At 69.5% G+C, this 53971-nt stretch carries 59 protein-coding genes and 1 tRNA gene (1 of these 60 running past the window's edge); 28 read left to right on the plus strand and 32 right to left on the minus strand.

Annotation, left to right across the window (positions count from 1 at the left end):
- Positions 1 to 30: 30 nt before the first annotated feature.
- The 4 genes from HZS55_RS06870 to HZS55_RS06885 form a co-directional block, all read right to left on the minus strand.
- The gene (locus HZS55_RS06870; RefSeq protein ID WP_179910966.1) at positions 31 to 681 is read right to left on the minus strand and encodes a bifunctional 4-hydroxy-2-oxoglutarate aldolase/2-dehydro-3-deoxy-phosphogluconate aldolase; all 651 of its coding nucleotides are present in this window, start codon (positions 679 to 681) and stop codon (positions 31 to 33) included.
- A gap of 280 nt (positions 682 to 961) precedes the next feature.
- Positions 962 to 1339 (minus strand): cupin domain-containing protein, encoded by a 378-nt coding sequence (locus HZS55_RS06875; protein ID WP_179910967.1) that lies wholly within the window; start codon positions 1337 to 1339, stop codon positions 962 to 964.
- Between the two features lie 56 nt (positions 1340 to 1395).
- Positions 1396 to 2304 (minus strand): AEC family transporter, encoded by a 909-nt coding sequence (locus HZS55_RS06880; protein WP_179910968.1) that lies wholly within the window; start codon positions 2302 to 2304, stop codon positions 1396 to 1398.
- Between the two features lie 114 nt (positions 2305 to 2418).
- Positions 2419 to 3399: a hypothetical protein gene (locus HZS55_RS06885; RefSeq protein WP_179910969.1), complete on the minus strand. Its 981-nt coding sequence runs from the start codon at positions 3397 to 3399 to the stop codon at positions 2419 to 2421.
- 143 nt (positions 3400 to 3542) lie between these two features.
- On the opposite strand from HZS55_RS06885, the gene HZS55_RS06890 reads away from it, so the two are divergent.
- From HZS55_RS06890 to HZS55_RS06905, 4 genes are all read left to right on the plus strand, one after another.
- Positions 3543 to 4256, plus strand: a complete 714-nt coding sequence (locus HZS55_RS06890) for a hypothetical protein (protein WP_179910970.1) — start codon at positions 3543 to 3545, stop codon at positions 4254 to 4256.
- Positions 4257 to 4270: 14 nt separating this feature from the next.
- A complete protein-coding gene (locus HZS55_RS06895) occupies positions 4271 to 6106 on the plus strand; it encodes a spermidine synthase (protein WP_218927285.1) in 1836 nt (611 codons plus the stop codon).
- Positions 6103 to 6699, plus strand: coding sequence for a hypothetical protein (locus tag HZS55_RS06900; RefSeq protein WP_179910971.1), 597 nt, complete (start codon positions 6103 to 6105; stop codon positions 6697 to 6699). The genes HZS55_RS06895 and HZS55_RS06900 overlap by 4 nt, the downstream gene beginning before the upstream one ends.
- A gap of 65 nt (positions 6700 to 6764) precedes the next feature.
- Positions 6765 to 8948 (plus strand): pentapeptide repeat-containing protein, encoded by a 2184-nt coding sequence (locus HZS55_RS06905; RefSeq protein WP_179910972.1) that lies wholly within the window; start codon positions 6765 to 6767, stop codon positions 8946 to 8948.
- A gap of 58 nt (positions 8949 to 9006) precedes the next feature.
- Here HZS55_RS06905 and HZS55_RS06910 read toward each other — a convergent pair whose 3' ends face one another.
- A complete protein-coding gene (locus tag HZS55_RS06910; RefSeq protein ID WP_179910973.1) occupies positions 9007 to 10074 on the minus strand; it encodes a phosphotransferase family protein in 1068 nt (355 codons plus the stop codon).
- Between the two features lie 108 nt (positions 10075 to 10182).
- On the opposite strand from HZS55_RS06910, the gene HZS55_RS06915 reads away from it, so the two are divergent.
- Positions 10183 to 10440, plus strand: a complete 258-nt coding sequence (locus tag HZS55_RS06915) for a ribbon-helix-helix domain-containing protein (protein WP_179910974.1) — start codon at positions 10183 to 10185, stop codon at positions 10438 to 10440.
- The gene (locus HZS55_RS06920) at positions 10437 to 10895 is read left to right on the plus strand and encodes a type II toxin-antitoxin system VapC family toxin (protein ID WP_179910975.1); all 459 of its coding nucleotides are present in this window, start codon (positions 10437 to 10439) and stop codon (positions 10893 to 10895) included. The genes HZS55_RS06915 and HZS55_RS06920 overlap by 4 nt, the downstream gene beginning before the upstream one ends.
- A 3-nt stretch (positions 10896 to 10898) precedes the next feature.
- Here the strand turns inward: HZS55_RS06920 and HZS55_RS06925 are convergent, their stop codons facing one another.
- Together HZS55_RS06925 and HZS55_RS06930 are read right to left on the minus strand one after the other, a co-directional pair.
- Positions 10899 to 12542, minus strand: a complete 1644-nt coding sequence (locus HZS55_RS06925) for a Coenzyme F420 hydrogenase/dehydrogenase, beta subunit C-terminal domain (protein WP_179910976.1) — start codon at positions 12540 to 12542, stop codon at positions 10899 to 10901.
- Positions 12532 to 14280, minus strand: coding sequence for a nitrite/sulfite reductase (locus tag HZS55_RS06930; RefSeq protein ID WP_179910977.1), 1749 nt, complete (start codon positions 14278 to 14280; stop codon positions 12532 to 12534). The genes HZS55_RS06925 and HZS55_RS06930 overlap by 11 nt, the downstream gene beginning before the upstream one ends.
- 489 nt (positions 14281 to 14769) lie before the next feature.
- On the opposite strand from HZS55_RS06930, the gene HZS55_RS06935 reads away from it, so the two are divergent.
- On the plus strand, positions 14770 to 14922 hold the full coding sequence (locus HZS55_RS06935) for a hypothetical protein (protein ID WP_006881995.1): 153 nt from the start codon (positions 14770 to 14772) through the stop codon (positions 14920 to 14922).
- A gap of 37 nt (positions 14923 to 14959) precedes the next feature.
- Positions 14960 to 15094 (plus strand): hypothetical protein, encoded by a 135-nt coding sequence (locus HZS55_RS22790; RefSeq protein ID WP_281373026.1) that lies wholly within the window; start codon positions 14960 to 14962, stop codon positions 15092 to 15094.
- Positions 15095 to 15101: 7 nt separating this feature from the next.
- On the opposite strand, the gene ftsY is transcribed toward HZS55_RS22790, so the two are convergent.
- From ftsY to rpl18a, 3 genes are read right to left on the minus strand one after another with little or no spacing between them, the layout of a single operon-like run.
- Positions 15102 to 16307 (minus strand): signal recognition particle-docking protein FtsY, encoded by a 1206-nt coding sequence (ftsY, locus tag HZS55_RS06940; protein ID WP_179910978.1) that lies wholly within the window; start codon positions 16305 to 16307, stop codon positions 15102 to 15104.
- A 6-nt stretch (positions 16308 to 16313) separates the two neighbouring features.
- On the minus strand, positions 16314 to 16781 hold the full coding sequence (gene pfdA, locus HZS55_RS06945) for a prefoldin subunit alpha (protein ID WP_179910979.1): 468 nt from the start codon (positions 16779 to 16781) through the stop codon (positions 16314 to 16316).
- A complete protein-coding gene (gene rpl18a / locus HZS55_RS06950) occupies positions 16778 to 16951 on the minus strand; it encodes a 50S ribosomal protein L18Ae (RefSeq protein WP_179910980.1) in 174 nt (57 codons plus the stop codon). Before rpl18a ends, pfdA begins: the two co-directional genes overlap by 4 nt.
- 171 nt (positions 16952 to 17122) lie before the next feature.
- Here rpl18a and HZS55_RS06955 point away from each other — a divergent pair, with 171 nt between their 5' ends.
- A complete protein-coding gene (locus HZS55_RS06955; RefSeq protein WP_179910981.1) occupies positions 17123 to 17464 on the plus strand; it encodes a DUF7344 domain-containing protein in 342 nt (113 codons plus the stop codon).
- Positions 17465 to 17474: 10 nt separating this feature from the next.
- On the opposite strand, the gene HZS55_RS06960 is transcribed toward HZS55_RS06955, so the two are convergent.
- The 3 genes from HZS55_RS06960 to HZS55_RS06970 are packed head-to-tail and all read right to left on the minus strand — an operon-like array spanning position 17475 to position 18570.
- Complete coding sequence (locus HZS55_RS06960) at positions 17475 to 18140, minus strand: translation initiation factor IF-6 (protein ID WP_179910982.1); 666 nt, start codon at positions 18138 to 18140, stop codon at positions 17475 to 17477.
- A 2-nt stretch (positions 18141 to 18142) separates the two neighbouring features.
- Positions 18143 to 18421, minus strand: coding sequence for a 50S ribosomal protein L31e (locus HZS55_RS06965; RefSeq protein WP_179910983.1), 279 nt, complete (start codon positions 18419 to 18421; stop codon positions 18143 to 18145).
- On the minus strand, positions 18418 to 18570 hold the full coding sequence (locus tag HZS55_RS06970; RefSeq protein WP_006882001.1) for a 50S ribosomal protein L39e: 153 nt from the start codon (positions 18568 to 18570) through the stop codon (positions 18418 to 18420). Before HZS55_RS06970 ends, HZS55_RS06965 begins: the two co-directional genes overlap by 4 nt.
- 215 nt (positions 18571 to 18785) lie before the next feature.
- Between HZS55_RS06970 and HZS55_RS06975 the strand changes: the two genes are divergently transcribed.
- Complete coding sequence (locus HZS55_RS06975; RefSeq protein ID WP_246308375.1) at positions 18786 to 19298, plus strand: hypothetical protein; 513 nt, start codon at positions 18786 to 18788, stop codon at positions 19296 to 19298.
- 40 nt (positions 19299 to 19338) lie between these two features.
- On the opposite strand, the gene HZS55_RS06980 is transcribed toward HZS55_RS06975, so the two are convergent.
- Entirely contained in the window at positions 19339 to 20166 is an 828-nt protein-coding gene (locus tag HZS55_RS06980) for a ZIP family metal transporter (RefSeq protein WP_179910984.1), read from the minus strand.
- A gap of 224 nt (positions 20167 to 20390) precedes the next feature.
- Between HZS55_RS06980 and HZS55_RS06985 the strand changes: the two genes are divergently transcribed.
- On the plus strand, positions 20391 to 20690 hold the full coding sequence (locus tag HZS55_RS06985) for a CehA/McbA family metallohydrolase domain-containing protein (protein WP_179910985.1): 300 nt from the start codon (positions 20391 to 20393) through the stop codon (positions 20688 to 20690).
- Between the two features lie 26 nt (positions 20691 to 20716).
- Here HZS55_RS06985 and thpR read toward each other — a convergent pair whose 3' ends face one another.
- The gene (thpR, locus tag HZS55_RS06990; RefSeq protein WP_179910986.1) at positions 20717 to 21274 is read right to left on the minus strand and encodes an RNA 2',3'-cyclic phosphodiesterase; all 558 of its coding nucleotides are present in this window, start codon (positions 21272 to 21274) and stop codon (positions 20717 to 20719) included.
- Between the two features lie 150 nt (positions 21275 to 21424).
- On the opposite strand from thpR, the gene HZS55_RS06995 reads away from it, so the two are divergent.
- The 3 genes from HZS55_RS06995 to HZS55_RS07005 all read left to right on the plus strand — a co-directional run bounded on the left by HZS55_RS06995 (position 21425) and on the right by HZS55_RS07005 (position 24189).
- Positions 21425 to 22300 carry a YkgJ family cysteine cluster protein gene (locus HZS55_RS06995; RefSeq protein WP_179910987.1) on the plus strand — a complete coding sequence of 292 codons (876 nt, stop codon included), beginning with the start codon at positions 21425 to 21427 and terminating at the stop codon, positions 22298 to 22300.
- Between the two features lie 126 nt (positions 22301 to 22426).
- Positions 22427 to 23377 (plus strand): NAD(P)H-binding protein, encoded by a 951-nt coding sequence (locus HZS55_RS07000; RefSeq protein WP_179910988.1) that lies wholly within the window; start codon positions 22427 to 22429, stop codon positions 23375 to 23377.
- Positions 23377 to 24189, plus strand: a complete 813-nt coding sequence (locus HZS55_RS07005; protein ID WP_246308376.1) for a DUF7530 family protein — start codon at positions 23377 to 23379, stop codon at positions 24187 to 24189. The genes HZS55_RS07000 and HZS55_RS07005 overlap by 1 nt, the downstream gene beginning before the upstream one ends.
- On the opposite strand, the gene HZS55_RS07010 is transcribed toward HZS55_RS07005, so the two are convergent.
- Positions 24170 to 24340 (minus strand): DUF5786 family protein, encoded by a 171-nt coding sequence (locus HZS55_RS07010; protein WP_246308377.1) that lies wholly within the window; start codon positions 24338 to 24340, stop codon positions 24170 to 24172. The genes HZS55_RS07005 and HZS55_RS07010 overlap by 20 nt on opposite strands.
- 171 nt (positions 24341 to 24511) lie before the next feature.
- Here HZS55_RS07010 and HZS55_RS07015 point away from each other — a divergent pair, with 171 nt between their 5' ends.
- Positions 24512 to 25513 (plus strand): DUF5784 family protein, encoded by a 1002-nt coding sequence (locus tag HZS55_RS07015; protein ID WP_179910989.1) that lies wholly within the window; start codon positions 24512 to 24514, stop codon positions 25511 to 25513.
- 51 nt (positions 25514 to 25564) lie between these two features.
- Here the strand turns inward: HZS55_RS07015 and HZS55_RS07020 are convergent, their stop codons facing one another.
- Both HZS55_RS07020 and HZS55_RS07025 read right to left on the minus strand, forming a co-directional pair.
- The gene (locus HZS55_RS07020) at positions 25565 to 25771 is read right to left on the minus strand and encodes a hypothetical protein (RefSeq protein WP_179910990.1); all 207 of its coding nucleotides are present in this window, start codon (positions 25769 to 25771) and stop codon (positions 25565 to 25567) included.
- An 84-nt stretch (positions 25772 to 25855) separates the two neighbouring features.
- Positions 25856 to 26389: a DUF6789 family protein gene (locus HZS55_RS07025; RefSeq protein WP_179910991.1), complete on the minus strand. Its 534-nt coding sequence runs from the start codon at positions 26387 to 26389 to the stop codon at positions 25856 to 25858.
- A 133-nt stretch (positions 26390 to 26522) separates the two neighbouring features.
- Between HZS55_RS07025 and coxB the strand changes: the two genes are divergently transcribed.
- The 4 genes from coxB (at position 26523) to HZS55_RS07045 (ending at position 31522) form a co-directional block, all read left to right on the plus strand.
- Positions 26523 to 27335 carry a cytochrome c oxidase subunit II gene (coxB, locus tag HZS55_RS07030; protein ID WP_246308378.1) on the plus strand — a complete coding sequence of 271 codons (813 nt, stop codon included), beginning with the start codon at positions 26523 to 26525 and terminating at the stop codon, positions 27333 to 27335.
- Positions 27336 to 27370: 35 nt separating this feature from the next.
- Positions 27371 to 29935, plus strand: a complete 2565-nt coding sequence (locus HZS55_RS07035) for a cbb3-type cytochrome c oxidase subunit I (protein WP_179911815.1) — start codon at positions 27371 to 27373, stop codon at positions 29933 to 29935.
- 4 nt (positions 29936 to 29939) lie between these two features.
- Entirely contained in the window at positions 29940 to 30221 is a 282-nt protein-coding gene (locus tag HZS55_RS07040; RefSeq protein WP_179910992.1) for a cytochrome C oxidase subunit IV family protein, read from the plus strand.
- A gap of 68 nt (positions 30222 to 30289) precedes the next feature.
- Entirely contained in the window at positions 30290 to 31522 is a 1233-nt protein-coding gene (locus HZS55_RS07045) for an LEA type 2 family protein (protein ID WP_179910993.1), read from the plus strand.
- A gap of 31 nt (positions 31523 to 31553) precedes the next feature.
- On the opposite strand, the gene HZS55_RS07050 is transcribed toward HZS55_RS07045, so the two are convergent.
- Together HZS55_RS07050 and HZS55_RS07055 are read right to left on the minus strand one after the other, a co-directional pair.
- Entirely contained in the window at positions 31554 to 32258 is a 705-nt protein-coding gene (locus HZS55_RS07050; RefSeq protein ID WP_179910994.1) for a DUF7546 family protein, read from the minus strand.
- 4 nt (positions 32259 to 32262) lie between these two features.
- On the minus strand, positions 32263 to 32694 hold the full coding sequence (locus tag HZS55_RS07055; RefSeq protein WP_179910995.1) for a hypothetical protein: 432 nt from the start codon (positions 32692 to 32694) through the stop codon (positions 32263 to 32265).
- Between the two features lie 132 nt (positions 32695 to 32826).
- On the opposite strand from HZS55_RS07055, the gene HZS55_RS07060 reads away from it, so the two are divergent.
- Entirely contained in the window at positions 32827 to 33564 is a 738-nt protein-coding gene (locus tag HZS55_RS07060) for a DUF5806 family protein (RefSeq protein ID WP_179910996.1), read from the plus strand.
- A 33-nt stretch (positions 33565 to 33597) separates the two neighbouring features.
- On the plus strand, positions 33598 to 33981 hold the full coding sequence (locus HZS55_RS07065; protein WP_179910997.1) for a hypothetical protein: 384 nt from the start codon (positions 33598 to 33600) through the stop codon (positions 33979 to 33981).
- A gap of 36 nt (positions 33982 to 34017) precedes the next feature.
- On the opposite strand, the gene HZS55_RS07070 is transcribed toward HZS55_RS07065, so the two are convergent.
- From HZS55_RS07070 to trmY, 9 genes are all read right to left on the minus strand, one after another.
- Positions 34018 to 35439 (minus strand): dihydroorotase, encoded by a 1422-nt coding sequence (locus HZS55_RS07070; protein ID WP_179910998.1) that lies wholly within the window; start codon positions 35437 to 35439, stop codon positions 34018 to 34020.
- Positions 35440 to 35519: 80 nt separating this feature from the next.
- Positions 35520 to 36218 (minus strand): lipoate--protein ligase family protein, encoded by a 699-nt coding sequence (locus tag HZS55_RS07075; RefSeq protein ID WP_179910999.1) that lies wholly within the window; start codon positions 36216 to 36218, stop codon positions 35520 to 35522.
- A 115-nt stretch (positions 36219 to 36333) separates the two neighbouring features.
- The gene (gene cofG, locus HZS55_RS07080; protein WP_179911000.1) at positions 36334 to 37482 is read right to left on the minus strand and encodes a 7,8-didemethyl-8-hydroxy-5-deazariboflavin synthase subunit CofG; all 1149 of its coding nucleotides are present in this window, start codon (positions 37480 to 37482) and stop codon (positions 36334 to 36336) included.
- Positions 37483 to 37847: 365 nt separating this feature from the next.
- The gene (gene cofC / locus HZS55_RS07085) at positions 37848 to 38489 is read right to left on the minus strand and encodes a 2-phospho-L-lactate guanylyltransferase (RefSeq protein WP_179911001.1); all 642 of its coding nucleotides are present in this window, start codon (positions 38487 to 38489) and stop codon (positions 37848 to 37850) included.
- Positions 38490 to 39263 carry a hypothetical protein gene (locus tag HZS55_RS07090; RefSeq protein ID WP_179911002.1) on the minus strand — a complete coding sequence of 258 codons (774 nt, stop codon included), beginning with the start codon at positions 39261 to 39263 and terminating at the stop codon, positions 38490 to 38492. It abuts the gene before it with no gap.
- A complete protein-coding gene (locus HZS55_RS07095; RefSeq protein WP_179911003.1) occupies positions 39241 to 40425 on the minus strand; it encodes a tubulin/FtsZ family protein in 1185 nt (394 codons plus the stop codon). The genes HZS55_RS07090 and HZS55_RS07095 overlap by 23 nt, the downstream gene beginning before the upstream one ends.
- A 267-nt stretch (positions 40426 to 40692) precedes the next feature.
- Complete coding sequence (locus HZS55_RS07100; protein WP_179911004.1) at positions 40693 to 41646, minus strand: complex I NDUFA9 subunit family protein; 954 nt, start codon at positions 41644 to 41646, stop codon at positions 40693 to 40695.
- Between the two features lie 112 nt (positions 41647 to 41758).
- A tRNA-Pro gene (locus HZS55_RS07105) sits at positions 41759 to 41831 on the minus strand.
- Positions 41832 to 41932: 101 nt separating this feature from the next.
- On the minus strand, positions 41933 to 42529 hold the full coding sequence (trmY, locus tag HZS55_RS07110) for a tRNA (pseudouridine(54)-N(1))-methyltransferase TrmY (RefSeq protein WP_179911005.1): 597 nt from the start codon (positions 42527 to 42529) through the stop codon (positions 41933 to 41935).
- Positions 42530 to 42655: 126 nt separating this feature from the next.
- Here trmY and HZS55_RS07115 point away from each other — a divergent pair, with 126 nt between their 5' ends.
- Together HZS55_RS07115 and HZS55_RS07120 are read left to right on the plus strand one after the other, a co-directional pair.
- Positions 42656 to 43159: a hypothetical protein gene (locus HZS55_RS07115; protein WP_179911006.1), complete on the plus strand. Its 504-nt coding sequence runs from the start codon at positions 42656 to 42658 to the stop codon at positions 43157 to 43159.
- Positions 43152 to 43655, plus strand: coding sequence for a hypothetical protein (locus HZS55_RS07120; protein WP_179911007.1), 504 nt, complete (start codon positions 43152 to 43154; stop codon positions 43653 to 43655). The genes HZS55_RS07115 and HZS55_RS07120 overlap by 8 nt, the downstream gene beginning before the upstream one ends.
- Positions 43656 to 43697: 42 nt before the next feature.
- On the opposite strand, the gene aglM is transcribed toward HZS55_RS07120, so the two are convergent.
- Positions 43698 to 44996, minus strand: coding sequence for a UDP-glucose 6-dehydrogenase AglM (aglM, locus tag HZS55_RS07125; RefSeq protein WP_179911008.1), 1299 nt, complete (start codon positions 44994 to 44996; stop codon positions 43698 to 43700).
- Between the two features lie 675 nt (positions 44997 to 45671).
- On the opposite strand from aglM, the gene HZS55_RS07130 reads away from it, so the two are divergent.
- From HZS55_RS07130 to yciH, 4 genes are all read left to right on the plus strand, one after another.
- A complete protein-coding gene (locus HZS55_RS07130) occupies positions 45672 to 46640 on the plus strand; it encodes an AAA family ATPase (protein ID WP_179911009.1) in 969 nt (322 codons plus the stop codon).
- Positions 46640 to 47659, plus strand: coding sequence for a DUF58 domain-containing protein (locus HZS55_RS07135; RefSeq protein WP_179911010.1), 1020 nt, complete (start codon positions 46640 to 46642; stop codon positions 47657 to 47659). Before HZS55_RS07130 ends, HZS55_RS07135 begins: the two co-directional genes overlap by 1 nt.
- The gene (locus HZS55_RS07140) at positions 47656 to 49920 is read left to right on the plus strand and encodes a transglutaminase TgpA family protein (protein ID WP_179911011.1); all 2265 of its coding nucleotides are present in this window, start codon (positions 47656 to 47658) and stop codon (positions 49918 to 49920) included. Before HZS55_RS07135 ends, HZS55_RS07140 begins: the two co-directional genes overlap by 4 nt.
- A gap of 199 nt (positions 49921 to 50119) precedes the next feature.
- Entirely contained in the window at positions 50120 to 50413 is a 294-nt protein-coding gene (yciH, locus tag HZS55_RS07145) for a stress response translation initiation inhibitor YciH (RefSeq protein WP_179911012.1), read from the plus strand.
- A 356-nt stretch (positions 50414 to 50769) separates the two neighbouring features.
- Here yciH and HZS55_RS07150 read toward each other — a convergent pair whose 3' ends face one another.
- Positions 50770 to 51639, minus strand: a complete 870-nt coding sequence (locus HZS55_RS07150) for a hypothetical protein (RefSeq protein WP_179911013.1) — start codon at positions 51637 to 51639, stop codon at positions 50770 to 50772.
- 232 nt (positions 51640 to 51871) lie between these two features.
- Positions 51872 to 52489: a GTP-binding protein EngB gene (gene engB / locus HZS55_RS07155; protein ID WP_179911014.1), complete on the minus strand. Its 618-nt coding sequence runs from the start codon at positions 52487 to 52489 to the stop codon at positions 51872 to 51874.
- A 121-nt stretch (positions 52490 to 52610) separates the two neighbouring features.
- Between engB and HZS55_RS07160 the strand changes: the two genes are divergently transcribed.
- Positions 52611 to 53971, plus strand: partial view of an LVIVD repeat-containing protein gene (locus tag HZS55_RS07160; RefSeq protein WP_179911015.1) — the 5' portion only. It continues 379 nt past the right edge of the window; only the first 1361 of its 1740 coding nucleotides appear in the window; its start codon is at positions 52611 to 52613; its stop codon lies off the right edge, out of view.

The raw sequence follows: 53971 nt of genomic DNA on the forward strand, positions 1-53971 counted from the left end.
CCGCCGGGCCACCGCGAACCCGCCGTTCGACTACGACCGCGCGTCCTCGACGGCCTCGACGAACGCCGCCGCCGACTCGCGGACGCCGTCCCAGTCCTCGCGCTCGATGGCGTCGTAGTCCACGAGGGCGGACCCGGCGCCCACCGCGACCGCACCGGCGTCGAAGTAGTCGGCGACGTTGTCCGTCGAGACGCCGCCGGTCGGCATGATCGGCACGTCGCCGAGCGGGCCCTGCAGCGCGCCGATGTGGCCCGGCCCCACCGTCGAGGCGGGGAACATCTTCAGCACGTCCGCGCCGGCCTCCATCGCCTCGGCGGCCTCCGTGGGCGTCATCACGCCCGGGATGCAGACGACGCCCTCGCGGTTGCAGACGTCGATCACGTCCTCGTTCAGGTTCGGGGCGAGGACGAACTCCGCGCCGGCCTCGATGACGTTGCGCGCGGCGGCGGCGTCCATCACGGTGCCCGCGCCGACGATGGCGTCGGTGTCCGCCATCGCGCGGTCCACGTCGGCGATCATCTCGCTGCAGCGCGTGGCGTCGGCCGTGATTTCGAGGGCCGTGACGCCGCCCGCGTGGACCGCTTCGGCGACCGGTACGATGTCGTCCTCGTCGATGCCCCGCAGGACCGCCGTCACGCCGCTGTCGACGATGCGCCGCTGGATCTCGTGTTTGTTCGTCATACGCCGTCCTGCGACCGGCGGGGCCAAAAGGGTACCCGGTCGGGCGGCGCAGTCGGCCGGCACCGCTCCGCTTCGGTCCGCTTCGGTCCGCTCCGACCGCCGACATTCTTATTCGCCGACGGCGCCTACCCCGGGTATGACAGACGCCCCCGACCCGCGGACGACGATGGCCGGCGACAGCTTTCCCCGGATGCCCGGTGCTCTCCTCGTCGGCCTGCTCCTCGTCCTGTTCGTCCTGTACGTCGTCGTCGGCTGACCCGCCGCCGGCCGCTCGCCACGCTCACTCGCTCCCGGGTTCGTAGGGGTGGGCGATGTCCGACTTCGGCGCGCCCGTCCCCAGCACTCGCACGGGCTCCTCGGCGCCGTCGGGGTTGTACGCGCGGTGCGGGCTCTCCGGTTCGGCGACGAACACCTCGCCCTCGTCGACGACGAACTCCTCGTCAGGAGTCTCGACGTGTAGCGTGCCCGAAATCACGTAGAACGCCTCCTCGCGGCTGTCGTGGTAGTGGTAGACTCGGGGGAGCTGCTCGCCGGGTTCCATCTCGTAGGTCGCCAGGTGCAGCGCCGCGAGTTCGGCCGCGTCGGAGACGCCGCGGCGGTCGCAGGGGTAGTCCGGCGTCGGGTCGAGGTCGTCGGGGTCGACGTGGTGGTAGCCCATGCCCGACGATGGGTCGCCGGCGCTGATAAAGCCGAGCGGGGGAGAGTGCCGTCGAACTATCCCATGACCTGCAGGATGACGCCGACGGTCCCGAGCGAGGCCAGCGTCGTCGCGAAGACGTTGAGCGAGGCGAGCTGGGAGTCGCCGCCGAGTTCCGTGGCGTAGACGTACGTCGAGACCGCCGAGGGCATCCCGAGCATGACGACGACGGCCGTCGCGGCGGTCGGGTCGACGGCCAGCAGGGTGAACACCACCCACGCGACGGCGGGCATCAGGCCGATCTTCGTCGCGACGACCGAACCCGTCAACCGATAGTCCACGTCGGCGTCGACGACCTCCAGCGAGGCGCCCACGCAGAGCAGCGCGACGGGCAAGGCGAGTTCCGAGAGCGCGCCGAGGCCCGTCGCGGCGGCGCCGGGGACGCCGAGGTCGGTCGTCGAGACGGCCAGTCCGGCGACCAGCGCGAGCAGGACGGGGTTGGTGGCGACGCCGCGGATCTCGTCGGCGACCGCGGCGTCGGCGTCGTTGATGGCGATCAGCGAGCCCACGGTGAGCGGCGTCTGGACGAGCACGCCGATGCCGAGGACGACCGCGGCGGTCCCGCTGGCGGCCCCGCCCAGCGTCGCTTCGACGAGCGGGAGGCCGAGGAATCCGAGATTCGAGTGATAGGACTGGACGACGGCGACGCTACGCTGGCCCCGCGAGGCGCGGCGGCCGTGGACCAGCCAGGCGACGGCGATCACCGTCGCGAACACCAGCAGGACGCCGCCGACCAGCGCCGGCGAGACGAGTTCGCCCAGCGCCCGGTCGTACGTCGAGGAGAAGACGAGCGCCGGCAGCGCGACGTAGAACGCGATATCGTTGAGCCAGCCCGTCCGGCGGTCGGTCAACAGGCCGACCCGGCGGGCGGCGAGGCCCGCGAGCAACAGCGCGAGCAGGTAGCCCAGCCGCGCGTACACCTCCATACCCGGGTGGAACCGAGCGGCGCCTTTCAGGGTTCGGATCGCCGTCGTTCTCGCCGGGACTGGGTCGTGTCGCCCCGAGACCCGTCGTCGGGGGCCGCAGTCTCGGCCGACCGGCTACCGCAGCGCGTCTCGCCGCTCGTCCTCGTCGAGCGCGACGTCGCCGGCCACGTGGCGGCTACAGCGCTCGCACTCGTAGGAGACGCCGCCGTCGTCGTAGGTCCGGACGGCGGTGCCGAACAGGAAGAGGGCGTCCTTCTGGCGGCGGGCGATGACGGCGTCGGCGTCCTCGCCGCAGTTGGGACACCAGTCCTTGTCGGGCGCGGGCTCCTGCCAGGTGATGCGGTGGCGACCGATCGTCGCGTCGGCGTGGGCCTCCTCCTTCGAGGTCTGGACGACCGCTTCCGGCGGGACGGGGTCGGAGTCGACGACGTTGTCGAAGCCGCTCTCGGCGGCGGTCGTCGCGGAGACGTACGGGCCGACGCTGACGCGGTTGTCGCGGCCGACGAAGAAGACGGTGGCGTCGACGCCGCGGCCCTCGATGCGGACCTCGTTGTCCCAGCCGACGACGTAGACGGTCAGGTCGTGTTTCCCCTCGGTGACTTCGACGGCGTTCTTCGCGCCGCGGACGCTCACGCCGTCGCGCGGGTCCCGGGCGTCGCGGTCGTGGTTCCACCCGGTGACGGTCACGTCGTAGCCCGCCGGGTCCTCGGTCGGCGTCGCGGCGCCGTCGTGGAAGACCTGTTCGGCGCCCGCCGGGTCGAGCGCCTCGGCGGCGCCGCTCGCGACGAACACGTCGTCGACCCCCCGGACCGACACGTCACCGTCGACGTCCTCGACGTAGCCGTCTTCGATGTCACCCGTGACTTCCGTCGCCGCGGCCGGCGAGTCCTCGGCGGGGTCGGCCCCGCCGTTGCCGGGCGGGACCACGTCGGTGTAGACGTACTCGGCGTCGGCCAGGCGGAGGGTGCCGGCGACGCCGTCGGGACCGACGAACACGTCGGCGGCGCCGCGGAGACCGACCGGCGTCTCGTGACTGCCGGCGAGTCGCACGTCGCCGGAGTAGCGTTCGGTTCTCGCGTCGGAGGTGTCGCTCATTGTGAACTCAGTACCGTCACCCTACCGCGGGTCTCTACTTGAATCCCGGCCCACCGTCCGCCGGTTCCACGGCCGCGGAACGTTCCGTTCTGCTGAAACGATAATATAAAGATACTTGGTCGATGGCCGATGCGGTAGTTGGTATGAAGCGCAGAAGCTTCGTGCGCGGCAGTGCCGGGCTGGCGGCCGGCGGGGCGCTGGCCGGCTGCCTGGGGATCGGGGGGAGCAACTCCCCGCCGCCCAGAAAGTCCGACGTGTTCGACGACGTCGCCCTCCAGGGAACGACGCTGCAGATCCAGCTGTTGTCCGAGATCGAGGTCGAGACGCGCCAGCAGAACCAGAGCAACCTCGGCGGCGGCGCGATCGCCGCCCTCCTCCCGGTCGGTCGCGCCCGCGCGGCCAAGGGCGCCGCCGGCCGCGGTACCGGCGGCTACGGTTCGGCGCCGAAACACTCGCACCACGGCTGGGCCATCTGGCACGGCGGCGCCTACAGCGACGACTGGCGCGACGACCACGACGACGAGTTGCGGATGGCCGACGCCTCGGTCGCGACGCTGGGCGTCGCCTACCTGGGGACCGACGACGAGTACGAGAACGACGCGCCGGGTCCCGGCCCCGGGTCGGTCTCCTGGGACGAGACGTGGGACGACCCCGAGCCCGGCACCGACATGACGGCCGACGTGGCGGCGCTCTCGCCGGGCGACGGCGTTCGCGAGGGGTGGTACCGCGTCGGGACGGAGCTGGTCTCGGCGGACGGCTCGACGAACTACGGCTGGCAGGCCGTCGACATGGAGGTCGACAACGGCCTCGGCGAGCCCCAGATGGACAAAGCCTGGTACGTCAAGCCCAGAGTGTGAGCCACTGACCGCCGATGGCCCGCGACAGCGACGACGCCGCCGGTGGGGCGGACCCGCCGCCCAGCCGCTCAGCCGACGAGGAGCCGCCGCTGTCGTCCTCGAATCCGCGCCTCACCGACCGGCGGCTCCTGCTCGCGCTCACCTTCGTCGTCGCCTTCTGCTCGATCGCCTACGAACTCGTCTACTCGGAGCTGCTGACGGTGTTCTACGGCGGCACCGTCCTCCGGTACTCGATCACCATCGGCCTGTACCTGTTCTCGATGGGCGTCGGATCCTTCCTCTCGGCCCACCTCGACGACCCCGCCGGGAACTTCCTCCGGACGGAAGTGTACCTCGCACTGGCCGGGCCCGCCGGCGCGGGGTTCATGATCGCCCTGAACGCCTTCCCCGACGTGACCCTGACCGTCGGCCGGCTCGCGCTGAAGGAGCCGCTCACGCTCGGGCTCGCCCACGTGCCGATCCTGGTCGTCGGCCTGCTCTCGGGGTTCGAGATCCCGCTGCTGAACGAGCTGGTCGAGCACCGCGAGGAGACGCTGTTCGCCGCGCTCGGCGGCCTCTACCCCCGCAGAATCGTCCGAGGTGCCCTCGGCGTGTTCTTCTCGGTCTCCGAGGCGGAGGGGCGGTCGTTCTCGGAGGTGCTGGGCGTCGACTACCTCGGCGGCCTCGCCGGGACGGTCGTCTACGCGCTGGTACTGTACCCCCGCTACGGCCTCGTCGTGTCCGTGCTGGTGCTGGGACTGCTGAACGGACTGGCGGCGCTCGCGTTCGCGGCGTGGTCGGCCCGGGCGCCGGCCGCCCGCGGCGCCGACCGGTCGTTCTCGCTGGCGCGGTGGCGCGGGGTCGTCCTCGCGGGGTTGCTACTGACGGGCGCCTACGGTGGGCTGGTCGCCAACGCCGGCGCGGTCGACCGGGCGGTCACCGGCGCGTACATGGGCGACCGCATCGAGAGCGAGTACCAGCCCGGGAAAGCCGAGGTGACCGTCACCGGCTTCGAGCGTACCCGCTACCAGCGCATCACCACCTACCGCCGCGACGTGGCCGGCGACCCCGGCACGGAGACCTGTCTCCGCCTCGACAGCGCGATCCAGCTCTGCGAGAGCTGGGTCGACTCCTATCACGCCGGCCTCGTCGACGTGCCGATGTCGGCGTCTCTGAATCGCTCGGGAGCGCTCCCCGGCGCCAATGCGTCGTTCGACGTGTTGCTCGTCGGCGGCGGCGACTACATCGCCGTCGACCGCCTGCGCGACTACGGCGTGAGCGTCGACCAGGTCGACATCGACGGGGAGTTCCTCGACTACTCGCGCGAGGAGTCGGCGTTCGCCCGCTACAACGACGACGCCTTCGAGTACGACCGACTGAACACGACCGTCGGCGACGCGTACAACTACCTCCGGGGCTCGGACAAGCGCTACGACCTGATCCTGCTGGACGTGCCGGGCGCCCGCAGCGACGACGCCCTGTCGCTGTACTCGACGGAGTTCTACCGGCTGCTCCGGGGACACCTCGCGGACCGCGGGGTCGTCGCCACCTGGGCGTACTCGGAGTACTGGTTCCCCCAGCACCACAAGGCGTACGTCGAGACCGTCCGCGAGGCCGGCTTCGACCGCTATCTCCCCTACTCGGTGTACGAGGACCCCGACGGCGACGACGAGTTAGAGCGCGGCGAGCGCTTCTACCTGCTGTCGGACGGCCCGACGCCGACCCCGAACGTCTCGCGGGCCCGCAGCGACTACCTCGACGCCGTCGCCGACCGCTACGAGCGGCTGGACTGGCGGCCGGTCCCGGCCTACCGCGGCGTCGAACCGAACAGCGTCTTCGACCCCAACTACGACGTGATCGTCGACCCATGACCTCCGAGACCCTCCAGTTCGTCCACGGAACGGCTCCGCCCACCGACGACGTGCGCGTGTTCGACTCGCTGACCCGCGAGTTGCTCGGCGCCGAGTTCACCTTCCGCGTCGTCGGCAGCTCACACTACGTCAGCGCCCCCGCCTACGAGTTCCACGAGCTGTCCACCTGCGATCCCGTCGACGCCGACGGCGCGACGACCCTGCGCCTCGACGGGCCGACGACGGACGACGCGACCGGCGGCCGACCGCCGAACGGCGACCGCCCGACCGCTGACGCCGTCGACGGCGACGCCCGCCGCCGTCTCACCCACGCGGCCGACGGGCTGGCCTGCGCGACGATCGTCGAGCGCCGCCCGCTCGCGGCGTTCCCGGTCGACGACGCCTTCGACGTGGCCTATCGGTTCGGGCCCGACGCCTACACCACGATCGACCTCGCGCCCGACGGCTACGAGACCTATCACACCTACCCCGAGTTCGACCTCGCGCTGTACACGAGGACGGCCTTCGAGTCGGTGCCCGGCGGGACGCTCGCGGAGACGCTCGACGGCGACGCCCGACGCCGAGCGGAGCGGACCGGCCAGCCGACCGACTGAGTCGGCCGGAAACGGCTCGCCGCGGTCAGCAATATTTATGTTCCACGGTTCTCGTGTGAGAAAGTATGACAGATGGAGGGGACGGGAGCCACGGGCGCGGTGCGGTCGGGGCTCCCGGGGCGGCCGCGGACGGCGACGCGGGGGACGGGCTCGGCCCGGCGACCGAGGTCCTGCGTCTCTCTCCGGGCGAGCGAGCCGAGCGGGGGATCGGCGACGAGACGGTGCGCGAGGCGTTCCTGACGGTCGTCCGCGAGGGCGACGCCGACGCGAAGGACCTGCGGGGCGTCGAGCTGCCCGCCATCGATCTGGACCGGCTGACCGTCGAGGGAGCGGACCGCCACCCGGTCGACCTCCGGGGGGCGACGATCGAGTCGCTGTCGGCGAGGTTCGCCACGATCCGCCTGCCGGTCCGGCTGGACGACGCGACGGTCGGCGACGTGACCCTCGACGAGGCCCACGTCGAGGAGGCGATCCTGGCCGACGGCGCGACCGTCACCGGCGAGCTCGAGGCGTTCGAGACGGAGTTCGCCGGCGACGTGGAGTTCGAGGGCGCGACGTTCGAGGGGCGGTTCGACGTCGACGAGTCGACCTTCGCCAACGACGTGACCTTCGACGCCGCGACCTTCCGGGGGCCCGTCGAGGCCCGGGCCGCCGAGTTCTACGGCGACTCGAACCTGCTCGACGACAACACGAGCTTCACCGGCGCCGCCTTCGAGTCCGACGCGGACTTCCGGCAGACCGGGTTCGGCTTCACCCACTTCGAGCGGGCGACGTTCGCCGGCGAGGCGAACTTCCAGGAGGCGCGCTTCGACGGCGACGCCGAGTTCGACGAGGCGGTGTTCGAGGGGTTCGCCGACTTCGACGAGGCGCGTTTCGACGGCGACACCGGGTTCGCCGACGTGACGTTCGCCGGCGACGCCGACTTCCGCGGCGCGACCTTTTCGGGCCGCGAGCGCGCGCTCGACGAGGACGTGACCTTCGCGCGCTCGACGTTCGCCGGCGACGCCGACTTCCGCCACGCCCGTTTCCGGTTCGTCACCTTCGCCGAGGTGGACTTCGAGGGGGTCACCCACTTCGAGGAGGCGGAGTTCGACGCCGACGCGACGTTCGTCGGCGCTCGCTTCGCGGCCGAGGCGGACTTCGACGAGGCGCGGTTCCGCGAGGACGCCGACTTCTCGGGCGTCGAGTTCGCCGCCCGGGCGGTGTTCCGCGGCGCGGAGTTCACCGGTGGCGCGAACTTCCTCGAGGACGACCTGACCTTCGAGGGCGCACACTTCGCCGCCGACGCCGACTTCCACGACGCCGAGATCACCTCCGCGAACTTCGTCGACACCGCCTTCGGCGGCGAGATCGACTTCAGCGGCGCCCGCTTCTCCGAGCGCATCGACTTCGAGGCCAGCCAGGTCGAGGGCGACGCCTGGGTGGACTTCACCCGCGCGAAGATCGTGACCGGCCGCATCACCCAACCCGCCGAGAACTGGGTGCGCTACGACCTGACGCTCGCTTCCCTCGGCGACGTGGACCTGGTCGCCATCGCCGAGGGGGACCACCGTCGCCTGCTCGACTTCTTCCGCTTTTGCCGCACGGAGTTCACCGAGTTCGACGGGCACGAGTTCGACTTCAGCGGTCACCGCGAGTATCTGGACCGCAACGCCTGGGCCATCCACGAGTTCCACGAACCGCCCGACGCCGACCCCGACTACGAACTCGAGATGACCCCCGAGGTCGTCGAGACCACCTACCTCAAGGCCAAACAGAGCGCCGCCGCCGTCGGCGACATGAAGGTCGCCGGCGAGTTCCGCGTCAAGCGCCAGCAGTACAGTCGGGCGAAGAACCTCGAAGTCGTCCGCGACGGCTCGGCCGCGACGTGGACCCGCGTCAAGAACCTCGGCCGCGCGACCGAGAACTACTTCCTCGGCGTCACCTGCGGCCACGGGATGCGCCCCATCCGGATCGGCTTCGCGTTCGTCCTCGCGCCGCTGCTGTACGTGCCGTTCTACGCGTTCGGCGGCGGCCCGTTCCGGACGGCCGCCGGGCAGCTCTCCGTCGCGGCGGCGCTCTCCCCGGAGGGGCTGGCGACGCTGTTCGACGTGGCCCGCTTTAGCTACATTTCCTACACGACCATCGGCTACGGTTTCCTCGGCCCCGAGGGCCGGATCGCGGAGGTGCTGGCCGCCAGCGAGGCGTATCTCAGCGTCGTCCTCTCGGCGCTGCTCGTCTACGCGCTGGTCAAGCGCTCGGAGATGTAGGCGGCGGGCCCTCACTTCGTCCGGGCATTCGAGCGTGTGGAGTCGGCGAACCGGCGCTTTATAGCAGTTCTGCGGCGAACTCGCGGAATTCCTGTTCGACTTCCTCGGCGATGTCGGGCGTGATCCAGCCGGACGCCCAGTTCATGTTCGCTGTGTGGAAGATGAGCACGTAGAGGCGCCGGCGCGCGTCGAACGCTTCGTCCGCGGGAAGACCCCGGACTTCCCGGTACCCCTCGTACAGCTCGGACCGGATACACTCCCGTCGCTTCGAACCGAGCGAGCTCAGCCCGCAGAGGCCCTGCTCGGCACAGGCGAGGTCGTACTCCCGGTCGGTCGTGCGAACGAGCCCCCAGTCGAGCAGGCCCGTCACCGACCGCGACTCGCGGTCGACGGCCAGGTTCCCGGGATTGTGGTCGACCCGGGCGATCGCCGGCGACCCCGAGAGATCGAGTCGTCGCTGGCGTCGGTCGATCGCCGCCCGGAGGTCGGGCACCTGATCGCCGAACCGGCCGTCCGCGAGTCCGTCCAGCATCCGCTCGGCCGTCGCCGACAGCTGTGACGCCCAGGAATCGCGCGGGTCGTAGAGCGCCAGCCCGTACTCCCGGGCGAGCGGTCGCGTCCCGCCCAGGTCACCAGGTTCGGCGTGCTCGGCGACGACGACCGGGCCGTAGCCGTCGAACGCGTCGATGTCGTGGACCTCGGCGATCGACCGACCCACCTGTCGGGCGTACTCAGCCATCTCGTCGTCGGGGATCGCCGACGCGTCCGTGGGGAGCGGGTCGCCGTCGACTCGTTCCATCAGATACAGGGGAGTCGGCAGGTCCGGGTGGTCGGGAACGACGCCGTACACCTCGGGGACGGGCACGGCAGTCTCGGCGCCGAGCAAGCGAAGGAGCTTCGCCTCGGCGGCGAGGTTCCCGCCGCCGCTCTCCTCGTCGGTCGCCTTGAGGACACACTCGCGGGGTCCGTCGGCCGTCTCAGCCGTCACCGTGACGGTCTCGTTGCCGCCGTCGTCGATCGCGGATGCCGAACGGACGGTCCACCCGTCCGTGACCGCTGCGATCATCTCTTCGATGTCGGACCCGGCCGCGCCGTCCGACTCCCACACCTGTTCGTCGACAGTCACGTACTCGCCGACTCGGGCCCGCCCAATGAGTCTTGTCCAGCACGGCAACAGAGCGTGAGCGCGCCCGAAACGCTTACTTGTAACTCAGCGTAATACTCTGGTAACACAATGAGCACACTCAACGTCAAGGTCCCGGACGAGATGGAGGACGACATCGAGGAATTCCTGGAGCGGCACCCGCACTACCTGAACAAGAGCGAACTCGTCCGTGACGCGCTTCGTCACGTCATCGGGCCGGACACCGCCGCCAATCCCGGGCAGTCGATCGATGATGACCCGCTGTTCTCCGCACCGGCGGCGACGGCGGAGGAACCGATCTCCGAGGACGAGATCGACGAAGTCGTCTACGGCGTCTCCGACGAATGACTCCGCGGTCCGCGACGCCACTGTTCGTGGACACCAGCGCGTTCTACGCGCACTTCGTAGAAAACGCCCCTCGCCACGGGGAGGCACGGGGGGTGTTCGACGGGATCAGGACTGATGACCTTCCGTATCGTCCGCTCGTCACCTCCAGTTACGTGCTCTCGGAACTCGCGACGCTGTTACTCCGAAAGACATCTCAGACGGTCGCGAGCGATGCGCTCGAACGGATCCGGTCGTCGTCGGTCGTCTCGATAGTCCATCCGAACGAGTCCGAGTTCGCTGCGGTCTGCCAGTCGTTCGAACGATTCGACGACCAGCGGATTTCGTTCGTGGACCACTCGATAGCAGTTCTGGCTCGCCAACGCGGCGTCGAACACGTGTTCGCGTTCGACGACGACTTCAGGGTGTTCGATCTCGCGGTCGTGCCCGCCGACACCGGTGACGTGACCGGACAGTAGGTGTCAGTGCCCGCGGTCGTGGGGGTTCATCTCAGTCCCGTAGTTCTCGGCGTGGTCGGCGTAGTCGATGAACCGGGGCGCGTCGGGGTCGAACGGCCGTTCCAGCGACTCGAAGGCCTTCTGCTTGTCCCACGACTGCAGGCCGCCGACGGCCGACCGGTCCTCGAGGTCGTGGTAGTCTAGGTCGTCTTTCGTCAGGTTCCAGGCGTCGAGGCCCTGCTCGGTCCGGACGATCACCGAGGAGTACTCGTCGCTGGACCCCACCGATCCGACGGTGAGGTCGGCGCAGTAGCCGGTGAAGTCCGCACACTCGTCACAGCCCTTCAAGGCGGCGTCGTGGAACGCCTCGACGTCCTCGTCGACGATGAGGTCGCCGTCGCGGTCGTAGACCATCATCCGCCCGTCGAGCACGTCCATCTTGCCCACGTCGTCGAGGTCGATGCCGCGCTGTGCGACGATCTGCTCGCCCATCAGGCGCTCGTAGTTGAAGTTCTTCGTACACATCAGGGCGATCGTGTAGTCGACCGCGCGGACGCCCGCCTCCTGGCTGGCGTAGTCCCACTCGAAGTCCTGCAGGGCACGGATGCCCTCGATCTCGCAGGGCGTGCCGACGAGCGCCAGCGACGCCTCCTCGATTGGGCCCTCGATCTTGTGGTCCCACTGTCCGAGGTCGAGGTTCCCGAGCGCCATCGTCTGGTTGTAGAAACTCCCGGCGTTCTCGATGCACTCCGCGGGCGTCGTCGCGAGGAAGGACTCGGCCTTCCACGGGTCGTCGTCGCTCTCGGTCGCGATGAGCGCGCCGTCGATCTCGCCGGCCTCCAGCAGGTGACACAGGACGGAGGTGACGAGCCCGCCGTCCTGCGCCGAGTCGCGCCAGTCGTCCTCGACTTTGGCGGAGAACTCGGTGATGGGGTCGCCGGCGCCTTTCACGTTGTCGTCGCCGCCGGTGATCTTCCACTGGCGCTCGTAGCGCAGGCCGCCGCGGGGGCAGAAGTCCCAGCACAGCGAACAGCCGGTACACATCTTGACGAGTTCGGGCAGACCGTCGTCGCCGATGCCGATGGAGTCGGAGGGGCAGGCGGCGACGCAGGTGCCACACTGGATACAGCGGCCGTCGTCGACGACGGCCTCGTCGAGTTCCATGAACCACGTCTTGTCGTCGGGCGTCTCGATGTCGTTCATCCGCGAGCGGATCTCGTAGGAGGGCGTGTCCAGTTCCAGCTCCTCCTCGCCGGGCCGCTGGACGCGCCGGTCGGCGGGCGTGTCGTACACGTCCTGGCTCGCGCCCTCCGCGGGTTCGGTGAACTCGACATCACGGAGCTTACCGTGCTCGTCGACGTTCGCGGGCGTCGCGCCACCGTCCGTGGCGACGCCCCCTTGCTGGCGATCGCCGCGTGACCGGCCGCCGCAGCCGCAGGAACTGCCACAGCCACAGTCGTCGCCGTCGTCGGACCCGCCCACGTCGGGGACGCGGGGTACCGGGTCGTCGCTGCCCCCGTCGGTCAGCAGTCGTGAGTCGTCGAATTCGATCTCGTCGCCGTCGGGGCCGTGTCCAGTTTCGGCGAGTTCGGGCGCCACGTCGGCAGGTGCGACCTGGTCGGCCTCCGGGCTGGCCGCCACGCGCTCGCGGGCCCGGTCAGTCCCCATGAGCGACACCTCCCGAGACGTTCGCGTCGGCGCGTTGCATGACCTTCCGGAGCCGCTGGTTCCCGACTCGACGGGTCCACTCGTAGAATCGCTCGCCCGCCTCGCGCTCGTCGACGTAGGCCGCGAACAGCTCCTCGATGGCCGGGATGACCGCGCTCGCGGGTACCGCGGTCTCGACCCAGTCGAGGAACTCGTTGTCCGAGCCGAGGCTCCCGCCGAGGCCGAAGTCCATGCCTTCGACGATATTGTCGCCCTCCTCGTTGGTGGTGCCCTCGGGGTCGTCGACGTCGACCGTCTCGCCGCGGAAGCCGATGTCGGCGATCTGCGGTTGGGCACACGAGGCCGAACAGCCCGACATGTGCATCCGGACCACGTCGAGGTCGTCGGGCGTGTCGATGCGCCGATCGAGGGCTTTGGCCCACCGATACACCCGATTCTTCGTCTCGACGATGCCGTAGTTGCAGAACTCCGAGCCGGTGCAGCCGACGGCGCCCCGCGTGAACGGCCCCGGATCCGGTTCGTACTTGCGGGCGAACGGCTCGTTCAGCAGGTCGCCGACGTTCTCGGCGGGAACGTGGGTGACGAGGAAGTTCTGGTCGGTGGCCAGGCGGACCGAGGCCTCGTCGGTGCCGTACTCCCGCGCGGCGCGGGCGGCTTCGGCGAACTCGTCGCCGCCCATCCGGCCGGCGACGACGTTGAAGCCGACGTACTTCAGCCCGTCTTCTTTCTGGTCGTGGACGCCGACGTGGTCGCCGGTGTACCCCTCGGTGAGGTCCGTCCCGGCTGTCGGCAGATCCACCTCACAGCGCCGGCGGACCGCTTGCTCGAACGCCTCGGTACCGAGCTGTTCGACGAGATAGCGCATCCGGCAGACGCCGCGATTCGACCGATCACCGAGTTCCTTGAACGTCTGGGCGATCGCGCGGCAGAACTCCACCGCGTCGCCCGGCGGGACGAACACGTCCATCGCCGTCGCCATGCGCGGCCCGTCCGAGAGGCCGCCGCCGACCTTGCAGTGGAAGCCGTAGACCTCCTTGCCACCGTCCGACGAGCCCGACGAGCCTCCGGCTTCGCCGGAGCCCCCGACTTCCTTGCGCGCGGGCGTCAACCCCACGTCGTTGATCTGCGACTGGCCGCAGTCGCGCGCGCAGCCGGTGACGGTCATCTTGAACTTCCGCGGGAGGTTGGCGTACTCCCGGTTCTCCGTGAAGAACTCGGAGACGGCGTCGATGACGGGCTGGGCGTCGAAACACTCGTGACCGTCCAGCCCGGCGGCCGGACAACCGAGGACGTTCCGGGCGGAGTCGCCACAGCCCTGGATCGTCGTCAGGCCGACCTCGTCGTATCTCGCCCAGACCTCGGGCACGTCCTCGACCTCGATCCAGTGCATCTGGATGTCCTGACGGGTCGTGAGGTCGAGGAAGGCGTCGCCCCAGACCGAGTTCTGGTCCTCGCCGCCGTACTCCGCAGGCGCGGTGGCGTACGTCTCGGCCACCTCGCCGATCACCTCGGCCTGTTCGGGCGTGAGATACCCGCCGGGGACCTTGGTCCGCATCATGAAGTAGCCGTCCTGCCGCCCGTGAGCATACATCCCGGCCCACTTCAACCGCTCCCACTCGCCGTCGCCCGCGCGCGCCTCGATCTCTTCGAACGACAGCCCCTCTGCGGCGTACGACTTCACGTCCTCGACCACGTCCAGCGGGTGTTTCTCCTGTTTCCACTCCTCGACCGTGTTCACGCGAGCCACCCCCCGGTGGCTCGCGTGTGCTCGTCAGTGCCCGTCGTGCTGCCGTTCGCCGCCGTCTCCCTCGACGTTCCGCGAGTGCGTGTATCCCTGGTGTGCATGGTCTCTCTCACGCGACGGTCGCGTGTGCTACTAGTTCTCACTACCCACGCCCCTGTATCCCACCCTCTCGGTCAGCGCTGCCACGACTGCGTGAAACCCCGCTTCGATTGCCGCTACCGGTGACGTTCTGCGGCGGCGGAGACACCACCGTTTCGCGTCCAGCGGCCGTCCGGCCGGGGTCGGTACCCGATCGGTCGGCCCGCAGCCGTGTCATGTGTCCGATCTGCCCGGTTCGGTCCGGTATCACGGCGTACTCCCGGGCTTCTTCGGGGAGCGCCGATCGATGGAATCGGATCATGTTGCCTATTCCCGGCAGCGACGGCGAAGGGTGCGTGGAGGTGCGTTCTTATATGGGAGGGAGCCCTGTAAACGATCAACCGAATGAGCGACTCACAGAACGTGCAGGCGGTCGAAGAAGAGCAGGTCGAATCGGAGGACGAACGCGAGGTCGACACCTCGCACCTCGACGGCGTCGAAGACGGATGCGGCTGCGCCGAGGTGTGGGAACACCTCTCCGACGAGCGCGACGAGTAGGCCGGGCGTTTATTCTCCGGCGGTGCGAACTGGTTCCATGAGTGTCATCGGGGAGTTGCGGGTGCCGGCGGCGGCGTCCCTACTGGACGACGCGCTTGGGTCCGTCGCGGGGGCGGTCACTGTCGAGCGGATGGTCGTCGACGGCGAGGGACGCGTCGCCGTGGCGAACTAAGGAGCGGTTACTCCTCGCCGAGGAGTCGGTCGACGATGTCCTCGGGATCGAACGGTTCGAGGTCGCCGTAGTCCTGCCCGGTGCCGAGAAAGAGGATCGGCTTGCCCGTGACGTGGGCGATGGAGATGGCCGCGCCGCCCTGCGGGTCGGCGTCGGCCTTCGTCAGCACCGCGCCGTCGATCTCCGCGGCGTCGTCGAACTCGCGGGCGCGGTTGACGGCGTCCTGGCCCGCGACGGCCTCGTCGACGAACAGCGTCATGTCCGGGTCGATGACCCGGTCGATCTTCGAGAGCTGGTCCATCAGGCCGTCGGAGGTGTGCAGGCGACCGGCCGTGTCGCCCAGCACCACGTCCACGTCGTTGGCCTTCGCGTACTCGACGGCGTCGTAGATGACCGCGGCGGGGTCCGAGCCCTGTTCGTGGGAGATGACGCGCTTGTCCAGCGCCTCGGCGTGTTGCTGGAGCTGCTCGTTGGCGCCGGCGCGGTAGGTGTCGCCGTTGGCCAGTACCGCCGATAGGCCCCGCTGTTCGAAGTACCGCGAGAGCTTGGCGATGGTCGTCGTCTTCCCGACGCCGTTGACGCCGGTGAAGATGATGACGACCGGCGCGTCGCCCTCGGCCACCCGCTCGTCGAAGTCGAACTGGCCGACGCTGATCACGTCGTACAGCGCCTCGCGGAGCGCGTCGCGGACGAGGTTGCCGGTCGAAGACAGCCGTCGGCGCGTGTCGCCGACGAGGTTCTCCTCGACGCCGTCGAGGATCTCCTGGGCGACGCCCATCTCCACGTCGCTCTGGAGCAAGGCGAGTTCGAGGTCGTCGAGGTGGTCCTGCAGGTCGTCCTCGTCGATGACCGTCTTGCCGGTCGCGAACAGCTTCGCCCGCTCGCCGAGGCTCCGACCGTCGTCGGCTTCCGCCTCGGTCTCGGCGTCCTCGACCTCGGCGCCCGCCGACTCCGCCGTGTCGGGCTCGTCGCCGGCGTCGGTCGCGTCTTCCGCTTCGGCGTCGGCCGCCGGCGTGTCGACCCCGTCTTCGGCGTCGGACTCGCCGGTCGTCTCCGCTTCGGTCACCGCGGACGCGTCGCTGGCCTCGGCCTCGTCGGGCTCGGCCCCCTCGGCGTCTCCGTCGACCGCTTCCTCGTCGACCGCCTCGTCGTCGACGTCCTCCTCGACGTCGTCGCTGAAGCGGCCGAGCTTCTCTTTCAGTCCGTCGAACATCGGGCCTTACTCGTCGTCCTGCTGCTGCATCTGCTGCATCTGCTGCATCTGCTGTTGCTGCATCTGCTGGGCCTGCTGTTCGAGCTCCTCGCTCTCGGTCTCCAGCTCGGCGATGTCCGAGCGGATCTCCTCGATGCGCTCGTCGAGCGTGTCCTGCTTGTTCTCGAGGATGTCGACGGCGTCGTCCTGCTCCTGCTCGGCGGCGTAGCCGGCGCCGAACTCGACGATGACCTCGTCGATGTTCTGGATCTCCGCGCGGAGGAACGCGTCGCCGCCCAGCGGCACCTGCACGGTGTCGCCGGACTCGATGGCCCCGATGGCCTCCATGGCCTCGTTCATCTCCTGTTTCTCGTCCTGGAGCCCGGTGATCTCGTCCTCCATGGCCTCGATCTGCTCCTCGATCTGCTCGATCTCCTGGGCGATCTGCTGGAGTTGCTGCTGACCGCCGCCGCCACCGCCACCACCGAGGCTCATGCGTCGACCCCCTCGATCTCGACCTGCGTGCGATTGAGTCCGTGCTTCGAGCCGAACTCGGCGAGGACGTGCTCGCGCGCGACGTTCTCGTTTACCGCTTCGATCTCCTTCTCGAAGGGCTGCCAGCCGTCGCGGGCACTCCACTGCCCGGTGACTGTGAACTCACTCATGTGTCCCGCTGGGAGAGCGAGCGGGAAGTACCTTCCGCAACGAACTCTCGCCGCCGTCACCGCGTTCGTCGAGTCCCGGGTGCGGCGGCTCGAACCGGTCGCGCTCGCCCGCGGTCCGCCGATCGTGACGACGAGGTAACAGTTATGTACGACCGTCACGAACCGTCGCGCATGATGGGGGCTTCGAAGATGTTCGGGTTGCTGGCCAGCGACCGGCGACGACGGGTGTTACTGTTGCTGTGCGAGGAGGAACCGGTGAGCGTGCCCGACGCCGTCCAGATGCGGGGGGACGCGGCGCGACCATCGGCCAACGGGGGCCGCGACCACGACCGATCGCGACGGCAGACGGTTCGGCTGTACCACGCCGACCTGCCGAAACTGGCGGCCGCGAACCTGATCGAGTGGAATCGTGACGCCGAAACCGTCAGTCGCGGGCCACGGTTCGGGGAGATCGAACCGATGCTAGACGTGCTCGGCGACAACGCCGCGCGGGTCCCGCAGGAGGTCGTCTGACCGGCGCGGGTCAGTCGATGTAGCCCAGCGCCGACTCGATGCGGCCCAGTTCCGGACCGGTGGTGTCCTGGCCGACGACGTAGCCGTGGTCGTTGGCCACCAGGCCCGAGCCGACCAGCGGGGCGCCGTAGTTGACGGTGCCGATGTCGGCGGGCACGTCCAGCAGGTCCTCCAGGAAGTCCAGTTCCGCGTCGGTCGCGTCGGGGTGACAGAGCACGCCGTCGTTCGTCGCGACGGCGGCGGTGCCGACGGTTCGCGACCCGGCGAGGACGCCCTGCTCGACCGGGACGTCGAGGGCGTCCGCGACGGCGTCGACGGCCGTCTCGGAGAGGTCGGGGTGGACGTAGGCGCCGCTGTCGTTGGCGAGGACGACGTTGCCGGCGGCGTTGATCCGGCCGGGGAGTTCGGAGACCCGGAGACCGGTCGCCTCGGCGATCGCCTCGCGCTCGCGGTCGCGGACGCGGCTGCTGACGAGCAGCCCGTTGCCGTTGCCGGTCGCCAGCGCACCGACGGTGCCCGAGCCGCCGACGGTCGTCGGGACCGCCGGGACCGCGAGCTCGTCGGCGAGCTCCTCTCGGAGGTCTTCGTCCACGTCGGGGCGGACGAGCAGACAGTCGTCGGTCGCGCGTGCGAAGACACCGACGTACGCCGAACCGGAGAAGGCCGCGCGGAGCAAGTCTACTCTGCGGTCTCGGCTTCGACGACGTGCTCGCCCTCTTCCTCGAAGCGGGCCGCACGGACGCGGAGCTTTCGCGGCGGGTTCGAGCGGCCGTTGGCCCAGACCGCCTCGTTGATCGAGGGGTCGAGGCGGATGGCGTCGCCGTCGATGGCGAAGTGCTTGGCGAGGTGCTCGCGGACGATGGACATGGCCTTGTCGGCCTGCTCCTCGTTGGGCGCGGCCTTCACGTCGCGGAGCGGGACGGTCACGACCCGCTCCTCGAAGTCACCGGCGCTCATTCGTCCGTGTCGCTACGGCGCCAGTGGCGCCGCTTCGGGTTGCGTTCGACGTTGCGGTCCGTCTTGAGCATGACCCACGGCGGGACCCGCGTGTTCTGGCGCTCGAGTTTCCCCAGGCGCTTCTTCTTGGATTTCGACTTCTTACCCATAGTGTCACCCCCTTCCGCCCCGGCGCTTAAATTCCTGTTCCTTTGCCCGCGACCGCTCACCGCCCGACCACGCCGCCGTCCTCGCCCGGTCGCCTCGGGCGGTTCTCCCGGTCGTCGGACGCCCGAGTCGCGCCCCGGAGAGCCGCGAACCGTCGGCTATCAGGTGTGATTCTCCGGTCCGAGTCTCTTTATACTACTATTCGTGTCACGTACGTATGCATCGGCGAACGCTGCTGTCTACGGCCGCGGCCGCGGTCGCGGTGGCGGGCGGTACGGCCGGCTGTGTCGGCAGTAGCGAGGTGGTGGCGACCGTCCAGCGGTCGGTCTCGGTCCGCCCCGGTCAGGGGTGGATCGAAGAGCTCCCGGACGTGTCGGACCCGGGCGGCGCGATCCGCTACCGGGCGAAGGCCGACCGGCCGTTCGACGTGTACTTCTTCGCGAGCGAGGAGTCGTTCATGTTCTACGACACCTACACGGACGGGGACGAGCCGGCGCTGACGCCGAACGGTGACGGTGACGTGAGCGCGTCCGCCGAGGAAGTAGCCGAGGACACCTACGTCGCCGAGACCCACGACGGCGGGGCGCGACAGCCGATCGACGACTCCGGCCCGTACTACTTCGTCGTCGACCACTCGGGGTATCGCGGCGAGAACCAGCCGAGATCGGAGCAGCCGTCGCCGCTCGACGTGTTCGTGGACCTGACGGTCACTCGCCGGAAGCTGATCTGACGAGCGGTCGGTCCCGTCCGAGGCCGCCGGGCGACCACGCTCACGCGAACGCGAGCGGGACCATCACGAGCACGCCGGCGGTGATCCCGCCGACCAGTTCCCGGCGGCCCCCGCCGGGCAGGTCCGAGCCGCGCTCCAGGGCCTCGGGGACGAACTCCGTCGCGACGAGGTACACCATCGCGCCCGCGGCGAACCCGAAGCCGAAGGGAAGGAAGCGCTCGGCCAGCGTCACGAAGTAGTAGGCGACCACGGCGCCCAACGGCTGGGGCAGGCTGGAGAACACCGCCCACCAGACCATCCGCCACTCGCTGACGCCCATCGACCGCAGCGGGATCGAGATGGCCACGCCCTCGGGGACGTTGTGGATCGAGATGGCGACGGTCATGAACACCGCCAGGACCGGTAGCGTCAGGCTCCCGAGCGTCACCGTCGCCAGGCTCGGGTCGTCGATCCCCAGCTCGGCGAAGGAGACGCCGACCGCGACGCCCTCCGGGAAGCTGTGGACGGTCAGGATCCCGAGGATGAGCACGAGCTTCCGGAAGTCCGCCTCCTCGTACTCTCGGGCGTCGAACTCCGCGTCCGCCAGCACCTCGTGGCCGACGACGACCAGCGCCACGCCCGCGACCACGCCCGGGCCGATGGCGACTGCGGCGTCGACGACCCCGCCCTCGACGACCGCGACCCCCTCGCGGATCAGGCCGAACAGCGACGCCGCGACCATGATGCCCGAGGCGAGCCCCCACAGCACCACGTTCCACCGGTCGGAGATTTCGTCGACCAGGAAGAAGGGGAGCGCGCCCAGCCCGGTCGCCAGCGCCGTCAGCAATCCCGCGAAAAACACCAGCCCGAGGTTCCAGAACTCGACCATCCCTGCCCGAACCTACGCCGACCGCGTCCTTAATAGTTATCACGAATCTTACTATTTTTGGGAGACCTAAAGCGGACGACTCCCGCAGACTACCGATCCCGACCGGCGGCGCGACGCCGTCGGTCCCGGTGTGTGACATCGTAATTAATGCACCTTATACACACTATGAACATCCGGACTCCTATGCGGTGAAGTATAAATACTGCTTCGCTGAATAAAACAGTATGTCAACGACCGAGGCGCGCACGACCGACGTGAAGGCGGACGCGGATGCGGGGGAAGCGGGGGAGACGGGGGCACGGCCCCACAAGGTCGTCGACCCGATGGGTGCGACCGGCCGGATGACCGTCGAGACGCCGGAGGGGGACGAACGGACGGTCGTCGGCTGTCTGGACGGGCTCGTCGCGGGGCGACTCGACGGAAAGGCGCCCGGTTCGACCGTCCGGATGGAGCTCTCGCCCGCCGCCGACGGCGGGGGGTACGTCGCCGCGCGCGTCCGCCCCGGCGGCCTCCCCGCGCTCTGAACGGCTATCGCGGCCGACGGCGACCGCTACAGCGGGAACCGCTCGACGGTGTCGTACGTCGGCCCGTCGGGCCCCAGCACGCTCTCTTTCAGCCGGACCTCCTCGACCGCGAGCCGTCCCGCGTCGGGGTGGCCCTCGCGGACCGTCTCCCGGACCAGCTCTTTCCCGCCGGCGTGGTCCATCCGGGCTATCGTGACGTGGGGCGTGAACTCGTGGTCTTCGGCGTCGAACCCCATCGCCGTCGTCCGCGCCTCGACGCCCTCGTGCAGGCGCGTCAGCTCTTCGCCCCCCGAACGCGTCCCGACCCAGACCACGCTGATGTAGTCGAGAGTCGGGAAGACGCCCAGGCCGCCGAACTCGTACTCGAAGGGGTCGACGCCGGCGTCGTCGACCGCCGCGGCGAGTTCGTCGACGAGCGCGTCGACCCGCCCGGGGTCGGTGTCGCCGAGAAACTTCAGCGTGACGTGAGCCCCCTCGGGGTCGACGAAGTTCAGCCCCGACGCCCCCGCGAACCGCTTCTGGACGGCCGCCACCTCGTCGGCGAGCCCGTCGAGGTCGACGGCGACGAACAGTCGCTTGCCCATGTTCGCCCGTCGGCCCGCTCGCGCCTTCAGCCTTCGGTGGCGCGGCGTTCGACGCTCGGTACGGAGTCTCCGCGAGGACGACCTCCCACGGCTCGGACCCCGCGGCCGGTTCGGGCGCGGTCTTTTGGCCGTCGGCGCCCAAGCGCGACCATGGAGGTGAACTGCGAGGGGTGTGCCGGGTGCTGTCTCGACTGGCGGGCGTTGGCGCCCGACGACGCCGACCACGGCCACGAGCGCCGCGGGCGATACCGGCCGCTCGACGATATCGACAACCTCGCGCCAGTGTCGAGCGACGAGGTGCGGGCGTTCCTCGCCGAGGGTCTCGCGAGCGCGCTGGTCGCCCGCCTGTTCCGCATCGACGACGGCCCGAGCGTCGCCGTCGGCGGCGTCGAGGTCGCCGCCCTCGGCGGCCGCCCCGCCTTCCTCGTCGGCCTGCGGAAGGTCCCCAAACCCGTCGCGCCCTTCGGCGCCGAGTCCCGCTGGCTCCCGACGTGCGCCTTCCTCGACCCGGTGACGCTCCAGTGTCGCATCCACGACAGCGGCGTCTACCCCGAGACGTGCTCGACCTATCCGGGGGACAACCTCGCACTCGACGCCGAGACGGAGTGCGAACGCGTCGAGCGCGCCCACGGCGGCGAGCGACTGGTCGACGACGACCCGCCCGAGGACGCCGACCCGGTTCTGGGTCCGGGGGCGGTGGGCGCGCGCGTGTTCGCTCACCCCGACGTCGACCGGATCGAGGGCGCGGTCGAACGGCTCGCGGCGGGCGAGGCGACGCGGGCCGACCACGCGGAGTTCGTCGCCGTCGCCGCCGCATCGGCCCCGGGGACGCTCACCGTCAGCGACGAGCGCTGCGAGCGAGCGCGCGAGCGGGCGCTCGAGGCCGACTCCTGGGTCGGCGGCGCCGTCGCGGAGTGGACCGACCGGGCCGACGGGGAGCCCCCCGACCCCGGGGTCGCCGCGACCGTCGAGGGCGACCGCGGCGCGCCGCCGACGCCCGGGTGGGACGACCGGCCGGATCGGTGACGCGCGGTCGACGACCGATCGGTCCGACCGCGTCTCGGTCGGCGCGCCGTCCCGGCCGCGGCGCGTCGGGCAACTCGCCGCCCCAGCGGTCTCGGGTGTTAAGGGGATACGGTTCGTGGAACGGGTATGCACGTGCTCGTCACGGGAGCGACGGGGTTCGTCGGGGGGCGGCTCGTCCCCGCGCTGACCAGCGCCGGCCACGAGGTGCGGGCGCTGGTCCGTGACCCGTCGGCCTACGACCCGCCGCCGGGCGTCGAGGTGGTTCAGGGCGACCTGCTCGAACCGGGGACGCTCGCGTCGGCGTTCGAGGGGATCGAGGCCGCCTACTACCTCGTCCACTCGATGCGGGCGGGCGACGACTTCGAGGAGCGCGACCGCAGCGCGGCAGGCAACTTCGCCGCGGTCGCGAGCGACGCGGGCGTCGAGCGGGTCGTCTACCTCGGCGGGCTCGGCGAGGACGGCGACGACCTCTCGCCGCACCTGCGCTCGCGCCGGGAGGTCGAGATGATCCTCGCCGACGCCGACTACGCGCTGACGACGCTGCGAGCGGCGGTCATCGTCGGCGACGGCAGCGCCAGCTTCCGGATGGTCCGCCAACTCGTCCGTCGCCTGCCGCTGATGGTCACCCCGCGGTGGGTGCGAAACGAGTGCCAGCCCATCGCCGTCGACGACGTGGTCGCGTACCTCGTCGGCGTCCTCGACGCGCCCGAGACCGCCGGCGAGACCTACGGGATCGGCGGCCCCGACGTGTTGACCTACCGCGAGATGCTCGCCCGGACCGCCGAGGCGATGGGCCGGCGCCGGCCGCTGGTCCTCTCGGTGCCCGTCCTCACGCCGAAACTGTCCTCGTACTGGATCGGGCTGGTGACCGACGTGCCGACCGCCGTGGCGCGCCCGCTCGTCCTCGGGCTGAAGAACCCGGTGGTCGTCACCGACGACGCCATCCGCGACCACGTCCCCGTCGAGCTGACGACGTTCGACGACGCCGTCCGGAAGGCGCTCGCGCCCGACGCGGGGACGCCCAGCCCCGCTCCCGGCGGGAACCCGACGGCCGGCGAGCGCGGAGGGCGGCGCTGATGAGCACCGGTTCGGCGTCCGACGACGCGACGGCCGGCGACCCGGCGCCCGACGGTGGGGCGACCGACGACGCCGCGACCGACCGCCTCGTCCCGGAGTACGGCGAGACGTGGGTGTACGAGAGCATCTTCGGCGCGCTCCCGGGGATCGACATCTCCGAGCGGCTGGCGCTGGCGATCCAGTTCTCGCTGTTCGAGGTCGGAGTACTGATCCTGGCGTGGTACTACGGCCTCGCGGACGGCGCCGTCGCCGGGACCGCCGCGGTCGTCGTCGCCACCGCCGGCAGCGTCGAGATGCTCCGGATCAGCAAACACGTCCGACGGGCCGACCCGCCCGAGCCCTACCGCCGGCTGCTGTTCGGCTCCAGCATCGAGGTCGTCCTCGGCGTCCTGGCGTTCGTCGCCCTGCTAACCTACCTGTTCGTCGTCGACCCGCGCTCGGCCCGCCCGCTCGCGACGAGTCTGCTCGGGCCCGAACCGCCGCTTCCGGCGACGTACCTCACCCTCCTGATCCTCTGGGACGTGTGTTACCGCATCGGCACCGGCTGGTGGGCCAGCGTCGCCGCGCTGTGGCGGTCGGCCCGCTTCCGCTTTTCCCCCGAGCAGACCCGCGCGCTGGCCCGTGCCGACCTGGAGACGATGGGCTTCGGCCTCCTCCAGTTGCTGCTGGTCCCGTTCCTGGTTGACCACACCGTTCTGCTGGCGGCCGTCGTCGGCCACGTCCTCGCGGTCGCGACCGTCACGACGCTGTCACTGGTCGTCCTCTACAGTCGGACAGAAGGGACCGACCCGATTACGAATTTATCGCCTTGAACTGGTCGAGCAGCTCCTCCGTCGACTCGTCGCTGTCGTACTCCACCTCGCCGCGGTACTCCGTCCGCCGGTCGTCGTCGCTCACCTCGACCTCGCTGTTCTTGCGTTCCCGGCGTTCGTACTCAACTTCGTCGAATGCACCCATCGACATTGTGTCTCACACCCATACTTGTGAGTTACCACCTATCAATGTAACGGTCGGTGCGATTCTACGTCGAGCGGCGTCGCTCCGGCCGGTGCGGTCGATTTCGGTCCGCGGCGCCGGCGGCCGAACGGGCGGCGAGTCCGAACAGTGTATACCACTGGCCGCCTCCCTTTCGATATGGCCGGACCGGTTCGCTTTCGGCGGTCGACCGGGCGCTGGGACGAGGACAGGGTCAGGCGGGACCTGCTCGCCCCGCTCGACGACCGCTTCGGCGCCCGACTGACGACGCCGAAGATCGACGGACCTCGCGAGTATCACGCCCGTCGGATCGAGATGGACAACGGCGACCTGGCCCTGTTCGCCTGGAACGACGACGGCGCCTACTGGCTGGGCAACACCGAGACGCCCGAGACGCTGTGGCGCACCGACAAGGAGACCTTCGACGAGGCGCCCTTCGAGGTGGCCCGCTGGGCCCAGCGCGAGCTCACATACGACCTCCAGCGACAGGCCCCCTGGCTCGCTGCCTACGAGTACCTCGCCTGGTTCTTCCTCCCCGTGCTGTTTTCGAAGGACGGCCGGGAGACCACCCGCGCCTTCTTCGACCGCGACGCCGCGGGTTTCCCCGACGCCACCCGCGAGGAGGGCCTGGCGTTCTACGAGCGCCTGCTCAAGACCGGCGTCCTCGACGACCACCGCTACACCATGGCCGCCAAGCTCGGCACCAGCGAGCGCGACGAGTTCGCCCGCATGCGGGCCACCATGGGCGAGTTCGACGCCGCCAAGCTGCTCGCCGACGCCGCGATCCCGTTCGTCCCCGAGTCCGAACAGGACTCGGGCCACGCGCTCGATTTCGCCGTCGAGACGCCGGGCGGCGAGCGACTCGTCGAGGTCACCCGCCCGATGGCCCCGCGGAACCGCCCCGCCGGCACCGCCATCGCCGCGCTGCGGCGCACCGTCGACTCCAAGACCCGCGACCAGCTCGCCATCCACGACGACGCCGTCCTCCTCGTCGACTGCACCTCCTTCCGCGACGACGAGTGGAACCCCATCCGCGCCGAGCGCCCCTCCGTCGGCTACCGGCCCACCGTCGTCTTCCGCTACCGCCCCGACGGCCGCTGCGAGGGCTATCGCCACGGCGACGTGCCCCTCGATCTGGACGGCGCCATCGAGTGGGTGTGACCGTTCGACTCGCGCCGCCGCATCTCGGCGCGCGACCCCGAGAGCCGCCGTTTACTCGCCGCGGTTCCAGGCGCTCGGTTCCATGCCGATGGCCTTGACGACCGGGCGATACACCGCGACGATGACGACGACGACGGCGAGTTCCAGCCAGAACCCGAGTTCGCCGACGGCGGCGCGGACGACGCCGAGGACGACCGTGACGATGACGACGATGACGAGGTAGTGCGCGACGAGTTCGAGGATCTGATCCCTGTCCATGGCGGAGCTACGGACCCGGGGGACAAAAGCGACGGTTTCGCGGTCGACGCGTCCGCATCGGTCCTGCGGCGCCCGTTCGCGCGCTCAGACGAGCGTGTCGGGACGCGTCGAGAGGTACTCGAAGACAGCGCCGAGACCGATCCCGTAGACCCAGTGGGCGACGAGCGTGACGGCGAGGTAGCCGACCAGCGCGAGGCCGGCGTAGCCGTCGTAGAACGCGAAGACGAACCCGGTCCACAGCGCGGTCCCGAAGTAGATCCCGTGGACGGGGTCGCGGCCGCCCGGCAGGTAGTCCTTGAGCGAGGCGAACAGTAGCGGCCAGGGGAACATCCCCGCGAGGACGAACAGCACGTACCCGGCGGTCACCGGCGGGAACAGGCCTTCCAGACCGACCATCTCGGTGACCGTCGCGAACGACGCGCGCGTGAACACGCCGAAGCTCTCGCCGATGAGCAGGACGACCGTCATCAGCGCCGTCCCGACGAGCCCCCCCGCCGCCCCGACGACGCCGTCCGCGACGATACCGAACAGCCGGTCGAAGTCGTCGTCGACCACTGTCGGGTCGTCGAACTCCTCCCCCTCGACCCCCCGCTCCTCCAACTCCCGTGTGTCTGCCATGCCATCACGTACCACTCGAACCGGCAAAAAACTCCCGGCGGATATAGCAGGGCCCGAACCGGTTCGGCGCACTAAAAGGTGCGTGTCAACACGCCCCAAACGATAAGACCGGGTGGGTCGTTGGTGATCGAATATGGTAGATGTTGGTGGCGCGGTGGCCGGCGACACCGTCCTGGCGGGGGCCAGCGGCATCCGGGCGCCGGCGGAGGTGTTCGAAAGCATCTTCGTCGCCTTCCTCGGACTGGGGACGCTGGTCGGGGTCGTCGTCATCTCCTACACGCTGTACAACGCCTACAAGTACCGCTATCGCGAGGACGAGGACCCCGCGCCCGACGCGGACCGGCCGGAGGTCGGCGAACTCCCGGAGGGCGGGGGCAAGGGCAAGAAGCTGTTCCTCTCGTTCGGCATCAGCGCGTTCATCGTCCTCTCGCTGGTGATCTGGACGTACGCGTCGCTGTTGTACGTCGAGGGCAAGCCGACGGAAGTCCAGCAGAACGGGGGTGACGTGATGACGGTGGCGGTCGACGGGTTCCGCTTCGGCTGGCAGTTCACCTACCCCAACGGCGCCCAGGCGAGCACGCTCCGCGTCCCGACGGACACGGTGGTCAACCTCTCGGTGACGTCGCAGGACGTGTTCCACAACTTCGGCATACCGGAGTTGCGCGCGAAGGCCGACGCGATCCCCGGCCAGACGACGAACGCGTGGTTCGTCGCCGAGGAACCCGGTCGGTACCAGGCCAACTGCTACGAGATCTGCGGCGAGGGCCACTCCGGCATGACCGCGCAGGTCGAGGCGATGAACGAGTCGGCCTTCGACGAGTGGTACGCGACCACGGAGCCGGCGAACGCGAGCGCCGAAAGCGAGGCGGCGAGTAACGGAACCGCGACCGCGAGCGACGGAACGCCGGGCGCGCTCGCCCCCGTACGGGCGGGAGGTGCGCCGTGAGCCACGGCGAGGCCGGCGGCCACGAGTTCCCGCCGATGAGTTCGGTCAAGCGGTGGTTCGTCACGACCAATCACAAGGACATCGGCATCCTCTACACGATCACCGCCCTCTTCTTCCTCGTCCTCGGCGGCGTGCTCGCGATGCTGATGCGCGTCCAGCTGTGGAGCCCCGGCGCGGGCGTCCTCAGCGCCGGCGCGTACAACCAGGCCGTCTCCGCCCACGGCCTGCTGATGGTGTTCTGGTTCATCTCGCCGTTCGCCTTCGGCTTCGCCAACTACCTCGTCCCCCTCCAGATCGGCGCCGACGACCTCGCCTTCCCGCGGCTCAACGCGATGAGCTACTGGGCGTACCTCTTTTCGGGACTCCTGTTCATCGCTTCCTTCTTCCAGGGCGGCACGTTCGACGGCGGCTGGACGATGTACGCGCCGCTCAATCTCCCCACCTACATGCCCAACATCGGCGGGACGACGGTCGTGCTGGCGCTGATCATGTTCATCGCCGCGGTGACGATGGGGTCGGTCAACTTCCTGACGACGATGTACCGCATGCGCGCCGAGGGGCTGCGGATGCGCGACCTGCCGATGTTCTCGATGTCGATTCTCCTGACGGTGTGGATGATGCTCTTTGCCTTCGCGGCGCTGCTGGCGGCGCTGATGATCCTCGCCGCCGAGCACCTCTTCGGCGTGACCTACTTCTCCGCGGAGGGCGGGACGCTGCTGTGGACCCACCTGTTCTGGTTCTTCGGCCACCCCGAGGTGTACATCGTCTTCTTCCCCGCGCTGGGGATCATGGCCGAGTGCTTCCAGACGTTCACCGGCCAGCGCATCGTCGGCCGCAAGTGGTTCGTCCTCGCGATGGTGCTCGTCGCGCTGCAGAGCTTCGTCGTCTGGATGCATCACATGTTCCTGACCGGGATCAACCTGGAGATCAAGACCCTGTTCATGGTCACGACCATCGGCATCTCGCTGCCGTTCGACCTGATGGTCTTCTCGCTGATCTACACGATGATCAAGGGCCGCATCCGCTTCACCACCCCCTTCCTCTTCTCGCTCGGGGCGCTCATCCTGTTCATCATCGGCGGGATCACCGGCGTCTTCCTCGGCGCGGTCGTGCTCGACTACGAGTTCCGGGGCACCTACTGGGTGGTCGCGCACTTCCACTACGTGATGGTCGGCGGCGCGACCGGCCTGTTCGCCGGCGTCTACTACTGGTTCCCGAAGATGACCGGGCGGATGTACGACGAGACCCTCGGAAAGCTCCACTTCGCGCTGTACTTCGTCGGGTTCAACCTCCTCTATTTCCCGCTGTTCGTCGCCTGGGAGACCCCCCGCCGGGTGTTCGACTACGCGCCCGGCCTGACGAGCTGGCACCAGGTCGCCTCGATCGGCGGGTTCGTCCTCGGGGCTTCGTTCCTCGTCATGTTCTACAACCTCTTCAAGAGCATGGCCGTCGGCGAGGAGGTCGGCGACAACCCCTGGGAGTACTCGACCACCGCGGAGTGGGCCGTCTCCTCGCCGCCGCCGCTGGAGAACTTCCCCGGGAAACCCAGCTACGCGAGCGGCGAACTCTCCTTCCGCGACGAGCCCGAACTGACCGCGGACGGCAGCGGCGACGGCAAGCCCGTCGTCTCGGTATCCCCGCGGTCCGACGGCGGTGTCGCGAGCGGAGCGAGCGAAACCTCGTCGGGCCCACGGTCCGACGGCGGGAGCGTCCGCACGGAGGGCGCCACCGCCGGCGGCGGGACCGGCCTCGTCGGCGGCACGGGGACCGCGACGCCGGCCGCGGCGGGCACCGCGACGACCCACGGCGAGGAGCGCCACGCCGACCACGCGAGCTTCTGGCCGTTCGTCGTCTGCTTCGCCGGCTTCCTCACCTTCCTCGGGGTCTCGGGGATCCGGAGCGGCGGCGTCTATCCGGGCCTCACGGCCGTCGGCGCCGTCTTGAGCGCGGTCGGCTTCGTCGGCTTCGCTAACGAATCGTTCTACGTCCCGGAGCCGACCGTCGCGGAACAGTGGCCGTTCGGCGGGGTCGAGAACATGAAGCTGGGGATGTGGACGTTCCTGGCCTCTGACGTGGTCCTGTTCGGCGGGTTCGTCGGTTCGTACCTGTTCCTGCGGGTCGCCAACGGCTGGATGCACTGGCACCACGCGTTCATCCCGGAGGCCCACGTCACGTTCCCCGGGCTGGTCAACACGTACCTGCTGCTGGCGAGCAGTTTCGCGGTCGTGCTCTCGCTGGTCGCCGCCCACAGAAACTCCAGCCGGGGCGTCGTTGCCAGCCTCACCGTGACGTGGCTGCTCGGCGTCGGCTTCCTGATCAACAAGGGCATGGAGTGGCAGCACCTGTTCCACATCTCGACGGAAGCGTTCCCCAACGGCTGGGCGGTCGGGACGAACGTCGCCTCCTCTACCTTCTACCTCACCACCGGGCTCCACGGCGCCCACGTCATCGTCGGGCTGGTCATGCTGCTGTACATGATCCCGCGGGCCTGGCGGGGCGCGTACCTCGACGACGACTCCAGCCTGGAGTACTTCGGCCTGTACTGGCACTTCGTCGACATCGTCTGGCTGTTCCTGTTCCCGCTCTTTTACATCCTGTAAAACCATGTCACGATTCAAACTGTACACCGGCATATTCGTGGTACTGATGGCCCTGTCGACGACGCAGGCGCTCGTCGAGCGGACGGGACTGGTCGACTTCGACGCGCCCGGGACTTACTGGACCGCGTTCGGCGTCATCCTCGCCCTGTCGTTCGTCAAGGCGACGTTCGTCGCCACCTACTACATGCACCTCCGGTGGGAGCCTCGGTCGGTCACCTACCTGTTCCTCGGCGGGCTGTTCGTCGCGCTCGCGCTGACGACCGCCGCGGCCTACTCCATCCTCTGACCGGGGCCCGGCGCCGACGGGCCGGACCGGTATCGTTTATGCGGTCGACGCGGTGAGTCCTCTCACTCATGTCAGAGGACGGGCCAGGCGGTGCGGGCGGCGGGGGGTCCGCGGGCGGGACCGACCCCGACGATCTGTCCGACGCGGCGACCGTGACCGACTCGGAGCTGACGACCGTCGCGAGGACGCGGGCGCGGCTCGGCGCGCTCGTCAGCACCTGGCCGCGGCGGATCGCGACCGGGCTGGGCGCGCTGGTCGGGCTGTTCGTCCTGCTGTACCTGCTGGGGATCGTCGGCGCGCCGGCCGCGGGGCTGGTCGACCGCGGCGACTGGGGCGAAGTCACCGACGAGCGCACCGAGGTCGTCACGACGGTCTGGGTCGACAACCCCAACCCCGTCGGCGTCTCGCTGGGGGACACCGTCACCGCCGACTACGACATCTCACTCAACGACGTGTTGCTCGCGGCGGGGACGAAGTCGAACATCACCGTTCCGAGGGGCAACAGCACCGAGCAGCTACGGACGGACGTGCTGAACGACCACCTCGCCGACTGGTGGGTCAGGTACGTCCGGGCGAACGAGACGGTCACCGTCGACGCCAACGCGACGCTCCGGGTGAACACGCCGATCCCGGTGACCTACGACGTCCGCCGGAACCGGACGATGCTGACCGAGTCGACGCCGGTCATCGACTCGCTGTCGGCCTCGGCCAACCGGACCAGCGGCACCTACACGCGCTCGGTCGGCGCGAGCCAGGCGTCCGATTCGATACTGGAGGACGCCGGCCTGAGCGAGGCCAGCACCCTCACCGTCGGCTACGAGATCGAACGCGGGTGGGCAACGTGGGGGAACGTGACCGCCGACCGGACGACGGTCGTCTTCCACTTGCGGGTCCACAACCCCGGCGACGTGCCCGTGCCGGGCTCGCCGGAGGGGATCGGCGTCGGCATCGACCTCAACGACATCCCGACGTTCGAGGCCGACGGCGGGTCGCTCTCGGCGCGCAACACCGAGTCACCGCTGTTGATCCAGCCGAACGAGACGCGGGAGGTCGCCTTCGCGGTGACGATGGACAACGACCGCGTCGACGAGTGGTTCACCAGCCACGTCCGCAACGGCGAGCGCACGACCGTCGAGTCGCGGGTCCAGCTCGTCCTCGCCAACCCCGTGACCGGCGACGCGCTGCGGATCCCCCGCGACTCGACCACCGTCTACGACTGCTCGTTCCGGACGGCCATCCTGATCGACGACGCGAACACCACCTCCGACTGCGAACCGCCGAGCGTTCCCAGCGGGCCCTGAGGCACGGCTCCGCGTCCGTCTCTGACTGCTGTCACGTCTCCGCCTCGTCGCGTCCACCGGGGAGTGCTGGGAACCCCGGTCGCCAGTACAGGAGCGCCACCGACGCGAGGAAGGCGACCGTCGAGATGTCGACGGAGTAGGCGATAGCGGTCGACATGAGCGTGACCCAGCCGCCGAGGACGCCCGTGACCGCGGAGGCGAAGATGGGGAACGAACAGCTGAGACAGGAGACGAACCCGAGCGTCCCCGAGGCGACGACGCCGCTGGCGTCGACGAGCGCGGCGTAGACGAGGTAGGTGAGCCCCAGATAGCCGATCACGCGGTAGGGGACGACGGAGACGTAGACGGTCTCGGTGATCAGGCGGACCCGTCCCCACCCGGGCGAGCCGGCGCCGACGCTCACGCCCAGGATCCCCTCGGGGATCGGGTGATGGCCGCCGACGGTCAGCCCTACCAGGCCGGCCCAGTTGGCGAGCAGCAGGAAGTAGCCGGCGGCGAGCGCGCCCGCGAGGAGGTGCCGGCGCGGCGGCGCCGACGGGAGCGGGGTTCGATAGGCGGCGACGAGGGCGACGTTGATCCAGACGAACGGATAGAGGACGTAGCGCGGGACGGTGACGGTCCCCGGCGTGGCGAGGAAGTAGCCGACGACGAGGACGCCCTCCAACGCGACGGCCGCGGCCAGCAGTCCCGCCCCGGTCGGCCAGGATCGTCCTCGGGTGCGCGTGGAGTGGGCCATCCGGCTACCCGGTCGTGACGAGGACGACGGTGATCGCGAGGACGGCGAGCAGGCCGGTCGCGACGGCGCTGCCCGCGGCCGCCTGCGCGCTCGGGCGGCCGTTGTCGCGCATCGCGAAGTAGACGCCGGCGACGAGGAAACTGGCGACCAGGGCGACGACCGCGCCGATGACCAGCGGGCCGGTGATCATACCGCCGGCGTAGGCCATCGCGCCGAACATGAACCCGAGCACGAGCGCGACGTAGGCGACCGTCCACGTGCCCGTCCGGCCGGCGAGGCCGGCCAGTCCCGAGGTCGGTCGCTCGCCGGCGGCGAGGTCGTAGGCGGTCCGCGGGACGTAGTGGCGCCACGGGCGCGACCGCAGGACGAACAGGACGACCCCGACCCCGAGCAGTCCCATCGACACCATGCTCACGAGATAGGTCGTGTTGGCCATGGTACGTTCCTACACACCACTTTTCAGCCGTAGTTTATAACTATTCTTTTAACGAAACCGAGGGGAACGTCGGTCCCGCCGGGCGGCGGCGACGCCGACACGCTTTTTCGGGCCGCCGACACAGAGGTGAGCATGACCGACGGACCCGAAGCGGGCGAGGGCGACGGGCTCGACGCGGCGTCGACCGAGGGGGACGCCGAGTCGCCGGACGAGACCACCGACGCACAGTCGACCGACGCCGACACCGACCCGGCCGACGCGTCGGAGTCGACGGACACACCGGAGCCGACCGATCCCGGGCCGGCGGCTCCCGACCCGGATCTGCCGCCGGACGTGGCCAAGTACGACCGCTTCAAGAAGATCGACGGCGGCACCTACGACCGCGCCAACGACTTCCTGCGCGACCGCACCTACATCACGGCCCGCGAGTGGGCCATCGCCCGGCTCTGTGCCGACTTCCGCACCGAGACCGGCGTCGAGATGACGAAGATCGGCGAGAACCTGCCCGAACTCGTCCCCTTTATGACCGACACGTACACGCCCCAGGCGGTCAATCAAGCGAGAGCGTCCTTCGAGGAGAAGGTCCGCAAGGCCGGCGCGACGTTCCTCTACGGGGCGATGTGCGACTTCTTCACCGCCGAGGAACTCGACGACGTGATGTACGAGGCGACCGAGGTCGCGAAGTTCCTGCTGGAGGTCGAGGGCGTCGAACTCTCCGTCGAGGAGGAACTGGAAGCCGAAGACGAGATCTCGGAGGTGATGCGCGAGGTCCGCGAGCACTCCGCGGCGCTGCGCCACGACGAGGTGGAGTGTCCCGACTGCGGCCACCACTTCGAGGCCACCGCCGCCGACGCCGTCGACGACGACTGAACGTTTTTCACTCGCCCCGACGGATCGCCGAGCATGGACGCCGCCCGACGCGTGGTCCTCTTCGAAGGCGGCATGGGAGTCGTCTGGATCGCGCTCGGCGCCCTGAACGTCGGCGTCGCGGGCCTGCGCGAGGCGTGGTGGGTCGCGCTCGCGGCGGCGGTCGCGACGGTCGCCGTCACGTACACCGACGAGCACGACCTGTTCGGCTGGGACGACTGGCAGCGATACGCCGCGGCCGTCGTCGGCGTCGTCGCCGCCGCGGTCGCGGTCGGTCTCGTCGTCCTCGCGACGAGCCTGGTCGTTCTGACTGTCGTAAGCGCCGGACTCGCGGGGATGGGTGCCGGCCTGCTGTGCTACCGGTTCGTCTACGGCGTCGTCCGGCCGGTGCCGCAGTCCCGACTCGACGTCCGTGAGTGAGCGGTCTGAGCGACGGTCGGGAGAGAAAGGGGGCGGTCAGCGACGGTCGTCGTCGGGGCGCTCCTCGACGACCTCGGCGGCGAGGTCGGCGATCGACTCGGTCCCCTCGCCGCGGGCGAGCCGGTCTTCCGCCGACCCGCGCTCGTCGGAGGCGCCGGTCGCGCTGCGGACGTTCCGCCCGACGGCGTCGCCGAACGACTCGCTCGACCCGCCGGGGCGGTCGTCGGCGTCTCGTTCGTAGACGACCGAGCCCCGAACCAGCGTGAGTTCGGGGAAGACGGCCTCGCGGCCCTCGAAGGGCGTCCAGTCGCACTTGGTGTGCAGGCGGTCGGCGCGGATCGGGTGGGTCGTCCCGGGGTCGACCAGTACGAGGTCGGCGTCCATGCCCTCGGCGACCCGGCCCTTCGACGAGAGGTCGAACACGTCGGCGGGGTTGGCGGCGGTCAGGTCGCGGACGCGCTCGTAGGTCAGGTCGCCGGTGCGGGCGTCGGCGAGCAGCATGGGGAGGACCGTCTCGACGCCGGGCACTCCTGATGGAGCGTCCCAGATCTCGGCGTCTTTCTCCGCGGCGGTGTGGGGCGCGTGGTCGGTCGCGACCATATCGACGGTGCCGTCGACGACGCGGTCGTAGACGCGCTGGCGGCGCTTCTCGCGGCGCAGCGGCGGGTTCATCCGGCCGTGGGTGCCCAGCTCGCGCAGGTCGTTGCGCGAGAGGTACATGTGGTGGGGGGTGACCTCGCAGGTCATCCCCGTCTCGGCGGCGATGTCGATACCCCGCGGCGTCGAGGTGTGGGCGACGTGGATGGTGGTATCGCGCTCGGCGGCGACCTCGCAGGCTCGCCCGACGGCGGCGGCCTCGGCGCGGGCGGTGCGGTAGGCGCTCCAGGCGTCGGCGTCGTCGCGCTCCCGGGCGGAGACGTTGAACAGGCTCGCGTCCTCGGCGTGGACGGTGACGGTCACGTCGCGGGCGTCGGCCTCGGCGAGCGCGTCGAGAAAGAGCGGCTCCTCGACGCCCATGTTGCCCGTCGAGTCGGCGAGGAAGACCTCGCCCAGCGCGAAGGCGTCGCGGTCGAGCAGGGAGTCGGGGTCCCAGTCGGCGGTGACGCCGCCGTTGAGGCCGAAGTCGACCAGCGAGTCCGCCGCGAGGGCGGCCTTCTCGTCGAAGGCGTCGCCGTCGACGGTCGGCGGCGAGGTGTTGGGCTGGTCGACGACGGTGGTGACGCCGCCGGCGGCGGCGCTGGCCGAGCCCGTCGTCCAGTCTTCCTTGTGCGAGTCGCCGGGCTCGCGAAAGTGAACGTGGGCGTCGATCATCCCCGGGAGCAGGCGTTTCCCGGTCGCGTCGACCGTCCGCTCGTCCTCCCGGACACCCAGATCCTCCCCGACCGCGGCGACCGTCTCGCCCGACACGCGGACGTCCCGCCGCTGGCCGTCCGCGAGCGTCGCGTTCCGGAACAGCATACCCCACCTCGAACGCCCGGTACCCTAAGTTCCGTGGTTTTCTGCAGGCCGACTGGCACGCATTCGACGGTAAGCGGAGCTTAGCCCACCCGTTGGACCGACGCGTCCCCCGCCGCGTCGCCGACGAGCGCCCCCGCGACCGCATCGACGACCGCGTCCGGATCGGTCCGGCCGCCCGCCCGCGCGACACTCCCGACCGTCCCGGGGTCGAACGGTACGTCCAGCGCCGCGTAGACCGGGTCGAGCACCGACGCTATCGCCGCGTGGTCGCGGACGACCAGCACGCCCGCGACGACGGCCGCGTCGGCGCGCACCCGCTGGGCCAGGCCGGCGAGCTTCCGCGACCGCCCGCCGCAGTCGGCCCGGACCGAATGGGTCCCCGGGCAGAACGAGTCGGGGGGTTCGCCCTCGCGAGCGTCGGCGCCCAGCGAACCCAGGGCGTCGAGCAGGTCGGCCGTCGCCGCGTCGTAGCGAACCCGGAGTCCCGAGCGCGAGTCCGCTACCGGCGTCACGCGCGCGAACGCGACCGTCGCCCCCGTGTAGGCGACGGCGCGGCCGCCGACTTCGCGCTCGACCGGCGGAAACCCGCGCTCGTCGGCGAGTTCGCGAGCGCGGTCGTACCCCTCGACGCGAGCGTCGCGGCGACCGAACGCGACCTGCGGGTGGGGCCGCCAGACCCGCACCGCGGGCTCGCGGTCGGCGGCGACGCGCTCGACGACTCGGTCGGAGACCGCGCGGTCGGCTTCGATGGAGTCCCCCCGCCCGCGGTAGACGCGCATACCTCGACTTCGGGGCAGTATCGGCAAAACGGTCCCGGTCGTCGCTCCCGACTCACCGGCGTGGGCGTCCCGTTCACCGGCGTGGGCGTTCCCTTCACCGGGCGAGGGGCGGCTTTCAGTCCGCGGCCTCGCCCGACAGCACCGACCGATAGCGCCGCCCGGCGTCGTCGTCCGCGCCGATGGCGTCGGCGATCCGCGCGGAGACCCAGCGGTCGGCCTCGGCGGGCGGGGCGGCCGGCTCGACCCCCGCCGACCGGCGCTCGGCGGGAAGGAATCGCTCGTAGACCGGGAGCCGCTCGGTGAGCGGGACGCCAGCGTACTCGGCGATGTCTTCGAGTTCGCGCAGTGCGGGCCACTCGTACTCGGGGTTGATGTGGTCGTCGGTGACCGGAGAGACGCCGCCGAGGTCGTCGACGCCGCACTCTATCACGTCGCGGACGGGCGCGAGGTTGGGGGGAACCTGTACCGACACCTCCTCCGGGAGGGCGGAGCGAGCCATCGCGACCGCGCGGCGAAGCGTCTCGACGCCGGGCGAGCCGTCCGTCCAGCGCTCGTTCTCCCGGACGGGCTGGACGATCACCTCCTGGACGTGGTCGTAGCGCTCGTGCAACTCCCGGATGGCCAGCAGGCTCTCGGCGCGGTCCGCCCAGTCCTCGCCGATGCCGACGAGGATGCCCGTCGTGAACGGGACCCCGAGCTCGCCGGCGGTCCGGATGGTGTGCAGGCGCTGGCCCGGCGACTTGGCCCGAGGCCCGCCGTGGGCCTGCACGTCGGCGGTGGTCTCGAGCATCACGCCCATGCTGGCGTTGACGTCGGCGACGGTGGCCAACTGCTCGCGCGTCTGGTCGCCGGGGTTGGCGTGGGGGAGCAGCCCCTCCTCTAAGGCGATCTCGCAGACCTCCCGGAGGTAGGTGTGGACGGAGTCGTGGCCCCACTCGGCGAGCTGGTCGTGGATAGCGGTGTAGCGGTCGTCGGGGTCGTCGCCGAAGGTAAAGAGCGCCTCCGTACAGCCGGCGTCGGCGCCGCGGCGGACGACCTCGCGCACGTCCTCGGGGGACATGAGTTCGGCCTGGCCGGGCGGGTCGTAGTAGGTGCAGTAGGTGCAGGTGTACCGGCAGGCGGTCGTCAGCGGGACGAACACGTTGCGGGCGAAGGTGAGTTCGTCGGCCGCCGTCACGTCGCCGGGGGCGACCGCGAGCAGGCGCTCGACGGCCGCGGGGTCGGGGTCGACGGCCACGTCGTACTCGTCGGCGCCGGGGATCACACTCCCCCGTCCACGTCCGACCGGCAAAGCGTTGACGCTCCCGGAGACGCGCGTGCGGGGCCGCGGTGGACCTCGGCCCGTCGCGACCCGTCGACGCCGGGCGGACCGCCGCCGAACGCGCGGGCGACGGGGGGCCAGCGGGGGGAAGGGCCCGCCGAACCGCGGTGAACAATGGACGGCCGACGGCGGGCCCGGCGGGCCGCCGGCCGCGAGACGGCCGACCGTGTCCCAGGCGAGAGTGGGAGCGACACTGGCGACACGGTCCGGGTGCCGGCGCGGGACGTGACCCGTCGGCACGGGATCGGCCCGTGCGTGTGAAACGTTGTCTCACCGCATGAAAACCGTTGTCCGAATTTCGTTCGGGATCAGCCCGAACTCCGTTCGACATCGACCCGGCCGTCGGCCGCGACGACCGAAACCCCCGCCTCGGCCAGCCACGCGGGCGCCTCGCCCTCGCCGTGGAGCAACACCTCGACGAGATCGGCCGGCTCGTCGACGTCCGCCGCGAGCCGGAACGAGTCGACGTGTGCGAGCGACAGGTCGGCGTCCCGCGCGATCCGTCGGTGGTCCCGAACCGACGCGCCGTGGTAGTCGACGCGGAACGCCGGGTCCCGCACGACGAGGGCGTTCGTCCCGCCGCCGCGGCCGGGCGCGACCACCACGTCCGCGTCGGGCCCGAACAGCCGCGCGAGCGCCTCGGGCGTGGCGAGCGCCAGGTCCGCCATGACGACCGCGACCGGGTCGTCGCCGCCGCTCGCGGGCAGGCGGTCGTTCACGGCGCTGGTGAGCGGCCGGTCGTCGACGGCGACCGAGACCTCGCAGTCGATCGGTGCCGTCGAGAGGACGAGCGGGTCGACCGAGACGGCGCGCTCACGGTCAAGCGTCGAGAGAACGGAGAGCACGTCGCCCAGCATCGCCCGCGCGAAGGCGGCCCGCTCGGCCTCGCCGAGGACCGGTGCGAGGCGGGTCTTGGGCCGCTCGGGAGCGAACGGGACGACGACGCGCATCTACTGCAGCTTCGTCGGTTCGTCCTGGTTGGAGCGCCAGTAGTAGATCCCGCCGCCGATCAGGGCCAGAACCACGAGCGCACCGACGCCCATCAGGATGGTCTGGTTGCGCTGGGCGGACTGCTGGGCCTGTTCGGCCTGGGACTGGGCGTCGCCGGCCAGCGACTCGGCGTTGCCGAAGTTCCCGTTCTCGTAGGCGGAGATAGCCCGGTCGCGCTGCTCCTCGGCCTGGTCGTTCCCGCCGCTCTCGTTGATCGCGGCGTTCGCGTCGTCGATGGCCTCTCGGGCGTCCTTGCTCGCGTTCGTGTAGTGGTGAACGGAGGTCTCGTTCAGGTCGCTCGTCGAGCTCCCCTGAACCGTGTCGAAGTCGTAGAGCGTGTACGTCTCGACGGGCTCATACGTGTAGTTCTCTATCGCGGGGGTGTCACCGGTGAGCTCGATCTCCACGGTGTCTCCGCCGTTACTGGCGTTGAGCGCCTGTTCGAACGACTGTTCACCGTAGCTCGCCTGGTCGACCTCCTCGCCTTGCTGGAGGACGGTCACCGTCCAGCTGACGTTGGTGAGTTCGGTACTCCCCCGGAGCGCCCACTGGTCGTTCATGTCGACGAACGGGTCCTCGACGGTCACCGTCGTCGTCACCGTCTCGCCGACCTGCGACTCGTCGGGAACCTCCCCCGGAGAAACCGAGATAGCCCCGGCTGTCCCCACTGCAACGAGCGAGAGGGCGAGCAATGCGACCAGAGCGGCGCTCTTAGAAGAGCGGATCCAGCTCATCTTCGTCATCTTCCACCAACTCCTCTAAGTTCTCTTCGCTTTGCTGCCGGATGTCGTCGATGTTGTCCTGAGCCTCGATGGCGACCTGCTGTAGCTCCTTGATCCGCGGGACGTTGTGGACGCCCGACAGCAGGATCGACGCCGCCACGTTGTTCTCGCGGACGGGGTAGTCCCCGCCGCGGACCTCCATCGAACCGGTCTGCTCCTCGAGCCACTTGCGACCGCGTTCGATGCCTTTCCGGTTGAGGTGGTTCGACGGACCGCTCATCACGAGCAGCGCCCGCTCGGCGCCGTCGATCTCGCAGGGCAGGGTCAGCCGCCCCAGCGCCGCCTTCCGGACCAGCGACGTGATCCGGTTGGTGGTGTTGGCGGTGTCCATCCCGCTGTCGTCGAGGCCGTCGTCGTCGCCCTTGAACCGCGAGAGCAACCCGCCCGAATCCTGCTCCTCGACGGTCTCGGCGGCGTACCCCACGGTGGAGACGCCGCCGCCCGAGAGCGTGTTGATGATCTCCGACGAGTCGACGACCGACTCGGCGACCTCGTCGCCGGAGCCGACCTCGCCGGCGCCGAACAGCACGCCGAACCGCCGGACGATCTCGTCGTTGATCTGCTCGTAACCGCCCTCCATCGACTCGCCGGACTTGCGCCAGGCGTCGTTGTCGAACACGAGCAGGTTGTCGACCTCGCGGACGAACGTCTGGAACGACCGCGCGGCGTTGAGCGTGTAGATGCCCCCTTCGTCGCCGCCGGGCAACACGCCGAGGCCGTACACCGGCTCGGTGTAGATCCGCTTGAGATGCTTCGCGAGGACCGGCGAACCGCCGGAACCGGTTCCGCCACCGAGCCCCGCCACGATCATGAACGCGTCGATCTCGTGGACGGGGATGTTGTCGATGGCCCCCTGCACCTCGTCGATGTCTTCCTCGGCGATCTCCGCGCCGAGCTCGTTGTCGGCCCCGACGCCGTGACCTTTCACGCGCGCCTGACCGATCAGTACTCGATTCTCCTCCGGAATCCGTTCTAGCCCGAGCAGGTCCGCTTTCGCTGTGTTGACCGCGACTGCAGAGCGGACGATCCCGCTCTGCGTTGCCTCGTCGTATTCGAGGAACTTGTCGACGATCTTCCCGCCGGCCTGCCCGAAGCCGATCATCGCCAGTTTCATAGCTGCCGTTACCGTTGAGAAATAAACAATCCCAACGCGGATATAAGCTTTTTGTCCGGGTATCGAACCTGAAATTGTCACGTGAGTAACTGATCGCGGCGAAACCGCGAGACTGCGCGCTGATAAGCTGTTCTTTCCGCGGTGAGGCGGGTATCGAACGATAGCCGGCCCCGATCCGTGATTGAAGTGGACACACGTCACCGGCGGTCGGCAGGAAAGCGGTCGATACTGTCGCGTAGCGCGTCGATACTCGGGCGAACTCGCCTCTCAGGCGAGGCCCAGATACGATCGGAACGTCGTCAGCTCCGACGCGTCGGCGCCGAAGGCGCCCACGTCGTTGCGGTCGGTCGTGTTGTCCAGCCGCAACGACCGGACCTGATCCCTGCCCATCGGGAACCCGACGCTCCCGAGCACGGTGAGCCCGACGTTCGCCAGCGCCATCGGCAGGGGGACGATGGAGACGGATTTGCCCTCCGAGTCGTAGACGAGTTCGGTCACCTCACGGAGCGTCAGCACGTCCGGGCCGCCGATCTCGTAGGTCTCGCCGACGTGGTCGTCGCCTTCGACCGCGTCATCGGAACTCTCCGAGTTCCGATTGCTCGTCGGACTCGGTCCGACGGCGTCGGCTATCATCGGAACGAACTCTCCGACCCAGATGGGCTGGAAACGCGTCTGTTTCCCCCCGCCGGGCAGCGGGTACACCGGCACGCCCGGCGCGAACCACGACTTTAGCTTCTTGGTGAACTCGACGAACTCCCCGCCCTCACCGAAGATGATCGACGGCCGGAAGATCACCCACTCGCGGTCCGAATCGCGGACGAGTTCCTCCGCTCGCCCCTTCGCCCGCAGGTAGTGGGTCGGCCCGTCGGAATCGGCGCCCAGCGCGCTCTGGTGGACGAACCGCTCGACGCCGTGTTCCTCCGCGGCGCGCAGGCAGTTCTCCGCCCCGCCGCGGTGGACGCGGTCGTGCATCTCGTCGCCCCCCTTCGGCTTGAACAGCGGCGACAGCGCCACGAGGTAGACGACCGCGTCTTTCCCCTCGAAGGCGCCCTCGATGCTGTCGTAGTCGGTCACGTCGCCCGCGTACGTCTCCACGGCCGCCGGCAGCCCCTCGCCGTCGGGACTCCGCGAGAGCACCGTCACGTCGTGTCCCCGCTCGACCAGTTCCTCGCTCAGATGCGTCCCGACGAATCCGCTCCCGCCGACGACGAGTACGTTCATGTCAGAACTATTCGAGGCCATCCCCCTAAACGTTCCCGCCCAACTGGTCGTGTACTGCGCCGGGACGTGCGACGGACGCGGCCGCCGCTCCGGGAGTGAGAGGGTGGAAAAGTGGGCCGGCGCGAATTCGAATCGCGGTTACGGCCACCCGAAGGCCGAAGGATACCAAGCTACCCCACCGGCCCGTGCTGGTAGCACTTGTACGGAGACGCCGGCCGTTTTTAACAGTTCCGAAGCGCGCTCATCCCGGGACGGCGACCGGGGCCGGTCTCACCCGACGGACGGCTCAGTACTCGGTGAAGCCGTCGGTGTCGAGGTAGTTGTGCGCGACGGTGATCGCGTGGTCGGCGTGCAGCGCCTCGGGACCGAGCCGCACCCGCCGGTCGGCCGTGTCGGCCAGCAGGTCGGCCTCCCGGTCGGTGAAATCGCGGTGGTCCGAGAGGACGAAGACGGGGTCGCTCGGCGGCTCGGCGTCGACGACGGGGTCGCCGTCCTCGTGGAGCTGGACGACGGTGCCGTCGCGGGCGGCGGCGTCGAGCGTCGGTTCGAAGCCCCGGCGGGTGAGCGAGACGCCGGGGGAGGTCTCGACGGGCTGGTGGCCGATGGCCTCCTGGCGCTCGTCGAGCGCGCCGCGGACGAGGGCGGCGGTCGAGCGCTCGTCGGGGTTGAGCCGGCGCAGCTCGCGGCCGTCGAAGGTGACGGTGAGCTCGTCGGCGAGGACGAGGTGGACGCGGACGGCGTCGCGAATGTCGTGCGAGAGGAAGAAGGCGGCGGTGACGCAGCGACAGAGCACGTCGAGGCGGCCGGCGCCGCCGGCGATGTCGTCGAGCGAGAAGTCGGGGGTCGTCGGCGCGTCGTGGCCGAGGACGACGAACTGGCGCATGGGGGAGGTGAGACGCGGTCGCGATATACCTCCGTCGAAGTGCGTCGGCGGTCCCGGAGCGGGTGGTCCCGGGGCGGCCGGCCTCGCCGCGAAACCGTTTTGGCGTCGGCCTCGCGAGACGGGAGCGTGCATCCGCTGGTCCGACTGGTCGGCGTGGTCGCGCTCGTTGGCGTCCTCGGGGGGCTCTGCGTCCACTACGACGCGGCTTCGCCGGCGCACAGCCCGTACCCCGAGACCGAGGACCTCGCCACCGACTACGGGAGGTACGTGGGCGAGGACACGCTGCTGTTCGGGACGGTCCAGCGGGTCGACGCGGCCGCCGACCGGGCGACGATGCGGGTCGACTCTGACGAGGGGAGTTTCGGGCTGACCGTCCACGGGTTCGCCGAGCGCGTCCGGCCCGGCGGGGTCGTTCAGGTGTACGGCACCCTCCGCGAGGGGCGAGCCATCGACGCGTCGACCGTCGCGGTCGTCAATCCCGCGGGCGGGTCGAAGGGGTACAAGTACGCCGCCTCGGCGGTCGGCGCGCTGCTCGTCCTCGGGGTGTTTTTCCGCCGGTGGCGGGTGGACTGGCGATCGATGACCTTCGAGGTGCGATCGGACGAGCGCGAGGTGCGCGCCGATGGCTGACCTGCTGACGCACGTCCTCGCGGCCTACGTGGTCCTGACGGTCGCGAGCTGGCGGGTCGACCGGATCACGCCGCCGCGGGTCGCCGTGGGGATGTGCGGCGGCGCGATCCCGGACCTGGTGAAAGTCGATCTCGTGGTCGACTCGATGGCGGTCGAGCGCGCGCTCGGGCTCCCGTTCACCTGGGGCGCGGTGAGCACGCTGGGCGGCGTCGTCCTGATCGCGGGCGCCATCGCGCTGGCGTTCGGTTCTCGATACAGGCGCCGGGCGTTCGCGTTCCTTCTTGCGGGCGGCTCGCTATCGCTGGTCCTCGACGGACTTCGAGTGTACGCCGACGGGCGCGCGGGACCGTGGCTGTTCCCGGTCACGTGGTGGCGGCCGCCGACGCCGAGTCTCTACGTCACCTCGGACCCGCGAGTGCTGGTCGTCGGTATCGCGGTGGCCGCGCTCGTGTTCGTCGTCGACCGCCGGGTCGAACGCGACGGGAGCGAAAAGTAGCCACCGCGAACGGCGACGGCAAAGCTCGGTGAACGACGGCGCTCACCACGTCAGCCCGACGTACTCGATGCCGTCGCGCCGTTCGACGATGTGGCGCCCGTCGAGGACCAGCGGGGTCGCCATCGCGTCGAACTCCGAATCGAGCGCGGCGAACTCGTCCCAGTCGGTGACCGCGACCGCGGCGCGGGCGCCGTCCAGCGCTTCCGCAGCGCTGTCGGCGTACTCGACCTCGATATCGGGGTAGTGCTCGGCGAAGCTCTCGGTCGCCACGGGGTCGTAGGCGACCACCTCCGCACCGCGCTCCTGCAGTCCCTCGATGACCGGCACCGCCCGCGTCTTCCGAACGTCGTCGGTCCCGGGCTTGAACGAGAGTCCGAGGACGGCGACGCGCTCGCCGGCCACGTCCGCCCGCTCGTCCAGCAGCCCGAGCAGGCGCTCGGGCTGGAGGTCGTTCACCTCGACCGTGGCTTCGAGCATCGGGGGCTCGTAGCCCGCGTCGCGGGCGGCAGCGATGATCGCGTTTACGTCCTTCGGAAAGCAGCTCCCGCCGTAACCGATCCCTGACCGCAGGAATCTCCCGCCGATACGGTCGTCCAAGGCGATGGCGTCGGCGACCTCGTAGGCGTCGACGTCGAACTCCTTGCAGATGTTCCCGATGTCGTTGATCAGCGAGACTTTCGCGGCGAGGAAGCCGTTGTTGGCGTACTTGATCATCTCGGCCTCGCGGAGGCCGGTCTCGACGACGGCGGCGTCGCTCTCCTCGACGAGCGGCGCGAACACGTCGCCGAGCGTGTCGTAGGCCGCGGGTTCGCGGGCGCCGAAGACGACCTTCTGGGGGTCGAGGAAGTCCTCGACGGCGGTGCCCATCCGGAGGAACTCGGGGTTCATCGCGACGTGGAACCCCTCGCCGGCGGTCTCGCCCGAGGCCTCCTCGATAGCCGGTGTGACGACCTCCTCGGTGGAGCCGGGGACGACGGTGCTCTTGACGACGACGAGGTGGTCGCCCTCTTTCTCGGCCAGCGCCTCGCCGAGCGAGGTCGCGCCGGCCTCCATGTAGGCCAGGTCGATGGCGCCGTCGGCCTCGGAGGGGGTCGGCAGCGCGAGGAAGGTCACGTCCGTCTCGCGGACGGCGTCGTAGTCGGTGGTCGCCCGGAGGGTGTCGCCGGCGTGCTCGGCCACGAGGTCGGCGAGACCGGGCTCGTGGATCGGCGATTCGCCGTCGTTGATCGCGGCGACGATATCCTCGTCGACGTCGACGTTCGTCACGTCGTGCCCCAGGTCGGCCAAGCAGGCGGCGACCGTCGTCCCGACGTAGCCGCTGCCCACGATACTGACGTGCATTGACCGATGGGTTGGCCACCCCAGGTCTTCAGGATTCGGATCGGTACGGGACCGCGTTCGGTTCGATGTGCTCGCCGATCGGTGGTTTCTGCGAGGGTCGGTTCGGACGGAACTCGTACGGGAACGGCCGCAGTCGACGGTGAGCGCTAAACGCCCTCGGCGCGCTCGCTCACGGGTCGCTCCGCTCCCGTTCGCGTTGACGAGGGCTCTCGCAGACGACCTCGTACCTCCCCAGCCTCTTGCGATGTCTGCGGGCGACGCTCGGGTCGCCCGCATGGCCCGAGGGAGCTCCGGTCCCTCGCTGCTCGCACGCTGCGCTACTCGTCCCTCGCGCGACTACGTCGCGCCACGAGACCGCGACAGCGCGCGCCGACCGCACCGCTCCCATTCTCAGTTACACTGCGCATTCGGCGCCTGCGGCGTCGGTTCACCGGCCGCGAGCGAACGCAACGAGCGAGTCGGCCGGCCTTTTTCACCCCTGTTTTTGGACTGGGGGGGTCTCCACAGGCGCGCTCTGCGCGCCGAGAAAACCCCCCGGTGGAAAAAGATGGGGAACAAACGTTACTTATCTCCGGCCGTAAGGCACGACACCGAACGTCCCGTGGGATGCTGTCCCACTCCCCCCAGTCGCCGTCGCGTTCCGCGCTCGGCGGCGCGTCGGAGCCGTAGCCACCAATGACAGATACAGACACTCCAGTCTCCGGTCGCCAGGAGAGCACGGTCGAAGACGTAGACGACGCCCAGACGGTGGTCTCGCGGGTCGTCGACAACGTCGAACAGGTGATCGTCGGCCACCACGGCGAGATCGAGCACATCCTCACCGCCCTGCTCGGGCGCGGGCACATCCTGCTGGAGGACGTGCCGGGCGTCGGCAAGACGATGCTCGCCAGGGCCGTCTCCCGGTCGTTCGACGGCTCGTTCAAGCGCGTCCAGTTCACGCCCGACCTGCTGCCCTCGGACGTGACCGGCGTCAACGTCTACAACCAGCAGACCGAGACCTTCGAGTTCCGGCCGGGGCCCGTCTTCGCCAACGTCGTCCTCGGCGACGAGATCAACCGCGCGCCGCCCAAGACCCAGTCGGCGCTGCTTGAGGCCATGGAGGAAGACCAGGTGACCGTCGACGGCGAGACCCACTCGTTGCCCCACCCGTTCACGGTCATCGCGACCCAGAACACCGTCGAGCGCGACCGCACCTACGAGCTGCCGATGGCCGAACTCGACCGGTTCATGAAGAAGCTACAGCTGGGCTACCCGGGTCGCGACGAGGAGACGGAGATGCTGGACCGGATGGTCGGCCACCATCCCATCGACGAACTCACGTCGGTGGCGACGCTGGACGACCTGCGGCGCGCCCGCGAGACGGCCGCGAACGTCACCGTCGAGGAGAGCGTCCGCGCGTACGTGACGCGCCTGTCGCAGTTCACCCGCCGTCACGCCGAACTCGGCGTGAGTCCGCGGGGCGGCCTCGCCGTGTTGCGCGCGGCCCAGGGACGGGCGATCCTGGAGGGACGGGACTACGTCATCCCGGACGACGTCCAGACCGAGGCCGAGGTCGTCTTCCCGCATCGCATCCGGACGAGTACGGACGAGACGACGCCGCGGGCCGTCGTCGAGAACGCGCTCGAATCCGTCCGCGTCGAGTGATGCGGCTGACACGCAGAGGCTACGGCGTCCTGGGCGTGGTCGTCCTCGCGGAGGCGCTGGCGATCACCTACGGCGCCCGGGCGCTCAACGCCATCGCCGCGCCCGCCGTCGTGGTCCTGTTGGCCTCGGCGGTCCAGCTGTGGCGCACGCCGGCGCCGACGGCCGAACGCGACCGCGTCCCGGCGGGCTTCCCCGGCGACAGCCGCGAGGTGACCGTCGACGTCGACGGCGGCGGCGTCGCCGAGATCGAGGAGACGGTCCCCGAGGGGCTCGACGCCGACGGCGCCAGCGCCGAGGCGTCGCTGCCGACGACGTTCGCCTACTCGCTGACCTGTGTCGAGCGAGGTCGGCACACGCTGGGTCCCCTGGAGGTCCGGGTCCGGGACATGCTGGGGCTGGTCGAGCGGGCTACCCAGGCCGGGTCGACGACGCGCGTGCTCGTCTACCCGCCGGTGTACCAGATGGCCGGCCGTGAGGCCATCCTCCGGCACGTCCTCGAGCGCTCGGAGGTCGAGCGCCAGGAGTTCGACTCCATCCGCGAGTACGCGCCGGGCGACCCGCTGCGGGACGTCCACTGGAAGTCGACGGCCAAATCGCCCGACGAGATCTACGTCACCGAGTTCGCCGACAACCGCGTCGAGGACGACGACATCACCGTCGCGGCGGTCGGTGACGCCGGGTCGATCGACGGGATGGCGGCGGCGGTCGCCAGCGTCGCCGTCATGGCGCTGGACGCCGGCCTGGCCGTCGAACTCCGGCTCCCCGACGCCCACGTCCGGCTGGGCCGGGGCGACGGCCACCGCCAGCGGCTGCTCGCCGCGCTCGCCGAGACGGACACCGACTTCACCTCGCCGTTCCAGACGTACGCCCTCGACGACGACGTGCTCGCCGACGCCGACGTGGTGGTCCGGAGCGACGCCGACGGCGTCACCCTCGCCTTCGGCGCCGACGAGCGCGACTTCGAGGCGATCACGGCCAGCCGGGAGAACCCGCTGTCCCCTCGGGGGGTCGGGTCGTGAGCACCGAGACGCGCGCGGCCGACGCCGCGTTCGATCTCGACGACGTCGACCCGGTCAGGGCCGTCGCGCTCGGCGGGATCAGCCTGCTGATCGCGGCGTACGGCTCCGTCTTCTACCGGTTCATCGACGTGACGGGCGAACCCCTGGTGTTCGTGATCCTCGGGGGGGCGACGCTGGGGGCGGCGACGCTGCTCGCCCGGTCGCTGCGGCTGCGGTGGGCGGCGGTCGTCGCGGTCGGACTGCTGGCGACCGGACTGACGCTGTACATCGTCAGCCTGCCGCGCCAGCCGCCGCTGGTCCCGCTCGTGACCGACGCGGTCGCGCTGATGACCGGCCGCTCGCTGCTGCAGGTGACCAACGTCGACCTGTGGGTGCTCGGCGTCGCGCCCGGCCCGCTCTTCCTGACGTGGTATCTCGCCGTGCGCCGGCGCTACGTCGGCGGCGTCGTCGCCGGCGGGGCGACGCTGGGCTTTCTCGTGTTGACCGGCGACGCCTCGAACGTGACGACGCTCGTCGGCGTCGTCGGCGGCATCGTCGCGGTCGCGGTCGGCGACATGGACCGCCGTGGCGACTCCCTGCGAGCGGCCGAGCCGCTGGCGGTCCTGCTGGCGGCGCTCATCCTCCTCTCCGCTGTCGCACCGGTCGTGCCCGCCGGCCCCTCGCGGACCGCCGACACCTGGTCGAGCTTCCAGACCGGCGGCCCGGACGGCGGCACCGTCGAGGCGAACCTCGTCGAGGCCGACAGCCAGCTGGGCATCGCGGGCAACCTCTCGCTGTCGCCGGAGGTGCGGTTCCGCGTCGAGAGCGACACGGAGTCGTACTGGCAGATCGGCAGCTACGACCGCTACACCGGTGACGGCTGGATCCGTACCGGGAGCAGCTACGCCTACAACGGCCGCATTCAGGGGCCGCCGGGCCAGAGTCGGACGGTCGACCAGACCTACACCGCGATCGACGAGATCAGCGTCCTGCCCGCGGCCTGGAAACCCGTCGAGGTCGGCGCGAGCGTGTCCGACCGAGCGCGCGTGACGGACCTCGACGGCCTCGAAATCGACGGGTCGCTGGAGCGCGGCGAGCGCTACAGCGTCACCAGCCGCGTCCCCGTCGCGAGCGCGCGCGACCTGCGGTCGGCCGGCACCGACTACCCCTCGGCCGTCGCCGAGCGGTTCACGCGGCTGCCGTCGAGCACGCCCGACCGCGTCGCCGAGCGGACCGAGCGGATCACCGCTCGCGCCGACAGCCCCTACGCGACCGCTCGGGTCGTCGAGCGGTGGCTGGAGAACAACAAGAACTACTCGCTGGACGTGCAGCGACCCCGCGGGAACGTCGCCAACGAGTTCCTCTTCGAGATGGACGCCGGCTACTGCACCTACTTCGCGACGGCGATGGTAACCATGCTCCGGACCCAGGATATCCCGGCGCGGATGGCCGTCGGCTACACGCCCGGCGAGCGCGTCGCCGAGGACGAGTGGGTCGTCCGCGGCTACGACGCCCACGCCTGGGTCGAGGTGTACTTCCCCGACGCGGGCTGGGTGCGCTTCGACCCGACGCCGGCCGGCCCGAGACAGGCCGCCGAGCAGGGCGAACTCGTCGAGGCCCGCGAGAACAACCGCACCGACGTGGACACGAACGAGACCGGGAGCGGCGAGTGGACGCCGACGCCGACGGCCACGCCCGCGCCGCTCACCCCGCGAGCGGAACAGCCCGTTCAGGAAGCTCCGGGGCAGGTCACCGTCCCCGACCGGATCACCCGTCCCGGCGGCGGCCCAACTGGCAACGTGACCGCCTCGGGTCCCGCGGTCACGCGCCCGCCGACCAACGCGCCCGGGGGCGACGAGGGCGATAGCGGCGAGGGCGGCGACGACGGCGCGGCCGGGCCGTTCGACGGCCGGCCGCCCACCCGCGCGGAGGCGGCGCTGGCGACTATCGTCCTCGTCGGCGCGGTCGTCGCGCTCCGGTGGACGGGCGTCACCGGCCGGATCTACCGGGCGGTGTGGCTGCGCTATCAGCCGACGAAAGACCCTGTCACCGACGCCGAACGGGCCTTCGATCGCCTGGAGTACGTCCTCGGCGAGCGCCATCGCCCGCGCCGCCCCGAGGAGACCCCGCGGCAGTATCTCGCCGCCGTCGGCGCCGACGAACGGGCCGCACAGGTCGCGGCCGTCCGCGAGCGCGCGAAGTACGCCGGCCGGGTCACCCGCGAGGAGGCCGACGAGGCGGTCGACCTGGTCGACGACATGGTCGGCTGGCGCGGCGCCTGAGCCCCGATCCGGCCGCGGCCGGATCGGCGGGCGCCTCCGACCGCCGTGGCGGCGACCGTGGGAAGTCCCGACAGTGTTTAATAGGTCGATTTCGTAGGCGGATGCGTAATGTCGGAAGTCTGCTCGCTGAACAAGGCGAGTACGCCGCACGACCTCAGTCACAGCCCGTCAACCACCGAGACCGGACACGCGGGTCAGTATGTCTGAGGTCTGCTCCACGTGTGGGCTGCCCCAGGAGCTCTGCGTCTGCGAGGACGTGGCCAAGGACTCCCAGGAGATCAGCGTCCACATCGACGAGCGCAGATACGGGAAAGAGGTAACGATCATCGAGGGATTCGACCCGAAGGACGTCGACATGGACAGCCTCTCGTCGGACCTCAAATCGAAGTTCGCCTGCGGGGGCACCGTCGAGGACGGCTCCATCGAGCTCCAGGGCAACCACACTGGACGCGTCGAGGACTTCCTTCGAGACAAGGGATTCAACGTCGCCTGACCACCCTCGTGGCCTCGTGAGCGCGGACGGAACGCTCGTTTTGGCCCGTCTCTCGGGCCCGGTCGTTTCCGACCGGTGAGTCGCCGGTTCGTGGTACGGGCGACGGTGGTCCTGCTTCGATGACAGCACTCGTCTCACCGATCGGCTCAGAGTGCGTATGCAGCATGGCAACCTACGCGAATTGTATCGGTAGTGAAACAACGGAGACAGTTGATCCGACCCTCAGGACATTAAGACGGTTGCTCTGGAAGCAGAATATTTTTGTAGCTCGGCTCCTGTATTTCAGATGAATACGGGAGCAGGCCAACACCACGGTTCCGTGGTGCGTGGTCTGGGAAGGGAAGTGAGGTAGTGGCTCACACCTGTTGACTCCCCAGTCGGTTTCTGGTGTCAATAACGTACTGAGAGATGTCTTCATCGTCAATACGGTTCTCAACAAGAGTTTCAAATTGTTGTTGTGACAGCTCTCCGAGTGCGTCTTCTGATGGGCGGTGTCCTGTCAGCCACGCCGCCACCTTCGACTCAAACGTGTTCTTCTGAGCGACGCCTTTCGGAGCCAGTTGATAAATGCGGTCCTCAAAATCAACGGACGGGACAGACCGTGAGCTATCGAAACGCTGAACCTTTTCTAATTGTTCAACTGCGTTCCCCTGTTCTATTCGATGGCGAAATACGTTGCAAGCGCAATCCGCCACAGTGACTTCAGGGTACGTTCTGTCGCCTTTTTCAAGGGTAGCGAAAGCGATGTTGACGTTGTTCTGGTCCTCGAAGTAGTCGTCGAGTATCTCCGATCGAGAGCGTAGGATGTTCTGTTTTCCCCCGAAGTTTGAGACACGACCATCCAGTATGACGAGACAGTTTGTCGTGTCGCCGTCGTGTGAGACTCCTGCTGGGACGACTTCTTTTACCGCTTCGACGGCCATGAGTGCCCGCTGGCCGCGATTAGGTGATCCCCAAGCTGCTCGCGCTCGGGACGGTATCTCAGTTTGCTTAAAGAATCTGTAGATGTCACTGATATCCAAGTCCGTCGATTTTTGTATCCAGGGCTCAGCACCGACATTGAGCAGTTTCTTCACGATCTGGACTGACTGTTCTCTGTCGATGAATGAGGCGCTTACAACAGTCGGTATTCTGTCTTCGTGTATTCCCGTTTCGTCGATTGCAATTACCGACTCAAACGCCTGTCCTGGATCTGTCGTCTCGGACAATTTGACAGGCGTGATCACAGTATATGCCGGTGTGCCCCCAGTATAAACCTTCCACTCTGGAGGTTTTGTAGCCGGTCGCTATCTGGACGGTCAGAGGGCTGCCAAACTATGGCCCGTTAAGCCAAGACGCCACGGTAAAGAAGCGGTGGGGTTCGGCAGGGAAATGAGTTGGTGCTGCCGTTGTGATGAACTCAGCCTCTGCACTGAGCATCCGCGCGCCTGCGGGGAACCCGTGTGGCAAAAGATGGCCTCAGAAGAACTGGAAGAGGTCGTCGCGCTCGGCTTCGTGGAGGTGGTGGCGGACGGCTTCGGTCATGGGTTCGATGGAGCCCCGTTTGGCGGAGATGGGGGCGATGGTATCCTGCCACTGCTTCCAGGGGGGGTAGAGGCCGAGGCGGTCGCAGAGCTCGTTCAGTCGTTCGTCGCGGTCGTCGACCTTGTCCATCTTGTTGACGGCGACGACGACGGGCACGTCCACGTCGCGGAGGAAGTGGAACATCTCCACGTCGTAGGGGACCTCGTCGGGGCCCGAGTGGCGGTCGATGATGTCGACGGCGGCCTTGCCGTCGACGACGAGGACGGCGGCCAGGATCTTCTCGGCGTTGTCCTCGATGTAGCGGACGATGTCGGTCTTGGTCTGCTCGCGCACGTCCTCGGGGACGCCTTCCATGAAGCCGAAACCGGGGAGGTCGGTGATGACGAAGTCCTCGCCGGCCCAGTCGAAGTGGTTGGGCGAGCGGGTGACGCCCGGTCGCTGGCCGGTGTCGAAGGTGTGGCCGGTGAGCTCGCGCATGAGCGTCGACTTGCCCACGTTGGACCGACCGACGAGGGCGACCTCGGCGTCTCGGTCCGGGCGTGACTCGAACATGGAAGGTCGTACAGTGCGGGGGTGGAAAAGGGGCGCGTTCGCGCCCGGCGGGCCGGCCGGCCGTCGCGAAGGGGCGAAAAATCAGCAAGCCTAAACGACAGCCGTCCGGAGAGTGAGGCGTATGCGCCGCCGTGAATACCTCCGTTCCGCAGTCGGCGCTGCCGGTCTCGCAGGGATCGCAGGGAGCGCCCTGACCGCCGCCGGCAGCGACGACGACGCATCGCCCTCCTCTCAGACGACCGCGACGCCGACCGCCACCGCCGAGACGGCCGGGACCGGGACGGCGAGTGGCACCGACGCCGGCGACGGCTACGGCCCGCTGGCCAGCTTCGACGTGTCCAACGACCAGACCGGGTTCCAGACCACCGAGGCGGTGATGGAGCCCTCCGGTCGGTACGCCTTCGCCTCGCGGGTCGACGGCTTCTACGTCGTCGACTGCGCCGACCCCGAAAACCCCGAGGTAGTCGGTACCTACACCGGGATCACCGCGTCGGGCGGCCGCGCAATCACTGGGTTTTACGACATCAAGTACAACCGGGGCCGGCTGATGCTGGCGACCTCGCGGGCGGCCGGCGGGTTCCGCGGCATCGCCATCTACGACGTGAGCGACCCGACGGACCCGCGGCCGATGAAGACCTACGAGACGACCTACACCATCCACAACTCCGACTTCCACGGGGAGTACGCCTACCTGACGACCGGTCGCGAGCTCGACATCGTCCACGTGGCTCCCGACGAGCCCGAGTCGGTCGCGCGGTGGTCCCCCGCCGAGTACGACGCGGGCTACGGGGAACTGTCCGGCAACCTGGTGAACCTCCACGACATGTACGTCCAGGACGGGCGCGCGTACCTGGCGTACTGGGACGCCGGGGCGTGGATCCTCGACGTGAGCGACCCCGCGAACCCGTCGTACGTCGGTCACGGTGCCGAGTACTCCCTGTCGGAGCTCCAGGAGGTCAGCGGGGCCGAAGCGATCGAGTACGCGCTCGAACCGGAGGGCAACGCACACTACGTTCAGCCCGACGACGACGGCGACCTGCTCGCCGTCGGCGGGGAGAGCTGGAACGTCGAGGGCGGGGTCGAAGACGACGAACCCGAAGACGAGGACATCGGCGGGCCGAGCGGGATCATCCTCTACGACATCTCCGACGCCGCCAGCCCCGAACGGCTGACGGAGATCGAGCCACCCCAGCCGCCCGAGGGCGAGACCGCCCGCCGAAACGGCGGCTACTACACCACCTCGCACAACTTCGAGATCGTCGGCGACTACCTCTACTCGTCGTGGTACCGCGGCGGTGTGAAGGTCCACGATATCTCCGACCCGGCCAGTCCCGAACAGCTGGCCCACTACGAGAACGGCGACCGGGCGAGCTTCTGGACCGCACGGGTCGGCGTCCCCGGCGACTTCTTCATCGCGACGAGCTACGTCCACCCGACCGAGCAGGGCGGCCCGGGCGCGTTCTACACGTTCCCGGACCCTTC

This window comes from Halosimplex rubrum (assembly GCF_013415885.1).
Classification (GTDB): Archaea; Halobacteriota; Halobacteria; order Halobacteriales; family Haloarculaceae; genus Halosimplex; species Halosimplex rubrum.

Excerpts from the sequence above, each read along its gene's own strand:
- HZS55_RS06870 (WP_179910966.1), bottom strand. The coding sequence starts at position 681 with ATGACGAACAAACACGAGATCCAGCGGCGCATCGTCGACAGCGGCGTG.
- HZS55_RS06875 (WP_179910967.1), bottom strand. The coding sequence starts at position 1,339 with ATGGGCTACCACCACGTCGACCCCGACGACCTCGACCCGACGCCGGAC.
- HZS55_RS06880 (WP_179910968.1), bottom strand. The coding sequence starts at position 2,304 with ATGGAGGTGTACGCGCGGCTGGGCTACCTGCTCGCGCTGTTGCTCGCG.
- HZS55_RS06885 (WP_179910969.1), bottom strand. The coding sequence starts at position 3,399 with ATGAGCGACACCTCCGACGCGAGAACCGAACGCTACTCCGGCGACGTG.
- HZS55_RS06890 (WP_179910970.1), top strand. The coding sequence starts at position 3,543 with ATGAAGCGCAGAAGCTTCGTGCGCGGCAGTGCCGGGCTGGCGGCCGGC.
- HZS55_RS06895 (WP_218927285.1), top strand. The coding sequence starts at position 4,271 with ATGGCCCGCGACAGCGACGACGCCGCCGGTGGGGCGGACCCGCCGCCC.
- HZS55_RS06900 (WP_179910971.1), top strand. The coding sequence starts at position 6,103 with ATGACCTCCGAGACCCTCCAGTTCGTCCACGGAACGGCTCCGCCCACC.
- HZS55_RS06905 (WP_179910972.1), top strand. The coding sequence starts at position 6,765 with ATGACAGATGGAGGGGACGGGAGCCACGGGCGCGGTGCGGTCGGGGCT.
- HZS55_RS06915 (WP_179910974.1), top strand. The coding sequence starts at position 10,183 with ATGAGCACACTCAACGTCAAGGTCCCGGACGAGATGGAGGACGACATC.
- HZS55_RS06920 (WP_179910975.1), top strand. The coding sequence starts at position 10,437 with ATGACTCCGCGGTCCGCGACGCCACTGTTCGTGGACACCAGCGCGTTC.
- HZS55_RS06925 (WP_179910976.1), bottom strand. The coding sequence starts at position 12,542 with ATGGGGACTGACCGGGCCCGCGAGCGCGTGGCGGCCAGCCCGGAGGCC.
- HZS55_RS06935 (WP_006881995.1), top strand. The coding sequence starts at position 14,770 with ATGAGCGACTCACAGAACGTGCAGGCGGTCGAAGAAGAGCAGGTCGAA.
- HZS55_RS22790 (WP_281373026.1), top strand. The coding sequence starts at position 14,960 with ATGAGTGTCATCGGGGAGTTGCGGGTGCCGGCGGCGGCGTCCCTACTG.
- ftsY (WP_179910978.1), bottom strand. The coding sequence starts at position 16,307 with ATGTTCGACGGACTGAAAGAGAAGCTCGGCCGCTTCAGCGACGACGTC.
- pfdA (WP_179910979.1), bottom strand. The coding sequence starts at position 16,781 with ATGAGCCTCGGTGGTGGCGGTGGCGGCGGCGGTCAGCAGCAACTCCAG.
- rpl18a (WP_179910980.1), bottom strand. The coding sequence starts at position 16,951 with ATGAGTGAGTTCACAGTCACCGGGCAGTGGAGTGCCCGCGACGGCTGG.
- HZS55_RS06955 (WP_179910981.1), top strand. The coding sequence starts at position 17,123 with ATGATGGGGGCTTCGAAGATGTTCGGGTTGCTGGCCAGCGACCGGCGA.
- HZS55_RS06965 (WP_179910983.1), bottom strand. The coding sequence starts at position 18,421 with ATGAGCGCCGGTGACTTCGAGGAGCGGGTCGTGACCGTCCCGCTCCGC.
- HZS55_RS06970 (WP_006882001.1), bottom strand. The coding sequence starts at position 18,570 with ATGGGTAAGAAGTCGAAATCCAAGAAGAAGCGCCTGGGGAAACTCGAG.
- HZS55_RS06975 (WP_246308375.1), top strand. The coding sequence starts at position 18,786 with ATGCATCGGCGAACGCTGCTGTCTACGGCCGCGGCCGCGGTCGCGGTG.
- HZS55_RS06980 (WP_179910984.1), bottom strand. The coding sequence starts at position 20,166 with ATGGTCGAGTTCTGGAACCTCGGGCTGGTGTTTTTCGCGGGATTGCTG.
- HZS55_RS06985 (WP_179910985.1), top strand. The coding sequence starts at position 20,391 with ATGTCAACGACCGAGGCGCGCACGACCGACGTGAAGGCGGACGCGGAT.
- thpR (WP_179910986.1), bottom strand. The coding sequence starts at position 21,274 with ATGGGCAAGCGACTGTTCGTCGCCGTCGACCTCGACGGGCTCGCCGAC.
- HZS55_RS06995 (WP_179910987.1), top strand. The coding sequence starts at position 21,425 with ATGGAGGTGAACTGCGAGGGGTGTGCCGGGTGCTGTCTCGACTGGCGG.
- HZS55_RS07000 (WP_179910988.1), top strand. The coding sequence starts at position 22,427 with ATGCACGTGCTCGTCACGGGAGCGACGGGGTTCGTCGGGGGGCGGCTC.
- HZS55_RS07005 (WP_246308376.1), top strand. The coding sequence starts at position 23,377 with ATGAGCACCGGTTCGGCGTCCGACGACGCGACGGCCGGCGACCCGGCG.
- HZS55_RS07010 (WP_246308377.1), bottom strand. The coding sequence starts at position 24,340 with ATGTCGATGGGTGCATTCGACGAAGTTGAGTACGAACGCCGGGAACGC.
- HZS55_RS07015 (WP_179910989.1), top strand. The coding sequence starts at position 24,512 with ATGGCCGGACCGGTTCGCTTTCGGCGGTCGACCGGGCGCTGGGACGAG.
- HZS55_RS07020 (WP_179910990.1), bottom strand. The coding sequence starts at position 25,771 with ATGGACAGGGATCAGATCCTCGAACTCGTCGCGCACTACCTCGTCATC.
- HZS55_RS07025 (WP_179910991.1), bottom strand. The coding sequence starts at position 26,389 with ATGGCAGACACACGGGAGTTGGAGGAGCGGGGGGTCGAGGGGGAGGAG.
- coxB (WP_246308378.1), top strand. The coding sequence starts at position 26,523 with ATGGTAGATGTTGGTGGCGCGGTGGCCGGCGACACCGTCCTGGCGGGG.
- HZS55_RS07035 (WP_179911815.1), top strand. The coding sequence starts at position 27,371 with ATGAGTTCGGTCAAGCGGTGGTTCGTCACGACCAATCACAAGGACATC.
- HZS55_RS07040 (WP_179910992.1), top strand. The coding sequence starts at position 29,940 with ATGTCACGATTCAAACTGTACACCGGCATATTCGTGGTACTGATGGCC.
- HZS55_RS07045 (WP_179910993.1), top strand. The coding sequence starts at position 30,290 with ATGTCAGAGGACGGGCCAGGCGGTGCGGGCGGCGGGGGGTCCGCGGGC.
- HZS55_RS07050 (WP_179910994.1), bottom strand. The coding sequence starts at position 32,258 with ATGGCCCACTCCACGCGCACCCGAGGACGATCCTGGCCGACCGGGGCG.
- HZS55_RS07055 (WP_179910995.1), bottom strand. The coding sequence starts at position 32,694 with ATGGCCAACACGACCTATCTCGTGAGCATGGTGTCGATGGGACTGCTC.
- HZS55_RS07060 (WP_179910996.1), top strand. The coding sequence starts at position 32,827 with ATGACCGACGGACCCGAAGCGGGCGAGGGCGACGGGCTCGACGCGGCG.
- HZS55_RS07065 (WP_179910997.1), top strand. The coding sequence starts at position 33,598 with ATGGACGCCGCCCGACGCGTGGTCCTCTTCGAAGGCGGCATGGGAGTC.
- HZS55_RS07070 (WP_179910998.1), bottom strand. The coding sequence starts at position 35,439 with ATGCTGTTCCGGAACGCGACGCTCGCGGACGGCCAGCGGCGGGACGTC.
- HZS55_RS07075 (WP_179910999.1), bottom strand. The coding sequence starts at position 36,218 with ATGCGCGTCTACCGCGGGCGGGGGGACTCCATCGAAGCCGACCGCGCG.
- cofC (WP_179911001.1), bottom strand. The coding sequence starts at position 38,489 with ATGCGCGTCGTCGTCCCGTTCGCTCCCGAGCGGCCCAAGACCCGCCTC.
- HZS55_RS07090 (WP_179911002.1), bottom strand. The coding sequence starts at position 39,263 with ATGAGCTGGATCCGCTCTTCTAAGAGCGCCGCTCTGGTCGCATTGCTC.
- HZS55_RS07095 (WP_179911003.1), bottom strand. The coding sequence starts at position 40,425 with ATGAAACTGGCGATGATCGGCTTCGGGCAGGCCGGCGGGAAGATCGTC.
- HZS55_RS07100 (WP_179911004.1), bottom strand. The coding sequence starts at position 41,646 with ATGAACGTACTCGTCGTCGGCGGGAGCGGATTCGTCGGGACGCATCTG.
- trmY (WP_179911005.1), bottom strand. The coding sequence starts at position 42,529 with ATGCGCCAGTTCGTCGTCCTCGGCCACGACGCGCCGACGACCCCCGAC.
- HZS55_RS07120 (WP_179911007.1), top strand. The coding sequence starts at position 43,152 with ATGGCTGACCTGCTGACGCACGTCCTCGCGGCCTACGTGGTCCTGACG.
- aglM (WP_179911008.1), bottom strand. The coding sequence starts at position 44,996 with ATGCACGTCAGTATCGTGGGCAGCGGCTACGTCGGGACGACGGTCGCC.
- HZS55_RS07130 (WP_179911009.1), top strand. The coding sequence starts at position 45,672 with ATGACAGATACAGACACTCCAGTCTCCGGTCGCCAGGAGAGCACGGTC.
- HZS55_RS07135 (WP_179911010.1), top strand. The coding sequence starts at position 46,640 with ATGCGGCTGACACGCAGAGGCTACGGCGTCCTGGGCGTGGTCGTCCTC.
- yciH (WP_179911012.1), top strand. The coding sequence starts at position 50,120 with ATGTCTGAGGTCTGCTCCACGTGTGGGCTGCCCCAGGAGCTCTGCGTC.
- engB (WP_179911014.1), bottom strand. The coding sequence starts at position 52,489 with ATGTTCGAGTCACGCCCGGACCGAGACGCCGAGGTCGCCCTCGTCGGT.